55 protein-coding genes and 2 pseudogenes are annotated in these 56,834 nt (G+C 41.6%); 37 read left to right on the top strand and 20 right to left on the bottom strand.

Annotated elements, in window-relative coordinates; translation table 11 throughout:
• Nucleotides 1-164: 164 nt before the first annotated feature.
• Both DFR59_RS17975 and DFR59_RS17970 read left to right on the top strand, forming a co-directional pair.
• Nucleotides 165-602: a VOC family protein gene (locus DFR59_RS17975; RefSeq protein ID WP_114747054.1), complete on the top strand. Its 438-nt coding sequence runs from the start codon at nt 165-167 to the stop codon at nt 600-602.
• A gap of 155 nt (nt 603-757) precedes the next feature.
• Entirely contained in the window at nt 758-2,002 is a 1,245-nt protein-coding gene (locus tag DFR59_RS17970; RefSeq protein WP_114747053.1) for a DUF4153 domain-containing protein, read from the top strand.
• A gap of 71 nt (nt 2,003-2,073) precedes the next feature.
• Here the strand turns inward: DFR59_RS17970 and DFR59_RS17965 are convergent, their stop codons facing one another.
• Nucleotides 2,074-2,613 (bottom strand): GNAT family N-acetyltransferase, encoded by a 540-nt coding sequence (locus tag DFR59_RS17965; protein ID WP_114747052.1) that lies wholly within the window; start codon nt 2,611-2,613, stop codon nt 2,074-2,076.
• A gap of 184 nt (nt 2,614-2,797) precedes the next feature.
• On the opposite strand from DFR59_RS17965, the gene DFR59_RS17960 reads away from it, so the two are divergent.
• The 3 genes from DFR59_RS17960 to DFR59_RS17950 are packed head-to-tail and all read left to right on the top strand — an operon-like array spanning nt 2,798 to nt 4,422.
• A complete protein-coding gene (locus DFR59_RS17960; protein WP_114747051.1) occupies nt 2,798-3,169 on the top strand; it encodes a hypothetical protein in 372 nt (123 codons plus the stop codon).
• Nucleotides 3,162-4,175: a DUF2268 domain-containing putative Zn-dependent protease gene (locus DFR59_RS17955; RefSeq protein WP_114747050.1), complete on the top strand. Its 1,014-nt coding sequence runs from the start codon at nt 3,162-3,164 to the stop codon at nt 4,173-4,175. The genes DFR59_RS17960 and DFR59_RS17955 overlap by 8 nt, the downstream gene beginning before the upstream one ends.
• Nucleotides 4,176-4,203: 28 nt before the next feature.
• Nucleotides 4,204-4,422 (top strand): hypothetical protein, encoded by a 219-nt coding sequence (locus DFR59_RS17950; RefSeq protein WP_114747049.1) that lies wholly within the window; start codon nt 4,204-4,206, stop codon nt 4,420-4,422.
• Between the two features lie 84 nt (nt 4,423-4,506).
• Here the strand turns inward: DFR59_RS17950 and DFR59_RS17945 are convergent, their stop codons facing one another.
• From DFR59_RS17945 to DFR59_RS17930, 4 genes are all read right to left on the bottom strand, one after another.
• Entirely contained in the window at nt 4,507-4,797 is a 291-nt protein-coding gene (locus DFR59_RS17945; RefSeq protein WP_114747048.1) for a hypothetical protein, read from the bottom strand.
• A 21-nt stretch (nt 4,798-4,818) separates the two neighbouring features.
• The gene (locus DFR59_RS17940) at nt 4,819-5,085 is read right to left on the bottom strand and encodes a hypothetical protein (RefSeq protein ID WP_114747047.1); all 267 of its coding nucleotides are present in this window, start codon (nt 5,083-5,085) and stop codon (nt 4,819-4,821) included.
• Between the two features lie 98 nt (nt 5,086-5,183).
• Nucleotides 5,184-6,254: a sensor histidine kinase gene (locus DFR59_RS17935; RefSeq protein WP_114747046.1), complete on the bottom strand. Its 1,071-nt coding sequence runs from the start codon at nt 6,252-6,254 to the stop codon at nt 5,184-5,186.
• Entirely contained in the window at nt 6,251-6,931 is a 681-nt protein-coding gene (locus DFR59_RS17930) for a response regulator transcription factor (protein ID WP_114747045.1), read from the bottom strand. Before DFR59_RS17930 ends, DFR59_RS17935 begins: the two co-directional genes overlap by 4 nt.
• Before the next feature lie 297 nt (nt 6,932-7,228).
• Here DFR59_RS17930 and DFR59_RS17925 point away from each other — a divergent pair, with 297 nt between their 5' ends.
• Genes DFR59_RS17925 through DFR59_RS17915 form a run of 3 tightly spaced genes read left to right on the top strand, consistent with a single transcriptional unit; the run spans nt 7,229 to nt 11,287 of the window.
• A complete protein-coding gene (locus DFR59_RS17925; protein WP_114747044.1) occupies nt 7,229-7,714 on the top strand; it encodes a MarR family winged helix-turn-helix transcriptional regulator in 486 nt (161 codons plus the stop codon).
• Complete coding sequence (locus DFR59_RS17920) at nt 7,707-9,431, top strand: ABC transporter ATP-binding protein (protein ID WP_114747043.1); 1,725 nt, start codon at nt 7,707-7,709, stop codon at nt 9,429-9,431. Before DFR59_RS17925 ends, DFR59_RS17920 begins: the two co-directional genes overlap by 8 nt.
• Nucleotides 9,428-11,287, top strand: a complete 1,860-nt coding sequence (locus tag DFR59_RS17915) for an ABC transporter ATP-binding protein (protein ID WP_114747042.1) — start codon at nt 9,428-9,430, stop codon at nt 11,285-11,287. Before DFR59_RS17920 ends, DFR59_RS17915 begins: the two co-directional genes overlap by 4 nt.
• A 139-nt stretch (nt 11,288-11,426) precedes the next feature.
• On the opposite strand, the gene DFR59_RS17910 is transcribed toward DFR59_RS17915, so the two are convergent.
• The 4 genes from DFR59_RS17910 to DFR59_RS17895 all read right to left on the bottom strand — a co-directional run bounded on the left by DFR59_RS17910 (nt 11,427) and on the right by DFR59_RS17895 (nt 14,424).
• Nucleotides 11,427-12,176 (bottom strand): class I SAM-dependent methyltransferase, encoded by a 750-nt coding sequence (locus DFR59_RS17910; protein WP_114747041.1) that lies wholly within the window; start codon nt 12,174-12,176, stop codon nt 11,427-11,429.
• A gap of 76 nt (nt 12,177-12,252) precedes the next feature.
• On the bottom strand, nt 12,253-12,888 hold the full coding sequence (locus DFR59_RS20445) for a phosphotransferase (RefSeq protein ID WP_245948527.1): 636 nt from the start codon (nt 12,886-12,888) through the stop codon (nt 12,253-12,255).
• On the bottom strand, nt 12,801-13,325 hold the full coding sequence (locus DFR59_RS20440) for an aminoglycoside phosphotransferase/kinase family protein (protein ID WP_245948526.1): 525 nt from the start codon (nt 13,323-13,325) through the stop codon (nt 12,801-12,803). The genes DFR59_RS20445 and DFR59_RS20440 overlap by 88 nt, the downstream gene beginning before the upstream one ends.
• Before the next feature lie 592 nt (nt 13,326-13,917).
• Nucleotides 13,918-14,424: an SRPBCC domain-containing protein gene (locus DFR59_RS17895; RefSeq protein ID WP_114747039.1), complete on the bottom strand. Its 507-nt coding sequence runs from the start codon at nt 14,422-14,424 to the stop codon at nt 13,918-13,920.
• Between the two features lie 154 nt (nt 14,425-14,578).
• Here DFR59_RS17895 and DFR59_RS17890 point away from each other — a divergent pair, with 154 nt between their 5' ends.
• Complete coding sequence (locus DFR59_RS17890; protein ID WP_114747038.1) at nt 14,579-14,767, top strand: hypothetical protein; 189 nt, start codon at nt 14,579-14,581, stop codon at nt 14,765-14,767.
• 212 nt (nt 14,768-14,979) lie between these two features.
• Here the strand turns inward: DFR59_RS17890 and DFR59_RS17885 are convergent, their stop codons facing one another.
• Nucleotides 14,980-15,873, bottom strand: coding sequence for a LysR family transcriptional regulator (locus tag DFR59_RS17885; protein ID WP_114747037.1), 894 nt, complete (start codon nt 15,871-15,873; stop codon nt 14,980-14,982).
• Between the two features lie 119 nt (nt 15,874-15,992).
• On the opposite strand from DFR59_RS17885, the gene DFR59_RS17880 reads away from it, so the two are divergent.
• On the top strand, nt 15,993-16,616 hold the full coding sequence (locus DFR59_RS17880; RefSeq protein ID WP_158538435.1) for a class I SAM-dependent methyltransferase: 624 nt from the start codon (nt 15,993-15,995) through the stop codon (nt 16,614-16,616).
• A gap of 124 nt (nt 16,617-16,740) precedes the next feature.
• Here the strand turns inward: DFR59_RS17880 and DFR59_RS17875 are convergent, their stop codons facing one another.
• Complete coding sequence (locus DFR59_RS17875; RefSeq protein ID WP_114747035.1) at nt 16,741-17,772, bottom strand: potassium channel family protein; 1,032 nt, start codon at nt 17,770-17,772, stop codon at nt 16,741-16,743.
• Nucleotides 17,773-17,967: 195 nt separating this feature from the next.
• Here DFR59_RS17875 and DFR59_RS20290 point away from each other — a divergent pair, with 195 nt between their 5' ends.
• A complete protein-coding gene (locus DFR59_RS20290; protein WP_170137285.1) occupies nt 17,968-18,138 on the top strand; it encodes a hypothetical protein in 171 nt (56 codons plus the stop codon).
• Nucleotides 18,139-18,286: 148 nt separating this feature from the next.
• Here the strand turns inward: DFR59_RS20290 and DFR59_RS17870 are convergent, their stop codons facing one another.
• Nucleotides 18,287-19,069 (bottom strand): class I SAM-dependent methyltransferase, encoded by a 783-nt coding sequence (locus tag DFR59_RS17870; RefSeq protein WP_114747034.1) that lies wholly within the window; start codon nt 19,067-19,069, stop codon nt 18,287-18,289.
• Between the two features lie 106 nt (nt 19,070-19,175).
• Here DFR59_RS17870 and DFR59_RS17865 point away from each other — a divergent pair.
• Nucleotides 19,176-19,640, top strand: a pseudogene (locus DFR59_RS17865) (2-thiouracil desulfurase family protein).
• A gap of 171 nt (nt 19,641-19,811) precedes the next feature.
• Here DFR59_RS17865 and DFR59_RS17860 read toward each other — a convergent pair.
• Nucleotides 19,812-20,243: an SRPBCC family protein gene (locus DFR59_RS17860; RefSeq protein WP_114747033.1), complete on the bottom strand. Its 432-nt coding sequence runs from the start codon at nt 20,241-20,243 to the stop codon at nt 19,812-19,814.
• Between the two features lie 164 nt (nt 20,244-20,407).
• On the opposite strand from DFR59_RS17860, the gene DFR59_RS17855 reads away from it, so the two are divergent.
• The 3 genes from DFR59_RS17855 (at nt 20,408) to DFR59_RS17845 (ending at nt 22,550) form a co-directional block, all read left to right on the top strand.
• Nucleotides 20,408-20,629, top strand: a complete 222-nt coding sequence (locus DFR59_RS17855; protein WP_114747032.1) for a hypothetical protein — start codon at nt 20,408-20,410, stop codon at nt 20,627-20,629.
• 220 nt (nt 20,630-20,849) lie between these two features.
• Nucleotides 20,850-21,353: a DinB family protein gene (locus DFR59_RS17850; RefSeq protein WP_114747031.1), complete on the top strand. Its 504-nt coding sequence runs from the start codon at nt 20,850-20,852 to the stop codon at nt 21,351-21,353.
• 63 nt (nt 21,354-21,416) lie between these two features.
• Entirely contained in the window at nt 21,417-22,550 is a 1,134-nt protein-coding gene (locus DFR59_RS17845) for a winged helix DNA-binding domain-containing protein (RefSeq protein WP_114747030.1), read from the top strand.
• A 175-nt stretch (nt 22,551-22,725) separates the two neighbouring features.
• Here DFR59_RS17845 and DFR59_RS17840 read toward each other — a convergent pair whose 3' ends face one another.
• Entirely contained in the window at nt 22,726-23,247 is a 522-nt protein-coding gene (locus DFR59_RS17840) for a hypothetical protein (RefSeq protein WP_114747029.1), read from the bottom strand.
• Nucleotides 23,248-23,430: 183 nt separating this feature from the next.
• On the opposite strand from DFR59_RS17840, the gene DFR59_RS17835 reads away from it, so the two are divergent.
• Nucleotides 23,431-23,895 carry an NUDIX hydrolase gene (locus DFR59_RS17835; protein WP_114747028.1) on the top strand — a complete coding sequence of 155 codons (465 nt, stop codon included), beginning with the start codon at nt 23,431-23,433 and terminating at the stop codon, nt 23,893-23,895.
• 32 nt (nt 23,896-23,927) lie between these two features.
• Here DFR59_RS17835 and DFR59_RS17830 read toward each other — a convergent pair whose 3' ends face one another.
• Both DFR59_RS17830 and DFR59_RS17825 read right to left on the bottom strand, forming a co-directional pair.
• Nucleotides 23,928-24,143 (bottom strand): hypothetical protein, encoded by a 216-nt coding sequence (locus tag DFR59_RS17830; RefSeq protein ID WP_114747027.1) that lies wholly within the window; start codon nt 24,141-24,143, stop codon nt 23,928-23,930.
• A 77-nt stretch (nt 24,144-24,220) separates the two neighbouring features.
• Nucleotides 24,221-24,889 carry a Type 1 glutamine amidotransferase-like domain-containing protein gene (locus DFR59_RS17825; protein ID WP_114747026.1) on the bottom strand — a complete coding sequence of 223 codons (669 nt, stop codon included), beginning with the start codon at nt 24,887-24,889 and terminating at the stop codon, nt 24,221-24,223.
• A gap of 202 nt (nt 24,890-25,091) precedes the next feature.
• Here DFR59_RS17825 and DFR59_RS17820 point away from each other — a divergent pair, with 202 nt between their 5' ends.
• Both DFR59_RS17820 and DFR59_RS17815 read left to right on the top strand, forming a co-directional pair.
• Complete coding sequence (locus DFR59_RS17820; RefSeq protein ID WP_114747025.1) at nt 25,092-25,913, top strand: STAS domain-containing protein; 822 nt, start codon at nt 25,092-25,094, stop codon at nt 25,911-25,913.
• A 177-nt stretch (nt 25,914-26,090) separates the two neighbouring features.
• The gene (locus tag DFR59_RS17815) at nt 26,091-26,411 is read left to right on the top strand and encodes a MazG nucleotide pyrophosphohydrolase domain-containing protein (protein ID WP_114747024.1); all 321 of its coding nucleotides are present in this window, start codon (nt 26,091-26,093) and stop codon (nt 26,409-26,411) included.
• Nucleotides 26,412-26,989: 578 nt separating this feature from the next.
• On the opposite strand, the gene DFR59_RS17810 is transcribed toward DFR59_RS17815, so the two are convergent.
• The 3 genes and pseudogenes from DFR59_RS17810 to DFR59_RS17800 all read right to left on the bottom strand — a co-directional run bounded on the left by DFR59_RS17810 (nt 26,990) and on the right by DFR59_RS17800 (nt 29,107).
• The gene (locus tag DFR59_RS17810) at nt 26,990-27,829 is read right to left on the bottom strand and encodes a PHP domain-containing protein (RefSeq protein ID WP_114747023.1); all 840 of its coding nucleotides are present in this window, start codon (nt 27,827-27,829) and stop codon (nt 26,990-26,992) included.
• Between the two features lie 137 nt (nt 27,830-27,966).
• Nucleotides 27,967-28,108: pseudogene (locus DFR59_RS20610) on the bottom strand (IS1595 family transposase); the annotation flags it as partial.
• A 159-nt stretch (nt 28,109-28,267) separates the two neighbouring features.
• Nucleotides 28,268-29,107: a DUF2935 domain-containing protein gene (locus DFR59_RS17800; RefSeq protein ID WP_114747021.1), complete on the bottom strand. Its 840-nt coding sequence runs from the start codon at nt 29,105-29,107 to the stop codon at nt 28,268-28,270.
• Between the two features lie 344 nt (nt 29,108-29,451).
• Here DFR59_RS17800 and DFR59_RS17795 point away from each other — a divergent pair, with 344 nt between their 5' ends.
• The 11 genes from DFR59_RS17795 (at nt 29,452) to DFR59_RS17745 (ending at nt 43,380) form a co-directional block, all read left to right on the top strand.
• Complete coding sequence (locus DFR59_RS17795; protein ID WP_114747020.1) at nt 29,452-29,880, top strand: DUF6526 family protein; 429 nt, start codon at nt 29,452-29,454, stop codon at nt 29,878-29,880.
• Between the two features lie 139 nt (nt 29,881-30,019).
• Nucleotides 30,020-31,294, top strand: a complete 1,275-nt coding sequence (locus DFR59_RS17790) for an MFS transporter (protein ID WP_114747019.1) — start codon at nt 30,020-30,022, stop codon at nt 31,292-31,294.
• Nucleotides 31,248-31,868, top strand: a complete 621-nt coding sequence (locus DFR59_RS17785; protein WP_114747018.1) for a TetR/AcrR family transcriptional regulator — start codon at nt 31,248-31,250, stop codon at nt 31,866-31,868. The genes DFR59_RS17790 and DFR59_RS17785 overlap by 47 nt, the downstream gene beginning before the upstream one ends.
• A 144-nt stretch (nt 31,869-32,012) precedes the next feature.
• Nucleotides 32,013-32,939 (top strand): ABC transporter ATP-binding protein, encoded by a 927-nt coding sequence (locus tag DFR59_RS17780; RefSeq protein ID WP_114747017.1) that lies wholly within the window; start codon nt 32,013-32,015, stop codon nt 32,937-32,939.
• A complete protein-coding gene (locus DFR59_RS17775; protein WP_114747016.1) occupies nt 32,936-34,027 on the top strand; it encodes an ABC transporter permease in 1,092 nt (363 codons plus the stop codon). Before DFR59_RS17780 ends, DFR59_RS17775 begins: the two co-directional genes overlap by 4 nt.
• Nucleotides 34,028-34,402: 375 nt before the next feature.
• Nucleotides 34,403-35,893 carry a spore germination protein gene (locus DFR59_RS17770; protein ID WP_114747015.1) on the top strand — a complete coding sequence of 497 codons (1,491 nt, stop codon included), beginning with the start codon at nt 34,403-34,405 and terminating at the stop codon, nt 35,891-35,893.
• Between the two features lie 26 nt (nt 35,894-35,919).
• Entirely contained in the window at nt 35,920-37,023 is a 1,104-nt protein-coding gene (locus tag DFR59_RS17765) for a GerAB/ArcD/ProY family transporter (RefSeq protein ID WP_114747014.1), read from the top strand.
• 35 nt (nt 37,024-37,058) lie between these two features.
• A complete protein-coding gene (locus tag DFR59_RS17760) occupies nt 37,059-38,084 on the top strand; it encodes a Ger(x)C family spore germination protein (protein ID WP_114747013.1) in 1,026 nt (341 codons plus the stop codon).
• A 303-nt stretch (nt 38,085-38,387) separates the two neighbouring features.
• Nucleotides 38,388-40,298, top strand: a complete 1,911-nt coding sequence (locus DFR59_RS17755) for a 3'-5' exonuclease (RefSeq protein ID WP_114747012.1) — start codon at nt 38,388-38,390, stop codon at nt 40,296-40,298.
• A 324-nt stretch (nt 40,299-40,622) separates the two neighbouring features.
• Nucleotides 40,623-40,946 (top strand): nucleoside triphosphate pyrophosphohydrolase, encoded by a 324-nt coding sequence (locus tag DFR59_RS17750; RefSeq protein ID WP_114747011.1) that lies wholly within the window; start codon nt 40,623-40,625, stop codon nt 40,944-40,946.
• 4 nt (nt 40,947-40,950) lie between these two features.
• Complete coding sequence (locus tag DFR59_RS17745) at nt 40,951-43,380, top strand: DEAD/DEAH box helicase family protein (protein ID WP_114747010.1); 2,430 nt, start codon at nt 40,951-40,953, stop codon at nt 43,378-43,380.
• Between the two features lie 72 nt (nt 43,381-43,452).
• Here the strand turns inward: DFR59_RS17745 and DFR59_RS17740 are convergent, their stop codons facing one another.
• On the bottom strand, nt 43,453-46,602 hold the full coding sequence (locus DFR59_RS17740; RefSeq protein WP_114747009.1) for a DEAD/DEAH box helicase: 3,150 nt from the start codon (nt 46,600-46,602) through the stop codon (nt 43,453-43,455).
• A 245-nt stretch (nt 46,603-46,847) separates the two neighbouring features.
• Here DFR59_RS17740 and DFR59_RS17735 point away from each other — a divergent pair, with 245 nt between their 5' ends.
• The 8 genes from DFR59_RS17735 to DFR59_RS17700 all read left to right on the top strand — a co-directional run bounded on the left by DFR59_RS17735 (nt 46,848) and on the right by DFR59_RS17700 (nt 56,602).
• The gene (locus DFR59_RS17735; protein ID WP_158538434.1) at nt 46,848-48,329 is read left to right on the top strand and encodes a phytoene desaturase family protein; all 1,482 of its coding nucleotides are present in this window, start codon (nt 46,848-46,850) and stop codon (nt 48,327-48,329) included.
• A 280-nt stretch (nt 48,330-48,609) separates the two neighbouring features.
• The gene (locus tag DFR59_RS17730; RefSeq protein WP_114747007.1) at nt 48,610-48,873 is read left to right on the top strand and encodes a hypothetical protein; all 264 of its coding nucleotides are present in this window, start codon (nt 48,610-48,612) and stop codon (nt 48,871-48,873) included.
• A gap of 609 nt (nt 48,874-49,482) precedes the next feature.
• A complete protein-coding gene (locus DFR59_RS17725) occupies nt 49,483-50,979 on the top strand; it encodes a phytoene desaturase family protein (RefSeq protein WP_114747006.1) in 1,497 nt (498 codons plus the stop codon).
• On the top strand, nt 50,972-52,369 hold the full coding sequence (locus DFR59_RS17720) for an aldehyde dehydrogenase family protein (RefSeq protein ID WP_114747005.1): 1,398 nt from the start codon (nt 50,972-50,974) through the stop codon (nt 52,367-52,369). Before DFR59_RS17725 ends, DFR59_RS17720 begins: the two co-directional genes overlap by 8 nt.
• A 39-nt stretch (nt 52,370-52,408) precedes the next feature.
• Complete coding sequence (locus DFR59_RS17715) at nt 52,409-52,918, top strand: glycosyl-4,4'-diaponeurosporenoate acyltransferase CrtO family protein (RefSeq protein ID WP_114747004.1); 510 nt, start codon at nt 52,409-52,411, stop codon at nt 52,916-52,918.
• Nucleotides 52,919-52,928: 10 nt separating this feature from the next.
• Complete coding sequence (locus DFR59_RS17710; RefSeq protein ID WP_114747003.1) at nt 52,929-54,485, top strand: phytoene desaturase family protein; 1,557 nt, start codon at nt 52,929-52,931, stop codon at nt 54,483-54,485.
• A 30-nt stretch (nt 54,486-54,515) separates the two neighbouring features.
• Nucleotides 54,516-55,628, top strand: coding sequence for a glycosyltransferase family 2 protein (locus DFR59_RS17705; RefSeq protein WP_114747002.1), 1,113 nt, complete (start codon nt 54,516-54,518; stop codon nt 55,626-55,628).
• 521 nt (nt 55,629-56,149) lie between these two features.
• Nucleotides 56,150-56,602 carry a GNAT family N-acetyltransferase gene (locus DFR59_RS17700; protein ID WP_114747055.1) on the top strand — a complete coding sequence of 151 codons (453 nt, stop codon included), beginning with the start codon at nt 56,150-56,152 and terminating at the stop codon, nt 56,600-56,602.
• Nucleotides 56,603-56,834 lie beyond the last annotated feature (232 nt).

The following is a 56,834-nucleotide window of genomic DNA, read 5'->3' as shown; positions in this document are numbered from 1 at the left end:
ATATCACAAAAGGGCATACTTTTTTGTTTTTTATTTTAAAGATTTTTAGGGTTCTAAGATTTTAAGGAGCCATCGCAGAGCGATTTCGTTCTTCTCGTGCTTCTTTTTGTGGAAGGAAGCAGCAATGAGTTTGTTGAATATTTGATTTCTAGGAGGTATTCGATATGAAAATCAATAGAATAGATCATATAAGTATAAATGTACATAATCTTTACGAGGCTAAAACCTTTTTTGTTGATTTAGGACTGGAAGTGCAAGCGGAATGGGAATTGGATGGAGAACAGCTGGACAGAATCGTTGGGCTTAATGGAGTTAAGACGTCTTGTGTAGGATTGGGGATGCCAGGTGGTGAGGCATGGATAGAGCTGGTCAATTTTAATGCGCCGCCAGATGAAAAGGGTATTCAGCCATCTTTTGCAAATACACTGGGGATCCGCCATATTTGCTTTAATGTTGAAGATCTTGATGCGATTATTTCTAAATTGAAAAAGAGGGGCACGGAAATCTTTAGCGAGATCGAGCAATACGAAGATAGCTACAAGTTGTGCTACGTCCGTGGTCCAGAGGGAATTATTTTAGAGTTGGCGGAGAAAATCAGATAGATAGTTAAACGGTAAGGAGGTGCATGATGCACTTCTTTTTTTGTTTAGAATTAAAAAAATATCTTATTTTAATAATTATTTATTGAAAAACGATAAATTTTTATTTAAAATGATTTTATCAAAGAAAAGCGTAAAATGTTTAGGGAGGTATGAAGATGGATAGCAACACCTTGCTTGAAAATTTGAATGACCCGCATCAGTTGGAGAGCATGTATCGAAAAGATCCGAGAGCATTTAAAAAATCATTCTCACATGTATGGGAGCAGAATCCTGATTCACAGATTCTTAGTGTCTGGTATGAAAGATTGAATTTCAAGGAGACGTCAAATACAAATAAACCTTCCTTGTTTCAAAAAGGATTCTTAGTTATGGGACTTTTAGCTGTTTTAGCCGGGATATGCACTAGGATCATTTTTCACTTTGTCCAACAGGAAGCAATTGCCCCGATTAACCTGGCTTTTGGTATAGCGCCTTTTATCGCCGCCTACTTTATTTACACTAATAAGACGAAAAGAAGTATTATTTATTCCCTTGCCGCTTTGTTCATCATTTCAGGGGTTTATCTAAATTTACTGCCATTAAATGATAAAGATAGTACGTTCCTTGCTTATTTGCACCTTCCCATTTTCTTATGGGTATTGCTGGGGGCTGCCTTTACAGGAAACGGCTATTCAAAAGGCAGTAGAAGATTAGCCTTTATTAAATTTAATCTGGAATACGGCATTCTCTACGCCAGCATGGCAGTCAGCGGAATGGTATTAGCAGCATTAACCATGCAGTTATTCAGATTTGTTGGCCTGAACATAGAAGATTTCTACTTCAGTAATATTATTTTATTTGGTGCTGCCGCTCTCGCTATTGTGGCTGCCTACCTGGTATCAATGAATCTTAAATTGGCTAAGAATATCACCCCATATATTGCGAAAATTTTCAGCCCGCTTGTCCTTGTCACATTAGTAGTGTATCTTGCAACAGTTCTATGGGTGGGGAAAAATCCATTCCTGGACCGTAATTTCCTGCTGGCTTTCAATGGAATTCTTCTTGGTGTGTTGGCCGTCACCATATTTTCCATTACCGAAAGCGACACAAACGAGAAAAAGACCATTTCAGATTATATCAATGTTGGCTTGATTGTCCTTGCGCTCATCATCGACAGTGTGGCTTTGTCAGCCATCGTGTTCAGGCTTTCATCCTACGGGATTACTCCTAATAGACTTTCTGTTTTAGGCGTAAACATACTTATCTGGGCAAATCTGATTTGGATCATGATTACCTATATCCGTTTTCTGCAGAACAAATCAGGGCTTGCGGCCATCCAAGATGCCGTTACTAAATATTTACCGATTTATGGACTCTGGGCAGCAATCGTTACATTTACTTTTCCTCTAATTTTTAATTAAGGAAGCACGGGGACGATTCTCGTGCTTCCTTTTTTCTTTTAGAAAGAAGCGCCGGGACCGTCCCCGTGTTTTCAATGCGTCAATGATTGATAAATGCTGTAGTCCACTTCTCCCGAGATATCTTTCAACCCATCTTCACACAGCTCCATAGCCATCAAATTCTCCTCGGATGGCGGCAGGTTTTTCTCGGACGGATATACCCCGAATTCCGTAGAGGTTTTGAAACCGAAGCGAGGATAATACTTGTAATCTCCTTCCACAATTATCCCCTTATAACCCATTTTTGAAGCCAACCTAATCCCTTCCCGCAGCATAAAATCACCAACACCCTGCCGCTGTTTATGAATGGCTACCGAGACAGGTGATAGCATCAAGATTTCATCCTCATGTTTGTTGCTTATCGGAAGCTTGGACAGCATAAAATGACCAACAATTTCCCCATTTTCCTCAGCGACTAAATCCAACTGGGGAATGTAGTATGGTTTTTCCCGAATCTCCCTTACAAGAGATTTTTCAACGGCGCCATCTGAAAAGTTGGTATGCAGGAATACTTCATACACAAAGTCCTCGATGAAACGATATTCTTCTTTTTTAACAGTTCTAATGATCATTCTTTGCACCTCAATTACATTCAATATGGTTCTTTACTTCAATAAGAAATGGCCGTTCTCCTTCTTTGCAAGAACAAGGTGGAGCGCCGAGACCATAAGAGCCTTATTTCGTCATATTAATGTTTATTGCAATCTGTTAAAATTTGTATATATACATAATTTCTAATGGCATGGGGGGATGAATGTGAAAAAAAGTGTAAAGTATCTTCTAATCTCTGGTATGTTTCTTGTGATTTTAGCCGCAGGCTTTCTTTATGTCCATTTTCATCGTCTGCATAATCTTCCAATCTATCAAGTGGAAAATAATGCGGGGGAGGAATTTGCAGGGGGGCACGTCTATCGAGTGCATTACGCTCGGTTCAAAGATCATTTATACAAATCAGTAAATCCTTTTATATATAAAGAGGAGTATCCTCTTGGCAAACAGATTGGCCGCACGGAATATAAGACCGAAGCGATTTTCTCAGTGAAAGGGCATAAAGATTGGATAGCGCTGCGCGGATATATGGTTCCTACCACTTATTTCAAAGAAACGACGGAGCGAGATAATGAATAGATACTTGGTAATTCTAATCGTACTGCTCATATCGTTATTGTCCGGCTGTGCGGAAGAGAAGATTTCTCAACAAGCTTCACAAACAAAACCGAATACTACTGCTACTCCGAAAAATGAGCCTGAAATGAAGCCGATCCAAAATGCAGTTCCCGTTCAATTCAAAGTGGGAGAACAAGAGTTTAAAATAGTGCCCGTTTTTGAACCAATCCTTGAATACATTAAGAAGGTAAAACAAAGCCAAGACCCCAATTATAAAGAATTATACATATCAACAGTGGTGGAACCCTTCCGTAAAGAGGGATTTGGCGAGAATAGGGGATTGGCATTGAAAGATAAATATAGTTTTGCTGCGCCGATAAATATTGATCGACTGTATGAATCCATCAAGCTAATGGATGAGAACTATGAACATATCACAAGTTTAATAAAGGAAGGGTTGGAGAAGTCTGCTAAGCTCTTACCCGGCAGCAAGAAAACGATCTATCTGTTTCCAATCAATCCTGACCAATCCATTTTGATCAGCCAAATGAAAGGAGTTGCCGCTTTTTCAACTCCAGAGCAATTCATTGTACTGCAAATAGCTCCTCAGAAATATGATGAAATAATGGTCCCGTACACGATAGCACATGAATATCACCATACTATATACTTCGAAAAAATTAAGAATCAAAAAAAGGACCTAATTGATTATGATTTAGTAGAAGGTAAGGCTGATTCCTTTGCAAACCTGGTCATTCCCAATATGGAAATCCCTTGGACAATGGAATTATCCGATGAAGAGGAGCAAAATATTTGGAACTGGGCAAGCGCCAGACGCTACACCTATACATCAAACGACTTGGCTGAAATGCGTGCGGGGAACCGTATAATCCCACAGTGGTCTGATTACAAAATCGGAAATCAGATTATGAGGGAATTTTTAAAGGAGAATCCTGATTTACCTATACGCGAATGGACTTATATGGACGCAGATGAAATTTTAAAGAGAAGTGGATTGCCGCAATAACACGTGGGGAAAGGGAGGGAAACTTCAGATGTCCAAAAGAAGAAAATATTCCAGTAAAGAACTCAAGAGAATTTCATTACTATATTTTATTATTGGCGGGTTTTTAATCGTAAGTAATATCACCATTTTCTTATTAGAAGGCAGGACCAAAGTGATCTTTATAGCTCCACTCTCAGGCATATTATTTATTATCGGTGGCATCATTTTCAGGGTTAGAGCAGCAAAGTTGGAAAATAACCAATCTTAATTTAGAGAGTAACAACAAACAAAAAGCTTGGGATGATTCCCAAGCTTTTTACATTAGGCTGTATTAAATTTAATTGGTCAAAGTTTATTGATACTGCTTTCGATATTTTAGCAAATAAACAAATTGAATGATGTATACGCTCAACACGGCAATAAGTATGGCATCTTGAAATTGCGAATAGGTTAGGTGGAAAAACTCGTTGATTAAATAAATAATGGCCCAGCCTGCCAAGAATAACGGAAAAGCGTCTGAGCGGGATTTGTAGAGAATGAATTTACCTTTTTCAGTGGCACCTTCATTTTTAATCAAACGTTTGATTAAATAACCCGATACAAAATAGAGCAGAACAGCAACTAGGGCGATCCATTCTAGCATTTTATATTTCACCTCCATTGTTCATTGATGTGCCCAATAATAATTTTCGGCATAGTTGTAAAAAGTGATTCCGACAATAATACCGGCAATCGTAATCAAGATACCTACCGAGAAAGGTACTTCCTTTTCGATGATTTTAGTTTTGTATAAAAGCCAAACAATTAGCATGACGGCTAGGACCTCGAGCACATACTTCCAGAAGCCTAATGAATGCAATAAATAATCGAAGCCTGAATGCCCCCCAAATATAAAAATCAAACAGAAAAATAACGGAAACCTCAGACTCATCTTTTTATAGCCCCCCTTAATCCCTTGCCGAAACCAACAAGACTTACATTATTTACTATTTCGATAATGAGTGCTTATTTCCTGTATTTAGTTTCCTGTTATTCCCCTTTCGGAACCACCACCAATATCTCCGTCCCTTTTCCAAGTTCACTATCCACCCGGATCTCCCCGTGATGCAGATCAATGATTTTTTTCACGATGGACAGTCCCAGACCGCTGCCTTCGGTCGTGCGGGTCCTCGATTCATCGGCTTTGTAGAAGCGTTCGAACATATGCATGACGGCGTCTTCATCCATACCGATGCCAGTATCATTGATCCTTACTGCCAGTTGATCTTCATTCTCTTCACGCGCCTCGATGGCAATGGTGCCGCCGGCAGGGGTGAATTTGATGCTGTTGACGAGGAGATTGATCCAGACTTGATCCATCAAATCCTCATCGGCATTTATCAACAGGTTATCCAGTGAAATCTCCATGTTCAAATTTTTCTCCGTCCAGTGGGGCTCGCAGGAAAGGACAATCCTTCTAAGCTGATGGTCCAACCGGTAGCTGCTGGATTCAAATGGAGGATGCTCGCTTTCAAGGGATGTCAGCTTTAACAGGTTGTCGCTTAATTTGGAGAGGCGGATGCCTTCTTTTTCGATGATGTCCAAATAATGAAGGCGTTCTTCTGCCGTTAACGCGTCGTTCTTGAGGGCATGCGCAAATCCAGAGATGGAGGTGAGGGGGGACTGGAATTCGTGCGAAACATTAGAGATGAATTCCTGCCGCATCTGCTCCATTTCCCCTAGTTTTCCTGCCATATCATTGATATTTTGAATCAAATGAAAGTACGGATGGCGGGGGGAGGAGACGTGCTTATGATAATAGGAAAGGTCGATGTTGAAGTTTCCTTCAGCCATCATCTTCATCGCATGGATCAACGGACTCATCTGTTCATACTGTCGTTTTTGCACCCATTTCAATCGGGAAATCAGGAACATGCAGCAGCCGAATAAGAAAAATCCCGAGATGGAATTGATGATTTGATGGAAATAAAAGCCCGGGTGAAATCCCCATTTAGGGAAAATCCATGACGTGATCCAGTAGGATAGGGACCAATTCGCAATTAAAAGGAAGAGGACACTCGCAATTTCAAGTATGCGCCTCATCCATTCAGGTAATTTCATGCCTTCACCTCCAGCCGGTAGCCGAGCCCGCGGATCGTCGTGATTTTGAATGGACACTCCTCATGGGAAAATCGCTGGCGAAGACGCTTGATGTGCACATCCACGGTCCTTTCATCTCCCTCATAGTCATAGCCCCAAATATCCTCGATCAATTGCTCGCGCGAAAATGTCTTGGAAGGATGGGAGGCCAATTTGAACAGTAGATCAAATTCTTTCGGCGGCAGCAAATTGTCCTTCAGACCATCAAACACATTATGCGAAGAGCGGTCAATGATGACTGGACCGATTTCAATTTTATTGGAGGCAGCAATCTGAAATCTCTTTAACAAAGCTTTAACCCGGACAATCAGCTCAGCCGGGGCAAAAGGCTTCACCATATAATCATCCGTGCCGAGGTTGAAGCCCTTCACTTTCTGCGTCACGTCGCCTTTAGCCGTCAGCATGAGAATCGGAATGGAATCCGAATAATAGCTGCGCACTTCCTGGCAAAAAGCCCAGCCGTCCATCTTCGGCATCATAATATCCAAGATGATCAAATCAATAGGGTTCGCAGCAAGGGATTCGAGTGCGGATTCTCCGTCTGATGCTTCAACTGTCGCCAAGCCTTCCTTAGCCAGCAGGACCCGGATCAATTCCCGGATATGCGGATCATCATCCACAATCAATATCGTAGCCATTCAATCATTCCTTTTTCATAGATTAAAATTTTTCCCGACATCACTTATCTCCCATTTTACCAATTTTGGAAAGGGCAGAGAAGAAGGGAGGAACGTTCATGATAGGGATAGCATAGCGAAATTATATGAACGGATTATGAACAGGAAGCACGAGAACCGTCCCCGTGCTTCCCCGTGCTTCCGCAGTTTTTGTCTAATGACTTTCCTTGACTGTGAGTGGTCAAAGGAGTAAATTGGAATCGATCAGTTTAGAATTGTTCGGTTTGGAACCGTTCGATATCGGAAGGAGATGAAACAGTGGAGAATGATAATCGGAATTTAACTCGTTCGGTCAAGCTGATGCGTTCCTTTTGGCGCGTTCAGAAAAATTTGATGCGGGTCGTTCAGAGGACAGCGGTGGAAAATGGCCTCACCGTTCCGCAATATTCGATATTAATGACCATTGCCCCATTAAAAATCATGCCCCAGAAAACGTTGAGGGAAAAGACATTCCTTCCGAAGAGCACCCTCAGTCAGGCCATAGACGGGCTGGTGCAGGATGGGTGGCTGAACCGGCAGCAGCTGGAGGAAAACCGCCGGGAAGTCCAGCTGTCACTCAGTGAAAAAGGGGAGAACTTTTTTAAGACCATTCATCAGCAGGAAGGCAGCGTCCATGACTTATTTGAATCGGCTGTTCAGCTGTTTTCAGATGAAGAGTATGAGAATCTGCTGGAATCCCACTCGAAGATCATTGATTTCTTGGAATCACAATCGACAGAGCAAGGAGATTGTATAAATGATTAAACTATTAAAAAATTTATCCGTATATAAATGGAGTGTCGTGGCCGTTTTGCTATTTATCTTTATTCAGTCCATGGCGACGCTTTATTTGCCGACGCTGATGTCCGACATCATTGATAATGGTGTTGTGAAGGGAGATACGCCTTACATATGGAAAATTGGCGGCTGGATGCTTCTTGTTTCCGGATTGGGCGGTGTCGCTTCGATCTTTGCCAGCTACTATTCTTCCAAATCAGCTATGGGACTCGGCCGTGATATCCGCCGCAACGTGTTTTATCACGTAGAAAAATTCACCCTGCAGGAATTTGATGAAGTAGGGACAGCTTCATTGATTACAAGGACCACAAATGATATCACCCAAGTGCAGCAGGTAGTGATCATGTTGCTGCGGATGGTGGTCAGCGCCCCTATTATGCTGATAGGCGGCATCATCATGGCCGTATCGAAGGATGCCAAACTCTCACTGGTCATTGTGGTCACCATGCCTGTATTGATCGGATCGATCCTATTGATTCTCTATAAGGGAATCCCACTTTTTCAAACGGTGCAAAAACGATTGGATAAGCTGAATCTCGTCCTTCGTGAAAATTTGACAGGAGTCCGCGTCATCCGTGCGTTCAATCGGGAAGAAGAGGAAAAAAAGCGCCTCCAAAAAGCGAATGAAGATTTAACGGATGTTTCGATAAAAGTAAATAAAATCATGGCTTTCATGATGCCGATCATGATGCTTGTCATGAATTTGACAGTCGTTGCCGTCATTTGGTTCGGTGGGATCCGGATCGATAACGGCGGTATGCAGATTGGGGATCTGATGGCCTATATCCAATACGTGATGCAAATCATGTTTGCTCTCGTGATGGCTTCGATGATGTTTGTTATGGTTCCGCGCGCTGCCGTTTCTGCTAAGCGGATTAACGAAGTAATGGATATGAATCCTTCCTTTTTTGATGAAGGAACGAAGGAAGCGAATCAAGAAAAGGGCACCCTCGAGTTCGATCACGTCACATTCAGCTATCCTGGCGCAGAGGAGCCTGCATTGACGGATATCAGTTTTTCGGCAAAACCAGGCGAAGTAACGGCCGTCATTGGTGGAACGGGATCTGGAAAATCGACCCTTGTGAATTTGATTCCCCGTTTTTATGAAATTTCAAGCGGCGCCATCCGCGTCAATGGGGTGGATATCCGCGAAGCATCTCAAGAGGATGTTCGTTCAAAAATTGGCTTTGTGCCGCAGAAAGCGTTGCTGTTCACGGGAACCATTGCGGAAAATATTCGCTTCGGAAAAGAAAATGCCGAACAGTGGGAAATCGAGCATGCAGCAAGAATCGCCCAAGCGGAAGAGTTCATCGGCCGCATGAAGGATGGGTATGAATCTGAGATAGAGCAGGGAGGAAGCAATTTATCCGGAGGGCAGAAACAGCGTCTTTCAATCGCCCGTGCGCTAGTCCGCAAGCCAGACCTTTATATTTTTGACGACAGCTTTTCAGCATTGGATTATAAAACAGATGCGAAGCTGCGCGCTGCGTTGAAAAACGAAACGAAAGAGGCAACCGTGCTGATTGTCGCACAGCGTGTCAGCACCGTTATCGATGCCGATCGCATCATTGTCCTTGAAAAAGGGGAAGTAGCAGGGATCGGAACGCATAAGGAGCTGCTGGAAACCAACTCGGTCTATCGTGAAATCGTTGAATCGCAGCTGTCTGAGGAGGAGATCGCATGAGCAGCCAAAAAAGACCTCAAAAAGGAATGCAGATGGGACATGGCCCCGGCGGCGGGAGCATGCTGATGATGGGGCAGAAAGCCAAGGACTTTAAAGGGACTTTGAAAAGACTCTTGAGCTACTTGAAGCCCCGCCGAAACAGATTGATTGCTGTTTTTATCGCAGCCATCCTCAGCACGGTCTTTATGATTGCAGGACCAAAAATCATGGGGACGGCCATTACGAAATTATTCGAGGGAGCCTACGGGAAATTCACGGGGGTCCCAGGTGCCGAAATTGATTTTGCCGGCATTGGACAGATCCTTCTCACCCTGGCAGGACTGTATGTATTGAGCAGCTTGTTTACGTATGTACAGCAATATCTGATGTCAACCGTCGCACAAAGAACGGTCTATGATTTAAGGGAGGATGTCAATAAGAAGCTTGAGAAGCTGCCGCTCAAATACTTTGATGGACACTCGCACGGAGATACACTCAGCCGCATGTCCAATGATATTGACACAATCGGAACGACGATGCAGCAAAGCTTGACCCAATTTATCACTTCCATTGTCACCATCATCGGGATCATCATCATGATGCTGACGATCAGTCCGCTTTTGACACTGATCTCGATCGTGAGTCTCCCATTGTCTATGTTTGCGATCCGGCCGATCTTGAAGCGGTCGCAAAAACACTTTGCCGATCAACAGCGGACGCTGGGCCAATTGAATGGACATATTGAAGAAATGTATACAGGGCACCAAGTCGTGAAAGCGTTCGGCCATGAGAAAAAAGCCGGAGCTGAGTTTGATGCAGTCAATGAGAAACTGTATCAAGCAGGAAGCAAAGCACAATTCATCTCCGGGATCATAATGCCGATGATGATGTTCATCGGGAATATCAGCTATGTGCTGATTAGTGTCGTCGGAGGAATACTTGTGACACAACGGGCCATTTCCATCGGTGATATTCAAGCTTTTATCACCTATACACGCCAGTTCACACAGCCCATCACTCAGACGGCCAATATCGCGAACATCATCCAATCGACAGTCGCAGCAGCGGAACGCGTTTTTGAACTGCTTGATGAAGAAGAAGAGACGGAAGAAAAAACGGATGTAAGTGTTGCACGAGCCAAAGGTGCCGTCAATTTTGAACACGTGGATTTTGGCTATGGAGAGGATATGCTGATCAAAGATATGAATATCCATGTGAAGCCAGGCCAAACCGTTGCCATCGTAGGTCCGACCGGTGCAGGAAAAACGACGCTCATCAATTTGCTGATGCGTTTCTATGAATTGAATGGTGGAAAAATCCTCATTGACGGATTTGATACCCGTGAAATGTCCAGGGAGGATCTCCGAAAAAACTTCGGAATGGTTTTGCAGGATACGTGGTTATTCAATGGAACAATCCGGGAAAATCTGGCGTATGGGAAAACCGGAGCCACTGATGAAGAAATTACAAATGCCGCTCGCACGGCTCATGCCGACCATTTTATCCGGACGCTGCCTGATGGCTACGAGACGGTCTTGAATGAAGAAGCTTCGAATATCTCACAAGGGCAGAAGCAGCTATTGACCATTGCACGGGCCATCCTTGCCAATCCACCGATCATGATCTTGGATGAAGCGACGTCAAGTGTCGACACACGGACAGAGATCTTTATCCAGAAGGCGATGAATCGCTTGATGGAAGATAGAACAAGTTTTGTCATTGCACACCGGCTCTCCACCATCAAGGATGCCGACCTGATCCTCGTCATGGACCAAGGAACCGTGATCGAACAGGGAACGCACGTGGAGCTGCTAGAGCAAGACGGATTCTATGCCGACCTGTACAACAGTCAATTTTCCGAGAAGGCTGTGGGGTAGGAAGTGGGAAGCGGGGGAAGCACAGGGACGGTTCTCCAGCTTCCTTTTTGATTTAGCGGGAAGTATCAGAAACGGCATCTTGCTTTCGAATAGCAAAAAACGCTCAGAATTTTGAGCGTTTTTTTATCATTCAAATGATTTATTCCTGTGCAAACTTACAAATACAAACCTCGGTTTTATAATGGAACGTTATAGTTTCGTTTTGTTGATATTTTGAAAAGAGGTCATGAAGCTCTGCTATAAATGCTTCATAGCTGCTATCCGATTTTGTAGGAGTAAAGGATAGCGATAGTGCACCTGCTACAAACCCTTCCTCCGTTAATGTGTGCCAATGATCATAATGCAGTTTGGTATAATCCTGTCCAAAAAAATGAAGTTTTTCTTTGTCTGGATCAAAGTTGGAAATTGCGGCATTTGTTTTTACTTTATATTTATAAAGAACACTCGTGTACTCTTTCTCTAATGGACTATCTTGCTGCATTTCATTAAATAAAATCATGACAAATCCATCTTCTTTTAAAATTCGTTGAAATTCCTTGTTGCATAATGCCTTATCAAACCAATGAAACGCTTGTGCAATCGTAATGATATCAACACTATTATCTTCCAATGTCGTTTCTTCAGCAGGGGCATTAATGAATTGGATATTTTCCTTATTCCAGCAATATTTTATACCCTCTTGTAGCATAAAGTCGTTAGGTTCAATTGCCAGCACCCTGCAGCCCAATTCGCCTAACAAACTTGTAAGAAGTCCAGTCCCTGCTCCAATATCTGCGATTGTGGAATGTTCATTGATTCCCAGCTTTCTGAGTGTTTTCAATACTTCTGTTGGATAAGAAGGCCTTCCCAATGCATATTCTTTTGTTTTATTATCGAATTCGGTTTTCATTGTAAGTCTCCGATTCTCTAATCTTTTTTGATATTAATTATATATTTTAGTAGAAACAAAACCTGCCATAAAAAGACTAAACAGTGCGTTTCTCATACTCAAATGGGGCTTCCCACGAGTAAATATCATGGAAAAAGCCTTTATACGGAATATCATCCTCTAAGCATTTTATGAGATACGATAACTCCTCATCCACCTCTGGTTCTTCACCATTATTGAGTAACACCTCAAATGCATCTACAATAGCTTCCATAAGGGTGACTTGGATAAATAAAGGCAATTGATCCAACATCGCATCTTCAAGAACGGTTTCGGATCTATATCCCTCAAGTACTGTTTCAAAATAATAATCCATGAACTTTTTCCGTTTATCAGCATCTGGTTCAAATTGTATCCAGCCAACTCCTTGCGTCCAGAGACCTGCTAGATCAAACATGTACCAGAAATAACATGAATTATCAAAATCATATACGGTCATTTGACCAGTATCAAAATCAATTGAATAATTCCCGTCGTTGTAATCAAAATGAACCATACCGAAAGAATCGCTACTCTTGTCCAATTCTTTTAAGGTTTTAAGGAGGTCTACTAACTTCTCCTTCAGGAGTGGCAATGAACCGGGTATTAATTTTTCGATATATTCAGGAGTGTATTTATCAAAAAAACTATACCGACTATGAACAGGAGAGTACCCTTTTGATAATTGGTGCATTTTCCCCAAGACTTTACCGCAATTATAATAGTATTCGGAAATTGGAATTCCTTCCCGATATCTATAATTATTTTCAACAAGCCTTTTTCCTTTAGCCTTTTTAAACATGCAGATAAAAAAGTATGATTATTATGGGTAATCTCTTCCAGCAAATTCCCCTTCCGAGAGTTGACTACATCCGAAACACTCCCGCCATGTTCGAATAAATACCTTACATACTCCACTTCACCCTGAAAATCTTCCCGACTTCTGTCATGTAAGAAGGAGATTCTGAGTATTTTTGCATCGGTGCCTTCCTTCTCACAGGTATAAACAACATTGCGCCCTCCCATATGTGCATTAACCGGCGTGATTTCATAACCTTCCAACCCGTACAACTCTGATACTATTGGAAGTAAGTATGCTTCACAGATTTTAACTGACTCGTTATAAATCATGAATCTCCCCCTTAATTTTTTAACTAATTAAAAGTATTCTATATAATTCAGCCTCATCCTTTTTTTGACAAATTGTTATTTTAATGAACTCTGCTGCAAGTGGGATACACAGGGAGTTATCTGTTTCGAGAATACTCTATTCTGCGGCATTAGCACTATTTCCAACAGAAATCATACTTCTTGTGGAAAAAAATGTTAAAATAGCAAGGGGTAATACTTTTATAATACTCCCTCCTGTAATACAGGGGGCCAATGTCTAAAAGACTAAAGAAAGGTGGATATCTATGTTCATGAGTGCATTACACCCAGTCACAAAGCTTTGTTACTTAATTCTTATACTAATAATAGGAAGTCTTGCAGTGTATTTTGCATTTCCCGAAGAACCAGGAATTTTTTATAGCATATTAACCACTGCTTTATACGTAATTTTGATAGGAACGATCATTAAAGCAATTATTGATGTTAAAAAACACTTGGAAAGCAAAAGTAATAATTGACATTATCGTAACTTTTTCAAAAAATTTGTTTTCGACATATTTCAAGCTAATCGGAACAAAAACGCTCAAAAAACTTGAGCGTTTTATATTGCCTTCTATTTCAGGGAGACAAGATAGTCTGCGATTTTATCGAAAGTACCTTCAAGATCTTTTTGAAGCATTGGAGCCATACTGTTGTATGATTCTTGTTCCTCAGCGGAAGCGTCCACAGGAAAGCCTTTCAGTTTTAAAACAGTTTTGCCTTCGTCTTCTTCAAGCGTGATGACATTCATAATTTCAAGTGGCCAGCTCCCACTAAAAGGCGCTTCGACCGTATTGCCTTGTTCATCGGAAAAAGATTGGATAAAAGACACTTTTTCCGGTTCGATAACCTCTTGGTATGTAAATTTTCTCCACATAACTCGATTTCCGTCAGTAGACGTCAGAAAACCTAAAAACCTGCCACCTGATCGAGCATTCATTATAACGACTTTGAGGGTGAACTCTTTTGGCCCCCACCATTTCGAGAAATGTATAGTCTCTGTCCATGCTTTGAAAACAAGTTCGCGAGGGGCATCGAATACTCGCGTAAATTCGAATGAATGATTCAGATTGTTATCCATAAAAATCCTCCTTGTTTTTGAAGAAACACGGTGCGGTTCTCGCGTTTCTATTAGAAATGAAGAATGAAACGCCGGAACTGTCCCCGTGTTATACATTATTTTCATAGTATATAGATGATATAATTAATTTAGTATTATGAGCGGAGGTGGGTTTATGGAGGATATATTGAAACAGATTTTAAGTGAGCTGAAAGGTATAAAGACAGAAATCGGGGAACTAAAAACGGGCCAAGCAAGGTTAGAAGCAGGGCAACAAAAGTTACATCAAAACTTGATTGAAAGTTTAGGTGCTTATACAGAGAAAATAGTTGAATCTGAAATAGAGAGATTAAGCAGACAGTAAGGAAGTAAAAACTTCATAAACTGTCTTTTTTTTTGGTGATAAACAGTAGAAATTGCATTTTGAACACGTATTTCCTATGAAACGGCTCCCGAATTCGGGAAACATGGGGCGGTCCTCGTGTTTCTATGAGAAATGAAGAATGAAACGTCGGAACCGTCCCAGAGTTTTTACGTTTCTTTAACAGCTATGGATTCCTCTGTACTCCAATAAATTTACTTGCTTATTTTATTGTTCCTAAAAGCATTAATAAACCTCATTGCTGTTGAAGATAAGTTAAGCTCTGTTTCTAAGCTCACCAGGGCAATTTCACGATATAAAGTCGGAATATCAGTTGGTTGCAGTTTGACTAATTTTTTTTCTTCTAACAGCTCAGTAACCATTGATTCTGTTAAAAGTGCTACTCCATTATTAGAAAGAACTAAGTCCAATGCTGTGGTAGGAGGTAATTCTAAATAATCAATTTTAGGGTTAAGCATGGATTTTTGCCAATGTTTGCTTTCCTCACTCCAATCCACAATTATATAGGGTTTGCTCCCTTTTAGGACATCAGAAAAACTAAGGTTTCTATTATTTGACGATGTAATAGGATGTGAATGATGAGCAACTAATACAAGTGACTCCTTGAATGTATGAATATTCTTAATATCCGTATTAAAATAAGGCTTTGTCATGAATCCTATTTTAATAAAACCATCATAAAGCATTTCAATGATTTGCTGATTATGACCAGTATGTATTTCTAGTTTTATATCAGGGTAATTTTTATAGAGGTAAGCAACTACTGAACTAAAGATTCCAGAAGTAAAAGAGGGGATAGTTCCAATTGAAATATGACCTACTTTTCCCTCTTGCATAAGCTGCGCTCTTTCAACACCTTTTGCTAAAATCTCCATAGCTTGTCTTGCATATGGCAAGAAGCCCTTCCCAATATCAGTAAGTTCTACTCTTTTTCCTACGCGGTAAAATAGACCGCCGCCAACCTCCTTTTCCAGCCCTTGTATTCTAATACTAACTGTAGGTTGAGATAGGTTTAGGTATCTTGCTGCTTTACTAAAACTCCCCAATCTAACTACGTGTTCGAATGCCTTTAATTGATTAATGTCCAATTTGATATCTCCTTATCATCCATAAAAAATATCTATAGTAACTATAACTAATATTATATTGTTTAATAACTTATCTGTACTATAATTTTTTTATTAGTATTATGAATGGGAGATTAAGTATGGATTTAAAACAAAGAATTAAAGAATTTATTGATATTCAATATCAATCGCCGAGGGGCATCTTAGGTTTATTTGTTGGAGAAAAGATGGTTTTGCAACACCGTCGAGAGACATTATGGACAATCAATTTATTAAAATTAAAAAAAGAAGAAAGGGTATTAGAAATCGGATGTGGGGCTGGATATGCAATGGAAAATATACTTGCCCAACCTAATGTCCAATTTGTAGTAGGGTTGGACATATCAAAATCCATCCTTCGATCAGCTAGAATAAGAAATAGACGAGCAATACGGGAAGGTACAGCTAAATTACTTTTAGGCAGCGTAAGCGACATCCCCCTGGACAATGAGTTGTTTACCAGAGTATTTAGTATCCATTCTATATATTTTTGGGACATTACTCCGGAGACTATTTCTGAAATTTATAGGGTTTTAAAGCCAAATGGAACCGTAACAATAACTCTTTGTAACGGTAAAAATGGTGAAACGTGGACCGGGATACAAAATATGTTAGAAGAAAAGTTAATCCCTTTAATGTTACAAATGGGTTTTAAAGATATAAAAATTTTAAAAGGACCTAATTCAAGAAAATTTCATACTGTTGCTGTTTTTGGAGAAAAGTAAACTAAAAAGGTTGCATAATGCAAGCACTGTAATTCCATAAAAAAAGACTACAAAACGCTGCGCGAATTGTAATCCAAAGGAATTGGTATTCATTATTTTTTAAACTGAAAAAACCCAGGCTGACCTAAATCTGTTTCTCAGAAATATAAATAAGCTTGCATTCATCCGTGACTTTCATGTCATACGGAGGATTGAGTCGGGTCTGGTCATTGCGGATGGCAATGAGGTTGACGCCGCGCTGCCGCAGTTCCTGGGCCAATTCGCCAAATGGCCAGCCTACATATCTACGCGGGACAGGCGTCTCGAAGAAATCGTTGTTCGTTTCGTGGGCTAATAACTCTTGGATGACTTCGGAAATCCCGATGGAAGTGGAGCTCTGGACCAGAAGCCTGCCGTTGATTTCACCCGTATCAATCACTTCGTCGGCTCCTACCCGTTTGAGAGAGCGGATATCGCCGGATAAGGATTCGACGATGACGTGTGCATCGGGATTGAGGTGCTTGATGGCCAAAATGGCTTTCATGGCTTTGGCATCTGCGGTATTCTCGTCTATCCGTTTGTCGCCGAAGATTAGGACGGTCTTCGCATGCTCGATGTTCGCTTTCATCAGCGTTTCATCTTCATTAAAGTTTCCGCGGATGAAGTGAACATTGTATCGATCCATGGGATTCTCTTCTATGTAGCCGTCGATCAAGACAAACTTGACGCCATGGTGACGCTTCTTATAATCGATGATGGCTGATTTCGCCTGCTGATTCCAGTGGCAGATGACAACGTGGTCTTTCATATGTTTTGCACTCAAAAGTCCTCGCTCCTTTCGACTTATTCTCAGCGCCAGCGTCCCGCCGATATTGGCCAGAAGGACGGCAAGCAGACTGCCCCCGAGGACAATCATGGCAATGGCGATCGCCTGTCCTTGCGGGGTGACGGGATACTTGTCCCCATAGCCAACCGTAGCGCTCGTAATGACGGCAAACCAAATGCCATCCCACCAAGAGTGGAAATAAGGGGAGTGCCCTTTTTCGAAAAAATACTCCAGGTACCCGAGCAGCAGAATGACCGACAGCATGACGGTTATGATTTTTGGGAAAATGATGAGGTGTCTGACGGTATTCTGGATGCGCCGGACAACTTCGATAATAATGTAAATGGACACCACCCCCGATCAAAAGAATTATATTTTTATCCTAGCATAAGCAGTTGGGTTGATAAATTCGCTTTACCTACAAGGATAATACCCGTAAATGAAAGTAGGGGAAACACGCGGATGGTTCAACCTGTGGTATTTGACATAAATATATAGACTGTAATTTTGTGGTAAAATGAGAATGGATAAAGGAGTGAAAATAGTATGCACTGGAAAAAATACACGATACTTTTACCCCCATTTATTCTTATCGCCCTCCTCATGGCCATTTATCTTCCTTCGGGTCAAAAACATTATGTAATACTAGCAGCCCTAGTTTTTTGGGCATTCTACTATACTTGGATTTTTATTGAGAAAAAAAGAGGAAAAGAATAGCGGAAGCAGGGGGAAGGTTCTCCTTCTTCTTTTTCACATGTGAGAGAAAGCTCCAGAACCGTCTCCTTGCTTCAAAGTAAAATGCAAAAGAGCTTGGATACCTTCCAAGCCCTTCACCAGTTAATCTGTTCTTTTCAAAAAACCACCCTTAATCGATCTGTAGCTTTATTGCTCTTGTAGCAATAAAAGTTTTAATATGTTTGTCTAAAATTCTTGTGCCGCCAAAATCATCTTCATAAAAACCTGAAATAACAAATCCTGCGTCTATCTGTCCTTGAATTTGATCTTCCAATGTATGTGCATATTCTATTGTTTGATTAGAATTCATATAGTCTTGAACTTCATCTTCTGGCAAATAATCTAATGTAGATGATGGGATGGAATGTTTCACATCAAGAATACCTAATCTCTCTTGATTATCATCAAAAATCCATAATAAAGGATTTGTGAATCCAGCTATTAAAATGCCCTTGTTTTTTAAAACCCTTGAAATTTCATTCCATACAGGGCGAACATCTTTTACAAATAAATTAGAAACGGGATTAATGACAATATCAAAATATTCATTTTCAAAGTCGCTAAGATCCGACATATCGCCTTGAACCGTTTTTAAAGTTAAACCATCACGTTTAGCTACAATTTCATCCTGTTCTAATTGTTTTTTAGAGATATCAGTAACGGTTACATCAGCTCCAGCCGCAGCTAACACTGGAGCTTGCTGCCCTCCACCAGATGCTAAACAAAGAATTTTCAATCCTTCTAAAGATTTCGGAAACCAATTCCTCGGAACTGATTTTTCAGTAGTGACAGTGATTTCCCATTCACCAGATTTACTTTTTTTAATTATTTCACTGCTTACAGCTTGGGTGTATCTAGAACCCTCTTCAACCTTCTTATCCCAAGCTGCGCTATTTAGTTGTGTTGTATCCATGATAAATCCTCCCTTTATGGACAAATGAAATTATTAGCTGCTAAGTTATCAGCATATAGAAGTACACTTAAATAAGAATGTATATAAATAGTAACACAATATACGGATTATTCTTACAAATGGCAGGGGAGCAGGGTTAGTAACGTATAGACGTATAACGTGTACCGACTGTTTAGACCAGAAGATCCGGAAACTTATATAAGAAAATAAGGCAATTCCAGTTTGCCCCGAACTGCTTGGCGGATTTTCCACACCGAGAGAACCTGCTGAGATCGTAAACCGAAGCGGGGAAGATGTATTGGATGGAAAAGCTAAAGTAATCGATAAGACAGGTAAAGATGTGACGGAACTATACATAAAAGGGGCCAATGCTACTTTAAGAAAAGCGAAAGAAGTGAAAGCGACAATCATTGTCCTTAAAGAGAATAGCCCATCTTGTGGAAGTTCAGCTATTTATAATGGTGAATTCAATGGGAAGAAAACTGCGGGAAATGGAGTGACAACGGCTTTACTCAGACGATACGCGCTGCAAGTAATCTCTGAAGAGCAGTTTGGTGAAAATCTCAGTTGAGTGGAAGTAAGCAGGGAACGATTCTCGTGCATCAATCTCTAATGAGAGAGGAATTGCCAGAACCGTCGCCTTCTAACGTAAAGCATCCTTTACTTTAAGCAATTTTTCAAAATATCGCCTTTAAAGCAAGATGAAAATGCATCAAAACAGCTTTCCTGCCCCTTAATAATTTTACTTAACTAATGAAGCCCTCAAATTAACGCCATATTCTAAATAACCCTTCAAACAGGTCAACATATAAACCCAGCCCTCTTTAGTATCTAACAATTGATTTATTATATTGTCTTCATTTTCGTTAAAACCTTCTTCGTTGATTTCAATGATACTTTCAGAATTACCTAATTCATTCAAGGTAATCGTAACTTTATTCCCTTCCTCATTCGCACCCCAATAAAAGGCGATTTTCTTATTTAACTCGATTTCTGTTATTTTTATATCGCCTTGAGCATTATATTCATCATATTTAAGTGTAATTGTCTTACCTTGTTCCCATCTTTCGGAACTCGACGTGAACCAAAAGTTACCTATTTTTGAAGGGTCAACTAAAGCTTCAAACAATTCATTAACAGGCTTCAATATTTTCATTTTCGTAATGTTGTTCATAAATTTCGCCCCTTGGATTTATTTATAATTTAATTTTGTACTTTCGTTCATATCATATCTTTTACCTTCTATGTAACTAGTGTTCTTGTTTTCATTTCGATAAAATGGCCAATAAATCCTTTAAAAATATGTATTATTTTGAGGAAAACACGGGGGCGGTTATCATGTTTCTATTGTATTTGAGGAATGAAACGCCAGAACCGCCCCCATACTTCATTAATGTTCCCGCGGATGAAGTGGACATTGTATCGATCCATGGGAGTTTCTTCTATGCAGCCGTCGATCAAGACAAACCCTTGGATGGCGCGTTGAGCTTCGGCCAGTTCATTATTTTAAGAACGATAAAGAGTAAAAATTTTTATTCCGCATTCGGGTTTATTTCTTAAATAGGAGATTTACACCTTTTTATTAGACAAAAGGGAAGGGTTTTTGCATGCTAATTCGATCAGTAAATCGTGGAAGATAGAGAATGTTTTTTTCTGAAGTTAATAGAGGTTTTTTAAATTAAAAACAGAATAAATCATATTGATGTAATCTTTTGGTAATTCGTAATTAGTTATGTAGCATCAGCTACTTATTAAAGTGAAAATGGGAGGGGAAATAATCATGGATCATTCTGTCTTAAAAATGTACGACTACCACTTATGGGCAAATGAAGTTATTTTAAATCGCTTAAAAGAACTGCCGCAAGACATTTTTCATATGGAAGTTAAGAGTGGTTTTTCTTCGGTGGCAAAAACAATGGCACATATATACCTCACAGATTTAGCCTGGCTCGAAATTATTTCTGGTAAAAGCATGAGTGATGCAATGGCACTTACACATCAATTGAACGAACAGCTGGAAACAAAAAATATAGAGGAAATGGAAGCTGGTTTTTATGATTTATCTAAACGATATAAAGACTTTTTAAGTAGTCAACAAGATTATGAAGCAGTGTTTGAAGTTGATAATCCATATGCTGGTCTCCTGGAAACGACGGTTTCTGAAACCATACTACATGTCGTCACACACGGATCATATCACCGTGGGAATATAGCTACCATGCTGCGGCAAATTGGTCATACCTCTGTTATGCAGGATTTTGGATTATTTCTATATTCAAAATAAAGAAGATTTTTGTGAGATGTGCTCGTAATCATCATTAACGATGAAGGAAATGGATGATAGACGATGAAATCAAATCATAATCACGATAGCCCAAGCAGAGTATTGAGTTCACGTGCTCTAAACCGAACACTTTTAGCCCGGCAGCTTCTTATAAAACGATCCAACATGTCTACTCCGGATGCCCTTGAACATTTAATCGGAATGCAGTCTCAAACACCAAATTCACCTTATGTAAGTTTGTGGACCAGACTAGAGAACTTTAAACATGAGACATTATCTCAATTATTGTTGAATCGCAATGCTGTACGCATTGCACTTATGCGTTCTACTATCTTTCTTGTCACCAAGCGTGATTGTTTGGCGCTCCGTCCTTTAATTCAACCTGTTTTAGATCGGACTTTAAAAGCTAGTTTTGGACGACAACTAAAAGATGTAGATAATAATGAGCTCGCTAAAATCAGTAGAGCTCTTGTTGAAAGTCAACCACGTACATTAGATGAGCTCGGAAACCTGCTTAAAGAACAATGGGAGGACACAGACCCTTCAGCACTCGCTGCGGCGGCACGCAACTTGGTACCATTAGTCCAGATTCCACCTCGAGGAATTTGGGGAGCCAAAGGCAAGGCCATACATACTTCAGTTGAGAATTGGCTGGGTCATTCACTTGTTACCGATTATAATCTAGAATCACTAATTCTACGCTACTTAAAGGCTTTCGGACCAGCGACAATTCCAGATATTCAGATGTGGTGTGGCCTCACCAAAATCCGTAAGGTGATGGAAGGGCTAAGACTTCAATTAAATACTTTTGTTGACGATGATGGAAATGAGCTGTTTGATGTTTCCCATGCAGAATTTCCGGATATTGATACGCCGGTACCCGTTCGTTTTTTGGGTGAATTTGACAACATCCTTCTTTCTCATAAAAATCGTACAAGGATTATTGCTGATGAATATCGCAGCAGAGTCTTTACAGTGAATGGTATCATTAGAGCCACATTTCTTATTGATGGCTATGTCCAAGGGCTCTGGAGGATCGAGCATAAAAGAAAATCATCAACACTCATTATCGAACCTTTTAAATCATTGTCACAGGTTGATAAAGACGAACTAGCGATTGAGGGAGCTAAATTAATGGATTTTGCTGCGGCGGATTTCCAGTTTAAGAATATCGAATTTTTGGACCCAATCGAATAAACAGGAATATCTCATCCTGAGTCAAACAATTAGGATGAAGAGAGCTTATCCTCATTTAGGGAGCTATTCTGCAATTACCTTTTTTTGAAGGGTCAACTAAAGCTTCAAACAATTCATTTACTGACTTCGATATTTTCATTTTCGTAATGTTGTTCATAAATTTCGCTCCTTGGATTTATTTAATCAGATTCCCACTTTTGTCATAGTACTTATATTTAAATTCAATAGATTTCTGTTTAGGCAAATCGATCCACGCAACTGAATTTTCGTGAATGTTGAATACTTTATGAAAGAATTGACCGTTCACGTCTAATTCCATTTTTGCCACTTCATTATCTTTATTGGTCACGAACAACAACTTCCTATTAGGCGACTCTTTGCCATTAAGATAGATTGGGAACGATGCGAGGGACTGATTTTCCCTCTTCTCAATATGTCTCCATTCATAGTTCCCGCGTTTATTTTTGGTGAATTGTATAAATCCAGGATTATTATTCAATAAAAGAGGAACAACCCGTTCATTCTTAATATCCTTTATAGCTAATATTTCTATGGATTGATAGTCATATCCTTCGATGGATCTGACTACCTTTAAAATGGATTCTTCATCATTGCCATACACCTTAGTGTTTAATTTGTATGGGATGATGATAAGTAATAAGATTCCTAAAACAACAAGAATTTTTTTATTCTTCATAAAACATCCCCCCTAATAACTTTAATTCACATGAGAGAGAAAGCGCCAGAATTGTCCCCATGCTTTTATGATGATTTTATATTAAAGCAGCGTGATGCGTTAAGCCAGGAAGGGTTAACTCCATTCTTGTAGAAGTTATTAAGTAAACTTGACAGATTACTGTAAAAAGGAGCAATAACTAATATGGCAAAAACTTCAGGCTGTTTTACGATTGTTTTAAATAAAGAAGGTCATATATTGTTAGCGAAACGAAAGGATTATCCTCTCTGGGACTTGCCAGGAGGAACACTAGATGAAAATGAGACATTAGAGAATTGTGCTATAAGAGAAGCCCAAGAGGAAACAGGATATGTCATTTCAATCAAACAAAAAGTTGGAGAATATTATCAGCCCCAATATGACGATATGCAGCATTTGTTTTTAGGAGAATTAAAAGGCGGTTCTCGGATTGAAAATGGTCCTGAAACAGAAAAAGTGAAGTGGTTTATCCCTAATAAACTCCCTTTACTAATGATTCCTAATAGAAGAAAACAAATTAACAATTATTTGATACATAAAGATAAAATAATAAAGGATTCAATTACAGTTTCTCCATTTAAAATCTCTTTGTTTAAAGTGTTTTTAAGAGCGTTTAGTAAAATGCTGTGATTTTTTTGTTGTGAAACACAGAGTCGCTTCCATTACATTTTGCCTTCTTTGATCCATCCCCATATCCGGTAGCTGCCGAATACGGACACGATGAAAAGCAAAATCATAAAGATTACGTAAATGGATAATCTGTTGATTTCCTGCAATCCTTCACTATTAGCCGATACCCAAATGGATAATCCAACTAGCATCAAGTAACAAAATACATTAGGAATAATCCATACGATTCTTAACTTTGTGTTTTTCAAAAATATCCCCCCTAAAAGCAAGTACGAATATCTGCAAGAAAAGGTGCCATATAAGTTCAGAAGCAGGGGGGCGGTTCTTATTTCGAAAACAGTCTCCACTGCCCTTCGGAAATAACTTCGGCTTCTCCGCCCACAACCTTGATGGCGGTCTGATCATCAATCGCATACGCCGGCCCTTGCATTTCTGCAGCCCATTTTTCCGCGGCAGCCATCGTGTTATGAGGCAGCATTTCGTGTTCCAAGTGGGGGAATATCGAAAAATCGACCAGATTCATCGCTTCATCACCACCGGATGGGGGAGTCCAGCCAACAAAGAACTCACCTATTCTTGGTGCCATCACCATGCTTCCGGCACTCATCCCTACATAGACTGCCTTAAGCGACGGCAAGAGGGCTGCCATCCCGGATTGCTTCATCCAGTGGGAGAGGTAGAGGGCGTCGCCGCCAGACACGAGCAGGACGTCCGTCTCCTGAACCAGCGGAACCCAGCGTTCTCTGTTGATGCTTGGCAGAGCTGTGAGCTCCAGTACGCCTACGGATTTCCAGCCGAGATTGACCATAGGATTCTCGGAATTCCCACTGATGAATTCCCAGGTTCTGACGCCCGGCCCAACCCATGGGTGTCCGTACATTGCAGTGGGGATGCACAGGGCATTGCATTCGGCGATTGGTTTGTCCAGCATATCCACCAGTGCCTCGTGTATGCTCTTGTTATTGACACCTGCCGCTGTGAGCAGTAATTTCATTGAACTTCACTCCTTGTCTTTGGGTGTGAGGCTGTCAACGTTCTTCATCCTTCTGATATTCGCTATCAGAAACGAAGATGCTTCTCGACTATCTACTTCAACATAGAACCCTAAATCACCTTTTAAGGAATCATAAGTGCGTCCACTTGTTTCAGATATGCTATTATTAATAAATCAAAATTAATAAAGGAACGTGAGATGAATGAGCGAAGAAATTATTATGGATTTCCAAACAAAAATCCATCATAAAATTCTATCGGAAAAACAAAACCTTATTACTCAGAAAACAAATCTGTATTCCCATCAGACGCCTGTGAATTTACACGCCCATTTACAAGAGTGGCGTGAAAACATAATTAACATATACGCAAAATCTATTGAGAGTGGGTTGGAAGCCACCTATACAGTACTAAAAGAATGGGGAAACATTACGGTTGATACTTTGGTAGACAACAATCTTCCTTTGGAGTTTGCTATTGATGAAGTTAGGGATTATCGCAAGTTAATAGGATGCATAATTAAGGACGAAGCAATTAAATGTGATTTATCAATAGAACAATTTTACGAGCTAATCTCTGACTTTGATGCTGTAGTTGACCGTGCTGTACATTATCTAAGCATCTCTTATACACGAAAGTTTTATTCGAGGATAAATGTAGCTGAAGCCGCTGCTTTAGAATTATCAATTCCGGTTATTAAAATAACAGATACTATTGGTGTACTGCCGCTGATAGGAGATATAGACACCCAACGTGCCCAAGAGCTGATGAACAAAGCGTTATCTAAAGGAAGCGAATTATCTTTAGAGCATATAATAATTGATCTCTCTGGAGTCCCAATTGTAGATACGATGGTTGCTGACAACATCATTAAAGTGGTGAGTGCCCTCTCGCTTCTGGGGATAAATGCCACACTTTCTGGAATTCGCCCGGAGATCGCTCAAACCATTATTCATTTAGGTATTAATGTATCAGACATCTCTATTTCCAAGAGTTTGCAATTGGCTTTACAAGACTTGCTATAAGGGAAGAATTATCTTTCCCCTGCCTCCGGTAAAGTGATAACTCGCCGCACGCTCGATATTGAGGTTCCGTTATGAAACAAGGGGACGGATCTTGTGTTTCACCTTTTCTTAGAAGAAGGATGCGATTGAACCGTTCCCGTGCTTCACTTAAATTATTGAAGGGAAAGGGGAGGAAGGATGGAGCCATTAAATTTGGCCATTTTGCAAGAGTATCTTGGTATGAAATATAAGGATTGCCGGTCATCGACGGATTTATTTATGAAGCTGGTTGAAGAAGTCGGTGAGGTAGCTGAAGTGTTAAATCAGATGGATGGTCGAAAATCAGACAGCGGAAGTTCCTCATTGGAAAAAGAACTGGCGGACGTCATCCACTACACTGTGGCAATTGCCAGTATCAATAATATCGACTCATCCAAAGTGATTGTGGAAAAGGACAAGATTGCTGCTATTAAATACAAGCAGTCTCCTAATTTAGTAGAGTTCTTAAAAAAGCAGTGACGCATTACGAGGTCACTGCTTTTTTGGTGTCTGGAAAATGATAAAATGCTGCCTTCGAGATCCAGTTCCAGCACCAGGCTTCTCGATGTCTGCCTAATTCTGAGTCGTGGCTGGCCGTATTTGATCTGTTTGCTAGAAGTTTGGGGGAAGTTGCTAGAAGTTTTCAATATTTTGCTAGAAGATCATTGGATTTTGCTAGAACCTTCGTAATTTTTGCTAGAACCCTGCGATTTTAAGATAAAAACAGGGGGCGAACAGCCTTATTCATCAGCATGAAAGGGAGCTCACCTTTGAAACAAAGGGACGGATCTTGTATTTCACCTTTTCTTAGAGGAAGGATGCGATGGAAGCGTTCCTGTGCATCCTTTTTACCTGAGAGAGGAGCGGTGACTGAAGACGAAGAAGAATTCCCCAATTTCTGGTGCCATCACCATGCTTCAGGCACTCATCCCCACATAGAAGGCCTTAAGCGTCGACATGAGGTCTGCCACACCGGATAGTTTCATCCACTGGGAGACGATGACCTGAGCAGGACGTCCATTTCCTCGACCAGCAGCCACCGTACATGGCTATTAAAGCTAACCCAAAATCTCAATATCTTTCAAATTCAACTTATTAAAATCAACCTTAATTGCCCCCATTTCATATATGACATTCGATCTGTTGTTAAATCCACCATGGTCATCATTGCCTATGGTTATTAACATATTATTTTTTTGACAAAAATCTATAAGAACATTTGTTGTTTCTTCTGTATGAGTTGTGTAATAACATTCAAAGCCATCTGCGCCCATGTTTTTTAGTTTTGTTAAAAGAGGTTCTATTTCAATAAGATTATTCTTCATTGTTTCTCCGATGTGGGCAATAACTGCTTTACCATTGGCCTTATGTATCACATTTATTACATGTTCTATTGATGGAAATGAATTTTCTAATTTAATATGATGATCACTGATGTGCTTAAAAAAACTAGGAACTTCATTAACTAAGTTTTTGCTCTTTAGATAGTCAAAACCTTTCCAACCACCGTTTTTTAGATTTCGTTTGTAAGAATTAAAATCTTCTAAACTTATTTCCGTATAGTCAACACTCATCTTTTTTATTAATTCTAAATCCATATCAGCATAAACCGTCTCGCATTGTTTGCAGATGTCAATTATCTCTTTATTTTCAAAATCGAAGTCATATGCGAGGACATGAAATTCTTTATCTTCAAAAGAGGCAGAGATTTCTGCTCCACGAATTAATTTAATATCATACGCTTTACACAAAGGTATAAGCTCGTTATAAGCTGCCGTGGTGTTGTGGTCGCTTACACATAATAATTCAATGCCGAGCTCTCTTGCCCTCTTGACAATTTCCTTAGGAGAACGGGTACTATCCGAATAGTGTGAATGAATATGTAAATCTGCATACATGATAATTTCACCTCTAACTTGTACTCATATAAATTGATAATTTAGGTAGATAAAAACACAACTAAAAATGATTTGGGATTCCTTTTGAAAATTAGACAACCCTCTTTGGTTATCCTCTTCTTCAACTATTCTGCTAATTTGTCCCGATCTCTTGCCGCTAACACAAACTGGTTCATTACGTATACCGCGCTTTTTGCCAGATCCACCTCGTTTTCGAGGTTCTCTGCGTTTAATAATAAATAATTCAACATCAATTCCTAAATCACCTTCCAAAAGGGGAGGGGGAAAGTATGTCCAATACCATTAAAAGCGGTCGTCCGCGACTTCATTCTTCTTGGCAATCGAAAATTTTGCGGATAGATTTAACTCGAAATATAGGAAAAAGGCACAACTAGAACGGCAGCCTAGTTATGCCTTTTTTTCAACTTTTTTTCTAGGTTATCGGGTGCCGCCTGTAAGATGTGCGTCAAACATATCAATGATCTCAAGGAACCTATCGGCTTCCCTAAAAACATGGTCTGCTAATAAAGGATGTATAATGCTCTGGATTTTGCATTGCTCAATTAAATCACGGGCTGTTTTCTTAAAGTCCCTAAGAGATGCGACCGACACCCGGTTTTGATCAAGGAATTGATCTAAAAGAGGAACTGTTTGAGATTGCGGCTTCATAGATTCCAAGTCCCTCGCTTGATACAGTAATTGATCAAAATCATTGCTGAAATTCCGTGCTAAATCAACTAGCTTCCTTTCTGAAGGATCAAGCAGATGGCCAATAAATTTGGCATGATCTGCCATAATCCTTAAAAAGAAGACATTTTCTTTAATAATGGCATCCGGCAGAGCTTGTAATTTTCCTTCATTTAATTCAATTAATCGTTTTCTAAAATAATTTGCTTCCCTACTTGTATGGTCAACCAAAAGTGGAAAATTATTTGCCCCTGGCAATTTGCAGGTGAGAATTAATCCTAATACTTTCCGTTTAAATCCGAAAATATTAGTTGCAGCTTGTTGTACCTCTGAATTAAATCTTCTTATTTGTTCGGGGTCTGTTTGATTATTAAAGGAATGGGCAGTTTGTTCAATATGTTCAAATAAGCGATAAAATTGATTAGCTTCTTGAATTAGTTGAGTATCTTCTGCTCGAAAACCCAATCGAAGAAATAAAGAATGTTCTTTCATAATCCTTCCCCAAAAACGAATTTCATTTAAAGAACGCTCAACAAACAATCCAGATGTAACACCTGTATCAGCATGTAAAGATGTATGATCCCTGTTCATTCAATACCTCCCCAAGATAATCCTTTTGCTCTATTCATATTTACAACGTAAATTGAATATGCCCTAAAGCAAAAGTTTCGTAAAAAGATAAAGATTGAAACCCCATAAGCGGTCGTCCGCGACTTCATTCTTCTTGGCAATCAAAAATTTTGCGGATAGATTTAACTCGAAATATAGGAAAAAGACACAACTAGAACGGCAGCCTAGTTGTGCCCTTTTTCGCGCAAAACTTCCGATTGACCCCTATAAGAACCGTCCCCACGCTTCTAACCACCAACACACCAGAATATCCTTTTAAAGGGCTCCCGTTATATAATAAAATCATTCCCATTCAGGAGGTACATATGAAACAACAAAACTATGAAAATCACAGCAAGCTCGATCCGATGTTTCATTTGGGCATCGCCCTTTTGACGCTTGCAACACTGGTTTTATCCATCTTATTCTATGTGACACATGTTGGGGAAGAGACGCTTCTCAGTTTCGTGATTCTGTTTGGCGCAATCATATTCCTTCTCGTGATGATAAGGTTGCGGACGTACCCGCTGCAGGTTCAGGACCGAGTCATCCGTGTAGAGGAAAACTTCCGCTACTACCGTTTGACAGGAAAAGCACTGGATCCGAAGCTTTCCATGAAGCAGATCATCGCGCTTCGCTTTGCACCGGATGAAGAGCTGCCGGGACTTGTGGAACGCACATTGGCAGAGAACCTGGAGCCGAAAGAAATTAAACAAGCCGTGCAAAATTGGCGGGCCGATCATTACCGAGTTTGATGCAAGTAAAAACAGTCGTTATGGCTGTTTTTTATTTGCGTAAAAATTTTTCCAAAAACTTCTTGTAAAACGACATTGGTGTCGTTATAATAAAATTAACAAAACGACACTGATGTCATTTTTAAAAGGAGAATGAAAAATGAGTCCTTCATTGAGGCAAAATAAAGGCTTTATGACGTTGATGGCAGCGCAGGTCATCTCGAATCTGGGGGATTGGCTCAGCATTGTCGCCATCATTACACTGGTCGGATTAAAATGGGAAGCAACACCGATGAACATGTCACTCGTCATCCTGAGCCTGGCCGTTCCGATGGCAGTCTTGGGACCGATCACAGGGACCATCGCGGACAGATTTGAACGGAAACGGCTGATGATTGCTTCCGATATCATTCGGGGCTGCGTATTCCTCTTAATGACGCTTGCGACAAATGTTTGGATGGTATACGGACTCCTGTTTCTGACCGGCATTTTCTCTTCCTTTTTTAACCCGGCAAAAAACGGGAAGTTAAAAGAGATGGTCAAAGATGAAACGATCAAAGAAGCGATGTCGATTACCTCCATGATTGAATCTGCGACGAAGATTGCCGGCCCCATGGTCAGCGGAATACTCGTGTCAGCAATGGGAGCGCCCCATGTCTTTTTCATCAATGCAGCGACATTTTTCATTTCAGCACTATTGATTTTCTTTTTGCCAAAAACGGTCAAGGCAGTGGTCACTGCGAACGAAAACGGGAAGAAAGACGGGTCTTCCTTTAAAGAAGACATCAAAGTCGGAATCAGCTTCATCAGGAAAAGCCGCTTCCTGATGTATGGACTGTTTTTGCTCGGCTTCAGCCTGTTGATCCTGCAAATGTCGGATTCGCAGATCATCATTTTGCTCAGAAATCTGACGAATGTATCGCCTGACCTGTTTGGCTATGCGGTTGCCTGCTCGGGGATTGGGATGCTTTTGACAGGATTCTTTCTTTCGAAAAAATCGGTTTACAACGAATTTGTCTACATGTGCTTTGGCGTGTTGGGAATCGGACTGGGGTTTGGGTCCATGGCAGTCCTGACGAATTATGATACGCCGATGTCCTTGATGTGGGGGCCGATTCTTGGACTGTTTGTCGGCGTCGCCGCGGGATTGGTGTTCATCCCATTCCAGGCGGCCGCACAGGAGAAGACGCCGGTCCATATGACGGGGAGGGTCTTTGGCGTCATCAGCAGCACGACCCAGACGGCAACCATCATCGGGCCGTTGGCAGGAGGAGGGCTCGCCACCATCATCGGAATTATTCCTTCCTTTCTCATCACGAGCTCCCTATTAATCATCCTATTTATCATTTCCATCATCGTAAGAAAGAACGTAGAAGAGGGGGAGACAATTGTCGCCGAAAGTCAGTCCAGCACACAAACAGCAGCGCCGCGTTAATCTATTGAAAGCGGCAGAAGAAGTATTCATCGAGCACGGGTTCGAAAAGGCAACCATGAAGCATGTCATGGACCAGGCAGAAGTCAGCAGGGGAGGCCTGTATCAATATTTCTCCAATAAAGAAGATCTGTTTGAAGCTTTGATCGAGGAGAAGCAGGATGAAGTAATCAATGGCTCTGTGGAATATTTCATCCAACAGCAAGGCTCCTGCTGGAATGCGCTGCTCGCGACATTCTTGGGGGATAAAAAACTGCCGAATGATAAAATGGATCCGCTAGCACCTTCAAAGCTGGAATATTTCATTACGGGCAGAAACGAAAAAAGAAGGCAGGATCACGCGAAGAAACGGTTTCAAAAAGGTTATATGATAACGCAAAGAATTATTGAAGAAGGGGTAAAAGCAGGAGAGTTTACTCCGAAATTCGATCCCGGTGTCATAGCAAAGTCCATTATCTCCCATATCGATGGGATGGCCATCGACCACGCCATATTAGGTTCCGAGACGATTCAATTGAAAGAACAAACGGAACTTTTAATCGAGCATCTAAAATGGTCCCTCGATTTGAAGGAATAAGTCGTTTTATGCCGAATATGCAAGTAGAAGCAGAAGCAGCTTTCGACAAGGTGCTTCTTTTGGTGAAAAAAGAGAAAAGGACCTGCCCCCAATACATAGACGCTTTACCGTACCGGGGGTCAGGCACCCATAAGGAGGCTCATTATGCCGAATGAAATCATGGTAGATGTACAAGGACTGGTGAAACGATATGGCTCCTTTACGGCAGTGAAGGGCGTCCATTTTCAAGTGGAAAAAGGCGAGATCTTCGGGCTCCTCGGTCCGAACGGGGCTGGGAAGACGACAACAATCGAGATGCTTGTCGGACTCCGCAAACCCGATGAAGGAACGGCCGTATTGTCAGGCTATGATGTCCGGAAGAACGTGAATCAAGTGAAAGAGGTCATCGGGGTGCAGCTGCAGTCGACGTCGCTGTTCGAACTGTTGAAGGTGGAAGAGATCCTCCGTCTGTATGCAAGCTTTTACCCGAGTCATGTCGATATCGATGAATTGATTGGCGACATGCTCCTGACCGAGAAGCGGAAAGGACGAATCAAGGGATTATCCGGCGGACAGAAGCAGAGGCTTGCGATTGCACTCGCCCTGATCCACGACCCGAACATCGTGTTCCTCGATGAACCGACGACGGGGCTTGATCCCCAGGCAAGACGGACGCTGTGGGACATTGTCCTTCGGCTGAAGGAACGTGGGAAGACCGTCATCCTCTCGACTCATTACATGGATGAAGCCCATGTGCTCTGCGACCGCATCGGCATCATGGACCAAGGGGAGTTGATCGCCCTCGACACGCCGCAGAACCTGGTGAAAACCTTGCAGTCGGCTAGCACAATCGAATTCCATCTGAACAATCCGCCTGAGCCGGAATGGTTCGAGCGGATGGACGGGGTGAAGGAAGCAGCCGTCAAGGATGCCTTCGTCCAGCTGTATACGGATGACCTGCAGCTCGCCTTGACCTCACTCATCGAAGTGGCGTCCGAGCGGGCAATTAAAATTGAAGACCTGCAGACAAGGCAGGCGACATTGGAAGATGTGTTCATTCACATGACAGGAAGGAGGCTGCGAGAATCATGAGAGGCTACTGGCAGCTAACACTCGCCCAATTGCGGATCTTCGCACGCAACAAGCAAGTCCTATTCTTCACCCTGCTGTTCCCGATCATCCTGATGGTTGCCCTCGGATCCTTCGCTGGAAAAGGAGATTCCCTCAGCTTAGATGCAGGACTGATCGACAAGGACAAAACGGCAGAATCCAAAGACTTAAAGGCATTATTCAAGAAAAATGACGGGATCAAACTCGTAAACTACGACAACACGAAAGCTGGGAAAAAAGCCGTCAAAAACGGGGACATCCAGCTTCTCATCGAAATCCCGAAAGGCTACGGGGATAACGTGAAAAGTGAAGGGAAAGAATTCGCCCTTCCTGTCTATTACAATGAGAAAAATCTGACGACCGCAGAACTCGGCCTCACCGTCGTGAACGGCATCGTCGATCAATACAGCAAGCACCTGGCCGGATATAAGCCTGCCGTGACGATTCAAAAGGTCGGCATCGAAGCCATCAATATCCGTTACGTCGATTTCCTTGTCCCAGGGATCGTCGCTATGATGATCATGAATAACAACATGAACGGCGTCGCCGGACAAATCGCTGCCTGGCGTGAGCGGGGGATCCTTCGCCGCATGCAGGGAACAAGGCTCAAAGCATCGACATTCATCGCAGCCCAGATCACAGCAAGGCTCGTGCTGAACGGAACGCAGGCCCTGCTTGTCGTCCTCATTGCCAATCTCATCTTTGGCATCAACGTCGCAGGCTCCTGGGCCGCCTTAATCTTCTTCATCATTCTTGGTACATTGGTGTTCATGTCCTTGGGCTTCATCATCGCAGGGCTTGCCAAGAACCCGGAGAGCGCCGGCCCGATCGCTGGATTCGTCACATTCCCGATGCTGTTCCTCGGCGGAGTCTTCTTCCCCGTCAGCAACATGCCGGACCTCATCCAGCCCATCGTCAAGGTGCTCCCGATTGCCCACCTGAGCTCTGCCCTCAGGGAGACCATGAACCTGGGAACCCCGTTTCTCGATTTGGGGACCGATACACTGATACTGGCAGTCTGGCTCGTTGGCGGATTTGCGCTGGCTAGTTGGGTGTTTAGGTGGGAGTAGGGCTCTTTTCTCAAGGTTTGTTGCTTTAGCCATTTAAAACTGGTTAGCTTATGCAATCCATGCAGAAAATTCAGCTGGAAAAGATCCTGGATACTACATTTCAAGGCTCCAAACATCTATTTTCACGTTAAAATCGGCATTAAGATTTTAACAACAATGTTTACGAAAACAGCCTTAAAATAAAAATATAAAAGGCCAAGTCCGATAATTTTGGACTTGGCCTTTTAGTATGAAAAAAGATAGAAACTGGCGGACCTGACCCCCAGTCCATTGACGCTTTACTGCGCCGGGGGTCAGGCACCCTAAAAAAAACCGTTTAATACTTTTATTATAGGCTCATAATGATAGTAATCTGAAACAGGAGCATCCTACCTTATGAAAAGCAGATTTTCAAAGAAAAAAGATACAGAAAAAAACGAATCGATCAAAACGGTATCCCATTTTGAACCATTTAAAAAATCAACGGACTTCATTTGTTTCCCAATCCCTTCGCAAAACCCTATTTTGCACATGGGCTATTATCATTCCCTGATTGATGCGGAAATTTTGCATCGGGATATTCTGCCGTTTATTAATCGGGTCGAAGAGATTTCAATTGATAAATTACTGGATGCTTTACCTGTAGAAAACATGATAATAACAGAAGAGAAGGAAACCATCCAAACCAATCTATTAAAAGGATATGTGATGATTTGTTCTGTTAATGAGCCGAATCGTGTTATTTTGATCAAAGCAGGAGTCGTGCGTACTAGGCAAGTATCATTGCCTGAAGTTGAATTCAGTGTCGTCGGACCAAAAGAAGCTTTGGTGGAATCCTTGGACACGAACATGAATCTGGTAAGGAAGAGGCTCCCGATTCCTGAACTGATTGCTACTGAAGTCATAGTTGGTAAGCTGTCAAAAACGAGAGTGGCCGTCTTGTATATTGAAGGGATTACAAATGAAGAGAATGTGAATACGATGATTCAGCGCCTGAGAGATCTCGAAGTGAATCAAATCAATGACAGCTCCTATATCACACAATTGATTCAGGACAATAATAATTCCATCTTCCCGCAATTCGTAGATACGGAACGACCAGACAGGCTTGCGGCAGTGCTGGCAGAGGGGAAAATTGTCATATTAACAGACGGCTCGCCAAGCGGTCTCATTGGGCCAACTACATTAGTAGAATTCTTCTCGGCATTTGAAGACTATTTCCTTAATTGGCTGGTGGCCTCGTTCTTCAGGCTGGTAAGGGTGTTTTCGGTCATATTTTCCATCCTGGTAACACCGATCTATGTAGCGGTTCTTACCTATCACTATGAATTGATTCCAAAGGACCTTATTAATACACTTGTGACTTCAAGAAGCGGGATTCCACTTCCGCCAATATTGGAAGCTTTAACATTGGAACTTGCCATTGAGCTCCTCCGGGAAGCCGGAGCACGACTGCCGACCAAGGTCGGGCAGACAATCGGTATCGTTGGCGGTATCGTCATCGGGACTGCTTCAGTCGAGGCTGGTCTTACTAGCACCGTTTTGCTAATCATTGTCGCGCTGGCAGCACTTGCATCCTTTACCACACCTGTTTATCAAATGGGTAATACAATCAGGCTCATCCGGTTCCCATTTTTAATTTTTGCTCACGTGTTAGGTTTGATCGGTGTTTCCATTTGTACATGTTTTTTACTCATACATCTCCTCAAATTAACGTCACTGGGGAGGCCATATCTTGAACCCATTTATCCACCAAGATTTTCTGACTTAAAAGATGCGATGGTGCGGCTTCCATTTTCATTTCAATCGAAGCGTCCTATCGAACTCCAAGCGGAAGATACTATGAGGTACGATGGGAAGTCAGCAAAAGAAAAGGATACGAAATAATTAATGGAAAGAAAGTTGTGAAATAAATGGATGTGGGTAGAAGCGATCAAGTCTCATCATTCCTCATGTTTTTCTTGATACACTCCATCCAGATTGGAGTGGGAATATTAGGATTTGAACGAGCCATTATTTTGCAAGCAGGAAATGATGCATGGATGGTCGTCATTATTGCAGGTCTCCTATTCAATGGCGTCATTTGGATGATGTATGCACTGTTGAAAAATGACCAATCGGACCTGGCTGACTTGCATAGAAACTATTTTGGGAAATGGGTTGGCGGTTTTTTGACCTTGATTTGGTCAGCCTACTGGTTCGCCATGGGAATTACAGTCATTCGTACATATATGGAAGTCGTTCAAACGTGGATGTTCAAAGAAATCAGCGTGTTCTTTTTTTCATTAATCTTGGTCCTTCTTGTTTATTATGGATTATCTGGAGGCTTCCGGATCGTTGCAGGAATTTGCTTTTTAGGGGTTGTCGTCCCATTTTATTTAATTTTAACTTTCATTTTTCCATTTAAATATGCTCATTTTCATAACTTGCTGCCCATTTTCAATCATTCCATTAATCAAATGCTCATGGGTACGAAAAATATGACGTTAAGCTATTTGGGGATCTCCACTTTCATGATGTTCTATCCGTATATCAAGGATCCGGAAAAGTCGCAAAAATGGGCTCATTTCGGAAATTTCCTTACCATGTTCATTTATTTATTTGTCATCATCACTGCTATTGCGTATTACAGCGAAGCACAAATTGTAAAACAGATATGGGCAACCCTTTATATGTGGAAGATTGTCAGCATGCCATTTGTGGAAAGGTTCGAATATATCGGCATCACATCATGGGTGCTGGTCATTCTTCCAAATGTATGTTTATCCCTATGGGCAGCTGTTAATGGAAGTGCGAAGATATTTAAAATCAGTCCCAAAATCATGCTTTTTATATTTATGCTTCTTGCCCTTATTTGCTGCACATTGTTAAATGGGAAAAATCAGATTGAACTCTTGAATAAGTATCTTTCACTGGCAGGTTTGATATTGATCAGCATGTATCTTCCTGTACTTCTTATCATTACGAAAATCATTGCGAAAGTTAGGAGGGGGCGGTCATTAAAAAGTGGTTCATAGTCTTTCTAATCGTAAGTGGGCTCCTTTCTGGCTGTATGAAGATAAAACAAAAAACGCTCGATGATGTTCAGATGGCTACGGCAGTTGGCTACGATTATGTAGATGAGAATTCGATTGAAGTGACAGCGGTTGCCCCTAACTATCAGCCTGATAAAAAAGTAATCAACGAAGTATACTCTGCGGTCGGTGAGCTTAGCAAAGAAGTGCGGAATAAAGTAAATGAACAATCGGAAAAACCATTTGTCAGTGGAAAGATACAACTCGCACTCTATAGTAGAAAACTAGCCGAAAAAGGGATTATCGAAGTCATCGATACGCTGCAGCGGGACCCGAGTGTTGGTGCAAGCGTCTTATTGGCGGTTGTAGACGGCAGCTGTAAAGAGCTATTAAATATCCAATACGGAAATAGTGATAACGGAATTTATCTTTCCAATTTAATCGAGCAAAACGAAGATATGGGCATCATCCCTATGTCCAACCTTCATACTTTTCTATATTCTTACTATTCAGAAGGAAAAGATCCCTTTTTGCCTATGATGGCACTTAAAGATGGAAGAGCAAGCTTAGCCGGCCTTGCGTTCTTCAATAAAGATAAAATGGTCGATACCTTTAATGGACAGGACGTCTTCATATTCAAAAGCTTGTTGGAGAATAGTGAAACGGACGGATCCATAGAGGTAAAACTGCAGTCAAAAGACAAATATGCCTCCCTTGCCAATATTCAATCATCAAGATCAATTTCTATTCCCAGCCCCATGACGACCAAACAAATAACCATATCCGTTAAGATCAAGTCCGTACTAAGAGAAACCTCCGGCAAAAATCTAACACCGAAAAAAGTAAAGAATATCGAGAAAATGGCAGAAAAGGAATTTGAAAAAAGAGCAGAAAAACTAATCAAAAGATTCCAAAGTGAAAACATTGATCCCTTGGGAATTGGAGAAGAGACAAGGACTAGCACACGGCATTGGAATTATGATCAATGGAAAACGATATACCCAGAAATTCCAATCAAAGTCAAAGCGGATATCAGAATCCTGGAAACGGGTGTAATAGATTGATGTATTGAGTACCATTGCATGAGTAGTTTTATTTAAAAAAACGAAAACCAAGTCCGAATCTATATGCGGACTTGGTTTTTTTATATCAGATACATATATTTCTTAATTGCACTGCCTCTGTAAAGACTATCCTGATACCCCTCTCTTGCCCAGTATGCGGGTGAGCCATCTTCTTTTTAGTCAGCATAATATTATATTATTAATTCGATTTCTTACAAAATACACAAAAACCATTTTATGTAAATAATACTCATAATTTGTAGTATAATGTAACTATTACAAATTTTGGAGTGTTCTATTAATATGGCTTATACAATTCCCGAAAGCATACGTTCTACAGCAACAGCCGGAGAACGGCTCCTATTCCGTACATTAAAGACATATCTTCCAGAGGACTTTATCGTATATTACGAACCCGAAATCCACGGGAAGCGGCCGGATTTTGTCATAATCGGCCCTGATTTGGGGTTGATTGTACTAGAGGTTAAAGATTATACCAAGAATACGATATTACAAATCAATCATGATGAATGGCTTTTGCATACGTCTACAGGCTCCCAAACAGCAGTGAAGAGTCCGCTTAAGCAAGCAAGGGAGTATGTTTTCCATATTGCAGACTTCTTGAAGAAAGATAAGAATTTAATAAATCTTGAAGGTAAATATAAATATCAACTAAAATTCCCTTTTGGCTTTGGAGCCGTATTTACTCGCCTCACCCAAAAAGACTTTATAGAAAATGATTTATATTCGGTTATTGAACCATCCTTTTGTTTGACCCGTGATGAAATTGATCCAGAGAAGGAAGGGTTCTCCGAAGAAATTCTAATTGAGAAGATATTAAATATGTTTTCTGTACCTTATCGGCTAAGGGAGCCGTTAACCAAAGGTGAGATTGATACAATTAGGTTTCATCTCTTTCCGGAGGTCAGAATCAGCGCCGAGTTTAAACAGCCTGTCCCTTATCAAGATCAGCTGCTGTTGTCTCTGCATGACATTCGCACAATGGATTTGCACCAGGAAAATCTGGCGAAGCAGATTGGGGATAAGAATCGTTTAATACGAGGAGTGGCTGGAAGCGGGAAAACACTTATTCTTTCAAGCAGGGCCAAAATATTGGCGAAAGAACAGCCGGATTGGAAGATACTGATTCTTTGCTATAATATATCACTTTCTCGAAACATTGAACAAATGATCTTTCACATGATGAATGAACCGGACAATCTATTTGACTTCGATTTTTCAAAGGAAGATGCAGTCAAGAAACAGCACAATATTATCGTCAGAAATTTTCATTCATGGCTCAAAAACGATCTCAAAATAACAGAGGGCAATATCCCAGGAGTTTTGGAGAAAATCAAGAATGGAGAAGCGATCCTTCCGAAGTACGATGCGATTTTAATAGATGAAGGGCAGGATTTTGAAGCATCTTGGTTTGAACTGGTCAGCAGTCTATTGAATCCAGATACAAAATCTCTTCTGCTTGTAGAGGACCGTGCCCAAACGATCTATAAACGAAAAAGATCCTATCTTCAAGATACCGGGTTGAGCTTCCAGGGAAGATCCAAGGTGCTAAATATCAATTATAGAAACACAGCTCAAATTGTTAAGTTTGCTTGGGATTTCTATAAGACCAACTCTTCACTAAAATACAAAGTCGTAAACAAAGAATTTGAAGGAGAAATCATTGCTCCTCAAAGTACCCGTAGAAGAGGGGTGGAGCCTGCGATTATCAAGAAGGACAATTTCTTTCAAGAGGCCCAGCTGGTGGCCAAACAAATATCAAGGCTGCATAAAGAAAAAAATGTCCCTCTGTCAGAGGTTCTTATTCTGTATCGGATAAAAAAATCGTATCATACAAGCTATATTGATATTCTTCAAAAAGCATTGAAAGAACAAGGAATAGAGTACTTTTGGCTAACTGAAAATAATGATAGTAAGAGGAACTTTGATAAAGACGATGATCGTGTGAAAATCAGTACGATCGATAGCAGCAAGGGGCTGGATTTTCAAGCCGTGTTTATTGTAAATATCGATAACATGCCTTTCGCCCTGGAAGAAGATGTGGAGAGAGAAGTTTCACTATTATATATCGGGATGACAAGAGCGAAGGAATATTTATGTCTATCCTATTCCGGCGAATCTGAATTCACCAAATACTTTGAGGGGCTGCTTATAGAGAGGCAGAGCGGAAAGACGGATGAGAAGAGTGGGTGAGGTCCTGTTTCTGTTACCAGTTCCCGATGGAAAGAATCATAGAGAAGAAGAGGTGAAATGAATAGTGAATTTTGCACTAGCTACCCTCAAGGACGTTGATTGTCTGAATAAAGGAGATTAGAGGGATCAAACGGATTGAAGGGAGCGGCGAATGGGATGTAATTTCCTCATTCGAGAATTGGTTTGCATTATGTAATAGTGGATTCCTAGGGACGCATTGTTTCTAGGGATTTTTTATAGCAAGAAATTAATTAATAATAATTCTAAACCATTATTAAATGATAGAATTGTAGATAATAATACAAATACTAGGAGGTCAATATCTTGCCAACTTACAACAAATTAGTCAGAGATAAGATCCCACAAATCATTGAAAAGACGGGGAAGGAATTTTCTACAGAAATTCTGAATGAGCACGATTACATAAAATATTTGAAAGAAAAAAGTTATGAGGAGCTGGATGAGTATTGCGCAGCTAAAACGGATGGAGATGCCGTGGAAGAGCTGGCGGATCTTTTAGAGATTATTCATGCTTTGGCTAACCATCATGGCTCATCCATCGATGATCTGGAGAAGGTACGAAAGGAAAAAGCGGAGAAGCGCGGAGGTTTTGATGAGAAGATTTTTTTAATTGAGGTTGAGGATTGATTTTATGAGTTCTATTCAGTTAATCACTACCGGGTTGGGATTAGAGCTACAAGAAAAGATCCGATCTGGGAAGACCATTTATATCATTACATCTTTCTCCATGAAATCAGGTGTCGAATTGTTGAAGTATTCTTTACGTTTTGCTGCAGAACAAGGAGCGGATATTAAGATCCTAACGGGTGATTATTTATATATTACTCAGCCCGAAGCACTGAATAGTTTACTGTCCATTCACCCATCAATAGAGGTTCGGTTGTGGAAGAGTAAGGGAGTCAGTTTTCACCCAAAGGCATATCTGATTGAAACAACTGAACACGATCATTTCTTTATTGGGTCTTCTAACTTGTCTGCTTCCGCTATGGGGAAGGGGGTTGAATGGAACGTTCTTATAGAAGACGATAAGAAGATTTTTGAAGAAGGATCCGAGGAGTTTGTCAGCTTATTTTATCATGATCAAACCACCCCTTTGAATGCTGAAAGTCTTTTAGAATATGAAATGAATTATAGGGGCTTTCATCAGAAGCATACTAACATTGGGAAAGTATGGACTGAAAAGGAAGAAGTAGATTTGATGCTTCCTACCGAGGAAAAGCAGGTACAGGAAAACTATGTATTAGAGAATCCTGCTGCCTATGGGGAAATTGCACCCCGGTTTGCTCAAATAGAAGCTTTGGAAGAATTAGAGAAAACACAAGAGGAAGGCTACCGTAAAGCGTTGGTAGTCATGGCAACTGGCCTGGGAAAAACCTATTTGGCTGCTTTCTTTGCGAAACGATTTAAGAGAATTCTCTTTGTTGCACACCGTGAAGAAATTTTGAAGCAGGCAGAAAAATCGTTTAAGAATGTCATACCTGATTTAACAACAGGACTTTATAACGGCACCATAAAAGACGGAGCGGCAGATGCCGTATTCGCTTCTATCTTTACACTTAGTATGCAGAAGCATATCAAACGGTTTTCTCCAAATGACTTTGACCTTGTTATTATTGACGAGTTTCATCATGCAGCGGCTAACACCTATCAAAAAGTATTGAATTATTTTCAGCCTCAATTCTTGCTGGGCATAACGGCTACTCCAGATCGAAATGACAACCGTGATATTTATGGAATCTGTGAAGGAAACCTTGCCTATTGTATCGATTTTCTACATGCAATCGGTCATGGATGGTTGTCTCCGTTTAATTATTATGGAGTATACGATGATACGGATTATTCGCAAATTACATGGCTGGGGACGAGATATGATGAACAAGAGCTTCTATCGGTACAATTAAAGAAGAGCTATGCGAATAAAATTATTGGGGCTTGGGAAAAGCATAAACAAACGAAGTCGTTAGTGTTCTGTTCTTCCATCCATCAAGCTGAGTTTTTATCTGGGTTTTTTAACGAACGAGGAAATCGAACGGTAGCCCTTACATCAAAACCAACTGGAATTAGTAGATCTCAAGTCATTACCATGCTGGAAGAAGGAGAGCTTGATGCTATATTCACAGTTGATTTATTTAATGAAGGTGTAGATATTCCTTCTGTAGACACCCTACTCTTTGTGCGCCCAACAGAATCGTTAACCGTATTCACCCAGCAAGTAGGACGTGGTCTCAGATTACATGAGAACAAAAATCACTGTGTAATTATCGACTTAATCGGAAATTATCGTAATGCTGACATTAAGATATCACTGTTTGATCATGGAGAGAAAAAAGGGAAGGGAACTAGTATTATTCCAACTACTCCAGAGTCATGCTCATTGTATTTGGAAACAAGAGTGGTTGATCTACTGACGGAGATGGCCCGTAAAAAGCAGCCCAGAAAAGATGCTCTTAGGGATGCATATTTTGAGCTTAAATATGAACTTGGAAGAAGACCGAGTTATTTAGAGCTTCATTTGCTTGGGAGAATGGGAGCAAAAGCTTACTATGATGAATGGAAGTCGTATCATCGTTTTCTATTTGAGAATGGGGAATTCGATGAGGTAAAGCAAGAGGTATATGAACAGTATAAAAACTGGTTCAAAGAAGTTGAAAAGACTGGGATGAGTAGAAGTTATAAGATGGTGTTATTAGAGGGTATGCTGGAAAGAGGACCAGCAGATTGGTATAAGCCGATAACTGCTACAGAGGTTGCTCCATACTTCCACTTTTATTTAACCAGTGAAAAATACAGAAAACGCATTGACTTCTCCGGTAAGTCTCATAAGCAAATGTGGGATTATGATGAAAAGAAGGTTTCGGGTTTGATTGCTAAGATGCCAATGAGTAAGTGGAGCGGCAGTTCGAAAGGACTTATTTCCTTTGAGAATGGGTTATTTGATGTGCAGTTAGAGGTTCCTGAGCGGTTTGAGACGATTGTTTATGAGTTTACAAGAGAAATATGTGAGTATAGGTTGCATTCTTATTTTCAGAGGAAAGTGACGAACGAAGAAACATTAATGTAAGTTTTTTATTTATATAATTTAAGAATGTAAAAGGAAAAAGCCGTACCCATAGAGCGGGTACGGCTTTCTCCATCACAAAATATTCTTATTAGCTCTAGGTACCAAATAGGACGGCATTTCTTCTTCCAGTTCCCAAACGAAACTCATGGGCTTGTTTCCGGAATGTTTAATGTAGTTGGCGGTTCCTAGGAATACAAACGGGGAGGGAATGCTGCCAATTTCCTTTTTATATTCCCGGACAAATAAAGCGATTTTTCCATCGTTTTGACGATGATGTATATATCGCTGCCCCGTTGGACTATCCTCACTTACTTTACTTTGGGTCTCCCAATGAAATAACTTCTCGTTAATTGCATAATCCTCATATAGTGTTGAAGGAGAAAAGTCTTTTTCAGATTTGTTTAATGTGATAAAGAAAATATCTAGGTTTTTTTCTTTAAAGTATTTTACCCCTTCGCGAAAGGCAGGGCTTTGTTTTTCATTAAAGTAGTCAAATCCCGCCATGATTTGTGCAGTTGAATATTTACTATGAACTTGAAGTGGGCAAGGGAATGAAAAGTCCGGCTTTAATTCGATTGTTTCTAAAGATTGATAAAGCACATCAAGAATCTGGTGAATTTCTTCTGTAAATCTTGAACTTTCGAGTACTCTTTCTATACCATCTCGAATCGAACGGAGTCCTTCTTTTTCCGGATGCGCTTGGTAAAAAGAGTAGTAAAACATGTTGAGCATAAGTTCTTCTTCTGTTCCAGAAACTTCTCGTTGTTCAATAAAATTCATTAGAAACGATAATAGTTTTTTTGAATTCAGATGAAAGAGATTAGGGAGTCGACTTGTTATCCACTTTTCATTTTCCTCATGAAAGTTTTCTTTGATCCCAGCTTCTACTAATAGCCTTTGGAAGCTTCTATTTTTATTTCCTCCGTAAAATTCGTAGACGTTGAGGTGGTAATGAGCTAAAAAATTTCTTAACGTGACTGTTTGGCCAGTATCCTGTTCAAAAGTAGCGAGTTTAGCTACTAAATTTCCTTTTGTATTAGCACTTGCTTTAATATTTCGTAGGATATATTCCTTCGCTTGTTTTTCCAGTTGAATAAAACAGCCTTTCGGAAGATTGAAAAAGCCATTCTCTACATAGTATTGAACCGAATGCTTTGATTTTCCAATAAGTGATCGTAACTTTTCTTCATAGGAGTAATTCCTGTGAGCCTGGCCGACAAAGTCGAGCACGGTTAAGCATTCCTTTTCTTCCGATAAGCGTAGCCCGCGACCTAACTGCTGAAGAAATACCGTTAAACTTTCGGTTGGACGTAAAAAGAGGACAGTATTTATTTCAGGAATATCAACACCCTCATTATATAAGTCGACTACAAAGATGAATGTAAGCTCTCCTGATATAAGTAAACGCTTGGCATCTAATCGAACCTCTTTGTCTGAATCCCCATGTAAAGCAATTGCTGGAATACCCGATCGGTTAAAAAAATCAGCCATGTATTGAGCATGTGCAATCGATACACAGAATCCTATTCCCTTAACGTCTTTCATATCTGTGACATACTTGTTAACACTTTGTATAATTTGGGAGCTTCTCAAGTTATTAGACGTATATACATTTTCTAATTGTCTTGTATCATATCCACCTCTAGACCATTTGAGATTAGAGAGATCGACTGTATCGGTAACACAAAAATATTGAAAGGGACTTAACAGTTTTTGATTAATGGCCTCTGTTAGTCTCATTTCAGCAGCAATATGATCATCAAAGTATGGCAGAATGCTCTTGCCATCCATCCGTTCAGGTGTTGCTGTCAAACCTAATAGAATGCGAGGTTGGTAGTGACTGAGTAATTTTTGATAAGAGTCTGCAGCAGCATGATGAAATTCATCTACAATGATGAAATCATAATATCTACTTTCCGTATGAGCATAAAGCTGCTTGCTGTTAAAGCTTTGAATACTAACAAATAAGTGATCTAAGGAAGATGGTTGTTGGTTTCCTACAAGCATATTTCCGAAATTAGGGTCTCTTAAAATAGCGCGAAAGGTATTTATGCTTTGGTGTAAAATTTCTTCCCTGTGTGCTACAAACAAGAGTTTTGCCTGTCCACCGCTTGCTTTTCGGAATTGCTTGTAATCAAAAGCAGAAATAACAGTTTTTCCTACCCCAGTAGCAGCTACTAATAGATTTTTGTATCGGTGATGTACTTCTCTTTCCGCCTGAAGTTTCTCTAAAATTTCTTTTTGATAGTAATAAGGATGAATATTAAATAAATACTGTACAGAGCTTTCTGCCACTTCACTTCGTTCAAGAGCTAGACGGAGTGTTTGGTTATCTTCTTCACTTTCTCGATTGAATTCCTTGAATTCTTTATCATTCCAATAACTTTCAAACGTTGCTTCACATTTTTTTAATACATCGAAGGAATCCTTTTCAGTGATTTTTAAATTCCATTCTAACCCTGATGTAAGGGCCGGATTAGATAGATTAGAGGAACCAATGTAAGCAGTACTAAATCCAGTATCTCTTTTAAATAAATAAGCCTTTGCATGAAGACGTGTCCGCGCTACATCATACGATATGCGAATTTCAGTGTTTGGTAGCTTACTAAGTTCGTGAATGGCTTTAAAATCAGTTGCTTCCATATATGAGGTAGTGATAATCCTAAGTTTTCCACCGCGTTCTGTGAAGGTTTTTAGTTCGTCTAGAATAATGCGGAGTCCGCTCCATTTAATAAAGGACACGAGCATTTCAATTGAATCGGAGGAGAGAATCTCTTTTTTTAGCTCACCTAACATGTTTGGTTCATAGCTGGACCCAGTGAACAAAGAGCTCTCGGAGATTGGAGTGACTGGACGAATCACCTCTTGTTTTTGAAAACTTCGGACTGAATTGATCCGAGAGTAAATATGGGTTAAGACTTCGCCTTCTTCAGCAATTTTTAAAGCGTGAAATTCTTGCTGATCCAGTTTTTTACTTAACAGTTGAATAATTTCATTGCATGTTTCAATTTGTTTAAGGAGGGCATCTTGATCATCTTTCCCTTGAGTTCGCACATGTTTTAAAGCTTTTCTAGTTACAGAACTTATATAAGCCGACAATACTTTGCGTGCTTCTTCAACATCTAAAGGAGTGCGACCGATGTCAATATGCACATCTGCATTTAACAATTCTTCTTGTATTTTTTGAGTGATGATTTCCTCATAAATTCCTTGCTTTAACATTCGAGCGACACCTCTTTCAATTTTGGATTTATTTGGTATTAGTTTAGCATAAAGCGGGACGCGGGGACAGGTTTGGTGTCCCGTTGAGCTACGTTGGCGAATGGGGTGAGGGACGAGGAACCTGTCCCTATGTCCCACAGCACATCGCAACACCTCCATTTTTATTATCTCAGTTCCCTTAAGGGTATAATGATGGCAATTACAACGAACATTGCTTGCGGGAAGCAAGGAGCGGAGGCGATTCTTTGTCTAAGTCGGTTTGTATTGTTGGTGCGGGTGTGGGTGGTTTGACGGCTGCTGCCTATTTAGCGAAAGAAGGGTATAAGGTGACGGTCCTTGAGAAAGCAGCGACTGTTGGAGGTTCAGCGGGGTGGTATGTTCGTAAGGGCCGGAAGTTTCCGACAGGCGCAACGATTGCGTTCGGCTTGGAGGAAAGTGGCTTGTTGAGGACCTTATTGAAGGAACTGGATATCGATCTGCCCGCAGAAGAACTGCTGCATCCCATGGATGTTATTTTGCCGGAATGGAAGGTTTCGATCGTAAAAAGTCCGGCGTTGTGGGCACAGGAACTGAAGGAAGCGTTTCATTCGAGAAGCGGTGATGTGGCAAGGTTTTGGGAAGCTCTTCAACGGATAAGTGATGATGTCCTGGCTGTGACAGAAAGCAAGGTTTCTTTGCCCGTCAGGAAGCGACATGACTTGGGAAGCTTGCCTCTTCATGCCGTACTGCATCCAAGATCGATGGTCCGCTTGGCTCGATATTCGCTGTATACAGTGGAAGATCTCATGAGGAAATATCATCTTGACTCGTATGAGCCGCTGCGTCAACTGTTGAATGCCCAGCTTCTTGATGCTGTACAGACGGATGTCAGGGAGGCAGCCTTGCTTCCATCCAGTCTCGCTCTGACGATTTATCGAAGAGGCAGTTTTTTTATCGAAAAGGGGATGTGCCAGCTGGCAAAAGCACTGGCGCATCGCATTAAAGAGCTCGGCGGCGAGATTGTGAAAGTGTCTCCGCTTGAAAGTCTCATATATGAAGAAAGCCGGAAACAATGGAATGTGGCAAGTCGTAAATGTACGTCTTCCTTCGATTTTGTGATCAACAATTCAGGAATCTCTTTTGGGGAGGGAACGAGCTATGAGAGCGAGGACGAGTTTTCCTGGGGAGCCTTTAGGGTCGATGCCATTTTGTCTGAAGAAGGGTTGAGAGAGTCATTAAAGGAAATGAAATGGCCTTTCGCTTATCAAATCGTGCCGAGTCTGGATTCTCCCTCTCTTAGGGCAAACACCCATGGACCTGTTTATGTCACCTTCAATCATTCTGTTGATCGAAAAGGTGAATGGGTTGAAGGGGAAGTGATGATGACGGTCTCGCTGCATACGAATTTAGAGAAGTGGTCGAAATATACAGAGGATGAGTACAAGCGAATCAAAGAGCAGGTGACAGAAGAGATTCTCACGGAGATCGGGAAGGTCATCCCGGTAAAAGAAAACCTGCTGTTTGCAGAAGCGGGCACTCCCCTAACTTATGAGCGCTATATCGGAAAAAGGGCAGTCGGGGGCTATCCGCTGACCGTTCGAAATGCTATCACCAAACCGAAAAGTGTCCGGTCTTCACTGCCGCAGCTGTACATTGTAGGCGAACAGGTCTTTCCGGGACCGGGAACGTTATCTTCGGCGCTCAGCGGCTATTATGCAGCTAGGAGTATTATGAAAGATCATAAATGAAGGTGGGACGGGGGGACAGTTTTGGTGTCCCAGAGCGGAGTGGGATGCGGAGACAGGTTTGCTGTCCCAGAAAGTTTAAAGAAATCTTCATGTGTGGATGGTTAATAAGAATGATTTTAGTAGAGTTGAATATATAGATTTTTCTGAATTTTTCACGACTTGTCCCCATGAATTAGGATATTTATGGTAAAATAGAAGGACAATAAAAAGAAAGTGATTTGAGCTATGCTATTAAATGCAGCTACAGGATTATCGAACAATATTTTCCGGGAGGTGTATTATGGTGGCAGGAATCAAATTAAAATCAAGGTATAGATATATTATCAAAAGGACTCCGGATGGGCATGCTATAACCAGGAGTGATACTATGCTTGAAGATATTAAACGGTTTGATGATGCTTTTCCAGACGGTGTATTTGCATACCCTGCACCACCAGAAGCTCCAAAAGTGAAAATAAGAGCATTGGACAACTATTGTAAAAAGCATGGAGTGGAACCAAAAGATTTAACTGAAGAAGAAATGAAACAGTTCCTTGTATACTAAGAAGTCCCTGAATGATTAGGGGCTTTTTATTTTGGGTTCTTACTTTAGTATTTTTTCAATTAAGGAAAGGCCGTGAGTTATTTTGGGACTCGGGGACAGGTTTAGTGTCCCGGTCAGCTGTTGTGGCTGGGCTAAACGAATCTATCAAAAATAGGATAAGAATCATCGTCAGCACACCCATAAAGAAGGGTTATCCACTATTTTGTGGAATATTAGATAGTAGAATGCCTAACGATCCTTATCTATTCATATCCGAATCTCTACATACTTCATGAAATGTCGACCCCTACTACACCTATGCTTCCTCTCCATGATTTAAAAATGAAAAAAGATGTGTTGTTGAAACATCTTTTCAATCCACTTACGTTTCTTTCTATTATCCTTTGGCTGTAAAACAAAAAAGCTCCCTGTCGATATCAATTTTCATGGCGTGGAGTTCATCATGAATGGCCCCTGCATATTAAAACATGACCCCAGCACATTCACCTGTTCCTTTTAGAGCGGGCGAGGGTATAAGATAAGTCCAAAGGGTATAGACTTGATGCATTGGAAAAATTTTCAGAGCAAATTGATCATAGTAAGATTTCGAAACAGGAGGGACAGTAACCATTGAAAAATAAAACGGTAGTTATCATTGGAGGCGGACTAGGCGGGGTGTCGGCTGCCATTTCACTTGCACAGGCGGGATACGATGTCTCCTTATATGAAAAAAACAATCACATTGGTGGAAAGTTGAACCGGCTGGATCAAGATGGCTTTGGTTTTGATCTTGGCCCCTCCATCCTGACGATGCCGCAGATTTTTGAGAAGTTGTTTGCGGCCAGCGGAAAATCGATGAAGGATTATGTCCCGATTGAAAAGCTGAATCATCAATGGCGCTCCTTTTTCCCCGATGGAAATATCATAGACTTATATGAAGATATGAACGACATGCAAGAGAAGAACGCCTCTCTCAGTCAAAAGGACATCCGCGAATATCAAAGTCTGCTGGATTATTCCAAAACTCTATATGATATGACGGATAAAACTTTATTTAAGCATGGTGTTGATTCGACGAGAGAAATGATGAAGCATACGAGTTTCTTCGCTGCCTTAAAGAACTTTGACCTGTTTTCGACAGTGCATAGATCCCTCGATAAGCGAATCAGTAATGAGCAGTTTCGCGATATGCTTTCCTATTTTATCAAGTACGTGGGCTCGTCGCCTTACGATGCGCCGGCCGTGATGAATATGATGATCTACATGCAGCATGAACAGGGCGTATGGTATGTTCCAGGCGGTTTGCACAAGCTCGCGGACGGCCTTGTGAAGCTGGCAGAAGAAGTAGGGGTTGCCATTCACCTTGGAAAACCAATCGTCAAACTTGAAAAGAAGGATGGCGAGATTACCGGAGCCCTTTTGGAAGACGGGACACGGATTACGGCAGATTACTATGTTTCCAATATGGAAGTCATACCGGTTTACGAGCGGCTGCTGGAGGAAGACAGCCATTATATTAAAAAATTAAAAAAGAAATTCGAACCGGCGAGTTCCGGTCTCGTCATGCATCTGGGTGTGAAGAAGAGCTACCCGCAGCTGCGCCACCATAATTTCTTTTTCGCCGAAAATATGAAAGAGCAAATGCAATCGATTTTCCACCGACGTGAACTGCCGGAAGACCCGGTCATCTATCTGGTCAATGTGAATAAGACCGATCCGACGCAGGCACCTGCAGGACATGAAAATATCAAGGTGCTCCCTCATATTCCTTTCATCCGGGATGAAAATCCGTATACTCAAGCCGAATATGAACAATTCGCTGAGCGGGTCCTGATCAAATTGGAGAGAATGGGCCTTGAAGGCTTGCGGGACAATCTTGTCACCAGGGATATGTGGACACCGGAAGATATCAGGCGCACGTATGGCTCCGACCGCGGTGCGATTTATGGGACCGTGTCAGACAAGAAGAAGAATAAAGGGTTCAAGCATCCGAAACAGAGTGAAAGGTATGACAACCTCTATTTTGTCGGGGGAACGGTGAACCCCGGGGGCGGCATGCCGATGGTTACTCTAAGCGGGCAGCTTGTGGGCGAGAAAATTGTTGAGAGGGATTCAGCCCATGCCTGAAGATGATCGTGCTTTTCTAGAGGCATTGCCGGTCAAACAGAGGGAGGATCTATTTTCCTCAGGGCTGCCTTCAAAAGAAGCACGCATCAAACGGCTTCATCAGTTGAAATCGGTCCTTTTGGAGAATGAAGGGGCCTTCATGGAGGCACTTCATTCCGATTTAGGGAAGCCTGCATTCGAGGCATTTTCATCTGAATTCGCTGTTCTATTGAATGAAATCGATCATGTCTGCAAGCATCTGGGAAAATGGAGTCGGCCGGTTTCGTCCCATCATCTGAAAATGGGCTATGTGGAAAGGGTCAAGAGGAAGAGGCATCCATACGGGAGTGTACTCATCATCGGTTCGTGGAATTATCCCCTCCAGCTCACCTTGATGCCGGCAATCGGTGCCATCGCCGCCGGAAACCGTTGTGTGATCAAGCCTTCCGAACATGCACCGGCAACGGCGCAGCTGCTGAAAGAAGTCATGAATCACACCTTTTCTACGGAACAATTACACGTTGTGACAGGTGACGCACAGACCGCGCATTTTTTGACCTCAAGCTCTTTTGACCTGATTTTCTTTACGGGAAGCGGGCAAACAGGAAAGAGAGTGGCAGAGCAGGCAGCCAAACAGCTCACCCCGGTGATCCTGGAGCTCGGCGGGAAAAACCCCTGCGTCATCGGGGAAACAGGCTTTTCAAAAGCCGCCATCAGGGAAATCGTCTGGGGGAAATTCCTTAATGCGGGGCAAACCTGTATTGCACCGGACACCCTTTTTGTCCATCAGTCCATTTATGAAAAAACGCTGACTGAACTTTCTGCATCGATTCTCGCTTTCTACGGGGATCGACCACAGGAAAGCCGTGATTATGGCCGGATTTGCCACGATGCCCATTTTGAGAAGGTGGTCAAGTTGATGGGGCAGGGAAAAGTCAGGCATGGAGGTACGCATGATCGAAATCATTTGTTCATTGCCCCGTCTGTAGTGACGGATATGGAACCGGGAAGCTCGATCTTGCAGGAAGAAATTTTCGGACCGGTCCTGCCTGTTATTCCTTTTAGCGATTTTGACACATTGTTATCCAGCCGGATGATCCAGCGAGATGCGCTTACAGGGTATATTTTTAGTAAAAATAGGGACGAAATCCTGCTGTTCCAGGAGCACATGCAGTCACCAACCATCAGCGTCAATCAGGTGATCCACCATGCCGCGAGTCCCCTTATCGCATTTGGAGGGAAGGGGAGAAGCGGATACGGTGCTTATCACGGGAAGGCTGGTTTTCTCGCTTTCAGCTATGAGAAAACCGATTTCAGAGCGTATCACTACCTTCATCTTCAGCAAAAGTACCCGCCGTATTCGGATCAAAATTTGAAAGTATTGAAAAAGATAAGAAAGTGGCTATTTTAATAGGAAATCTTTGAACAGAATGGTGTAAGGGGTTTTGTCATGATCGTATCACTGCCTGTCAATTGGATCATTATCATTGATGTGTTTGCCTGGACATTCTTTCATCTCGCCATATCGGCTATTTGCTTAAAAATGCCTTTTTCATGGTTTTTGAAAGACCATTTCTGGTTTCAGACTTTCTCCTTCGAACAATCGGGAAAATTGTGGCAGCGTTTATTCCGGGTGAAGACGTGGAAGGGATTGATTCTGGATGGCACGATTTTTTTAAAAAAAGGCTACAGTAAAAAGGGTTTGCATGGAACGAAGTCGAGGGACTTGATGGTATTTGCCGCGGAAACGAAACGCGCGGAATTAACTCATTGGCTCTCCATTCTCCCTGCACCGCTGTTCTTCATATGGAATCCAGTATGGGCAGGATGGGTGATGATCTTGTATGCCATTGTCTTCAACCTTCCGATTATCGTTGTTCAACGATACAATCGCGGGCGTATATCGGCCATTACGGCAGGGACTCGGGGCGCAATGAAGAAGAAACTTGTATCGAAATGAGGGAATGTATATGAGTAAGAAGGTTATTGTCGTTGGTGCAGGTGTCGCGGGGCTTGCCAGTGCCATAAGACTTCAGCACGCGGGGTACCAGGTGGAGCTATATGAGAAGGGATCCAGGCCAGGAGGCAAAATGAATCGAATTGAACTCGACGGCTACACATTTGATTTGGGGCCAAGTATCGTCATGATGCCGGAACTGTATCGGGAAATATTCGAATTATGCGGCCGTGATCCGGATGAGTATATTCCGATGGAAAAGTTGGATCCGATCTACCGGGCTTATTTCAGTGATATGCCCGACAAGCCTTTTGATATCTCTTCAGACCTCATACAAATGACAAAGGTAATAGAATCCATCAGCGAAGAAGATACGGAAGGATTTTTTCTATATCTGAATGAAATTTACAAACGTTATGTCATCGCGAAGCAGCACATTCTGCAAAGACCTTTCCGCAAGAGATCTGATTTCTATAATTTCCCCCTGTTGAAGAAAGTGTTGAAAATGAAACCTTACGACACGGCAGACAAATTCATGGGGAAATTCATCAAGAATGAACGGCTGAAGCAGTTAATCAGCTTCCAAACGTTGTACATAGGCATCTCCCCTCTTAAAAGTCCATCTTTCTATACGATGATCCCGATGATTCAATTTTTATATGGAGTATGGTTCATAAAAGGCGGCATGTATACGATGGCCTTAGCCATGGAGAGGCTCTTTAAGGAACTTGGAGGAACCATTCACTATGGCAAGGACGTCCAGGAAATATCCATTCACAACCGAAAGGCAGACGGGATTATCGTGGACGGCAAGAAAGCCCCTGCCGATTATGTGGTCTGTAATGCAGACTTCCCATATGCCATGAAACACCTGGTAAAGGACAAGGCTTCTAAAGGGAGGTTTACAGATAAGAAGATCGACAGCATGCAATACTCCTGTTCCTGTTTCCTGATGTATCTCGGTATGGACAGAAAATATGAAGAAATCGATCAAGTACATACGTTTATTTTTAACGAAAAGCTCAATCAGAACTTGGAGGATATTTTTGACGGGAAAAAATTGACGAATGCCTCCTTTTATGTGTACATCGCTTCAAAAGCGGATCCATCCCTTGCGCCAGAAGGGAAGGACGGTCTGTACATTCTGATGCCTGTTTCGAATGTTGCAGCAGCCGACTATGAATGGAACGAGGATACCGTTTCCTATTATCGAAGCTACATTTTAAATGAATTAAAGAAGATCCGCGGCTTTGAAAATATTGAAGATGAAATTGTCACCGAAACGTATACCACACCACTGGATTTCGAGTCGAAATTCAACGCCTATCGCGGGGCCACATTCGGCTTGCAGCCAACGCTGGATCAAAGCAACCACAAACGTCCGCAAAGCAAGTCAAGCCATTGTGAGAATTTGTATTTCACCGGAAGCAGTACACATCCCGGTGCCGGTGTCCCGATCGTGCTGTTATCAGCTAGGATCACCGCACAGGAGCTGATCCAGGATGATACAGGCAATGTGTACGATTATTCAGCTGACATAAAGGGTGGACGGGGATTGTCACATTTCTGAATTCACCCGTAGAGGAAGGAGGCAGGTAAAATGACAGCTTCAGAAGTGATAAATCTCATCCTGGGTTTACTGGGGTTTGCGATTGCCATCCTCTTGTTCTGGTCCTTGCCGGTCCCAGGTTTCACCTCCAGAAATACGGACCGCTTGCCATTTCTGTCCATCATTATCCCTGCCAGGAATGAAGAAGGCAGGATCACCCCACTATTGCAGTCATTGCAGGAACAGCGGTACAAGTCATTTGAAATTCTGGTAGTGGATGATGATTCAACTGATAATACCGTGGCGCTCGCAGAAAGCTACGGGGCGAGGGTCCTGCAGAATAAAGGGATAGGATCAGGAAAATCGTCTGCCTGCTGGCTCGGTGCGAAGGAGGCAAAAGGGGACTGGCTGCTATTCCTGGATGCCGATACGAAATTCACCAGTGTGGATGGACTGCGTAATCTCTTGCATTTCTACCAGAGGAAAGGAGCCAGGGGGATTCTGGCATTGCAGCCTTATCACACAGTGAAGCATTTGTATGAACATCTCTCTATTGTATTTAATATCATCGTCGTGGTGGGGATGAATCTATTTACCGCCTGGGGATCACGGTTCAAAGCCGCCGGCTCGTTCGGTCCGTGTCTTCTATGTAATCGAGACGACTACTTTTTATCCGGTGGGCACCAAAAAATCGAGGGTGCCATCATGGACGATCTGGCGCTGGGACAGGCATTTCTTGATCAAAACCTTCCCGTTCGCTGCCTTGGCGGCAGAGGGACCATTTCGTTTCGCATGTATCCGGAAGGCCTGGGAAGCCTTATCGAAGGCTGGTGCAAAAGTTTTGCCATTGGTTCCAAGTCCACTCATCCAATCGTCATGCTGATGGTCATTCTCTGGATTACCGGCAGCTTAACAACCGCAAGTGCATTGATTTCTTCGATTATTGACGCAAGTGCCGCCGCTATGATCATTAATGGGGCATTGTATATCCTTTATGCAGTTCAAACGGCATGGTTTGCGCGCAGGGTCGGCAATTTCAAATGGGTGTATTTCCCCTTTTACCCGTTGTTCTTTTTATTCTTCGCAGGGATTTTCCTCTACTCTTTTGTTCGGGTGAATGTTTTTCATTCAGTGAAATGGAAGGGGCGCAAAATAAAGGTTTAGTGTGGGACGGGGGGACGAAGGGACAGGTTTAGTGTCCCAGTGAGCGGTGGATGTTTTAGTGTTGATAATGGGGAGTGTGTGGCGGGACGAGGAACCTGTCCCTATGTCCCAATTCCAATAAAATGAGCCAGTCTCCCTGTGGTGTTGCAGCAGGGGGCTGGCTTTGTTATTTAGGGTTTTTTATAGTTTGAATCATGGTGGGAGGGAACGAAGAGTAGGTATAAGGTAATCGTGATAACTTTGTATAGAGGAATGACGATTACCTTTAGCTCGATTCTCAAGGGTGAACACCCATTTATCAATATCAATGATTCTTGTGTTCAGATAATGAAAGTTTGGTTCAGAACGTTGGTTGCCTACTTTTAACGTAGCTATGATATCCCTGGTTAACTCTCAATCAAAAAGGAAGCCCTAGAACGGTCCATTTGATTCCATGGTACAATTATAAAAAAAGGGCCGGGCTGCCTGTCTAGGTGGCTCGCTCATATGATAAAAACAATACAGTAGAGGTGTCCCATATGATGAGCTGGAAGGTGAAGAGCTTTACAGAACTATCAACCCACGAGCTATACGAAATTTTACAAGTAAGGACCGAGGTCTTTGTGGTCGAACAGGAATGTCCCTACCTGGAGGTCGATGGGAAAGATCTGCACGCCCATCATCTATATAAGGAAGAAAACGGTGAGGTGGCTGCCTATGCCAGACTTTTGCCGGCAGGTGTATCATACAAAGAACCGTCCATCGGGAGAGTCCTCGTGAAGGAAAAATACCGTGGGAGAGGGTTCGCAAGCGAGCTGGTGAAAAGAGGATTGGCTTTCATTCATGATGAGTGGGGGGAACAAAAGGTGAAAATCCAGGCACAGGAATATTTACGGGAGTTCTACGGGTCATTTGGATTCAAGGCGATAACGGAAACATATCTGGAAGATGGGATTCCGCATATCGATATGATATTGCAGGACCATACAAATTAACACATGCCAAACAATCCCGGGGGTGGGACGGGGGGACAGGTTTGGTGTCCCAGTGAGCGGTGGGATGTTGAGTAGTTGAGGTAGTTGATAAGGAGCGGCAGTGGTGGGACGAGGAACCTGTCCCCATAGCCGTCAAGTTAACAAGAAAAAATAGGTACGTAAACCAGTGATAGTAAGAAAACCCTATGACTATTCAAAATTTTTCCATATATAGACGACTTGAATGAAAGCT

The organism is Falsibacillus pallidus (assembly GCF_003350505.1).
Lineage (GTDB): Bacteria > Bacillota > Bacilli > Bacillales > DSM-25281 > Falsibacillus > Falsibacillus pallidus.
The sequence above is the reverse complement of the archived record's forward strand: the minus strand, read 5'-3'. Positions and strand labels throughout refer to the sequence as shown.

Bases quoted from the DNA above. Each gene is read 5' to 3' on its own strand.
- DFR59_RS20440 (WP_245948526.1), bottom strand. From the start codon at position 13,325: ATGATTTATAACGAGTCAGTTAAAATCTGTGAAGCATACTTACTTCCA.
- DFR59_RS17845 (WP_114747030.1), top strand. From the start codon at position 21,417: ATGAAATCAAATCATAATCACGATAGCCCAAGCAGAGTATTGAGTTCA.
- DFR59_RS17850 (WP_114747031.1), top strand. From the start codon at position 20,850: ATGGATCATTCTGTCTTAAAAATGTACGACTACCACTTATGGGCAAAT.
- DFR59_RS17810 (WP_114747023.1), bottom strand. From the start codon at position 27,829: ATGTATGCAGATTTACATATTCATTCACACTATTCGGATAGTACCCGT.
- DFR59_RS17815 (WP_114747024.1), top strand. From the start codon at position 26,091: ATGGAGCCATTAAATTTGGCCATTTTGCAAGAGTATCTTGGTATGAAA.
- DFR59_RS17950 (WP_114747049.1), top strand. From the start codon at position 4,204: ATGTCCAAAAGAAGAAAATATTCCAGTAAAGAACTCAAGAGAATTTCA.
- DFR59_RS17975 (WP_114747054.1), top strand. From the start codon at position 165: ATGAAAATCAATAGAATAGATCATATAAGTATAAATGTACATAATCTT.
- DFR59_RS20445 (WP_245948527.1), bottom strand. From the start codon at position 12,888: ATGCACCAATTATCAAAAGGGTACTCTCCTGTTCATAGTCGGTATAGT.
- DFR59_RS20290 (WP_170137285.1), top strand. From the start codon at position 17,968: ATGCACTGGAAAAAATACACGATACTTTTACCCCCATTTATTCTTATC.
- DFR59_RS17935 (WP_114747046.1), bottom strand. From the start codon at position 6,254: ATGAAATTACCTGAATGGATGAGGCGCATACTTGAAATTGCGAGTGTC.
- DFR59_RS17855 (WP_114747032.1), top strand. From the start codon at position 20,408: ATGTTTCTATTGTATTTGAGGAATGAAACGCCAGAACCGCCCCCATAC.
- DFR59_RS17820 (WP_114747025.1), top strand. From the start codon at position 25,092: ATGAGCGAAGAAATTATTATGGATTTCCAAACAAAAATCCATCATAAA.
- DFR59_RS17930 (WP_114747045.1), bottom strand. From the start codon at position 6,931: ATGGCTACGATATTGATTGTGGATGATGATCCGCATATCCGGGAATTG.
- DFR59_RS17740 (WP_114747009.1), bottom strand. From the start codon at position 46,602: ATGTTAAAGCAAGGAATTTATGAGGAAATCATCACTCAAAAAATACAA.
- DFR59_RS17955 (WP_114747050.1), top strand. From the start codon at position 3,162: ATGAATAGATACTTGGTAATTCTAATCGTACTGCTCATATCGTTATTG.
- DFR59_RS17775 (WP_114747016.1), top strand. From the start codon at position 32,936: ATGAGAGGCTACTGGCAGCTAACACTCGCCCAATTGCGGATCTTCGCA.
- DFR59_RS17860 (WP_114747033.1), bottom strand. From the start codon at position 20,243: ATGAACAACATTACGAAAATGAAAATATTGAAGCCTGTTAATGAATTG.
- DFR59_RS17965 (WP_114747052.1), bottom strand. From the start codon at position 2,613: ATGATCATTAGAACTGTTAAAAAAGAAGAATATCGTTTCATCGAGGAC.
- DFR59_RS17755 (WP_114747012.1), top strand. From the start codon at position 38,388: ATGGCTTATACAATTCCCGAAAGCATACGTTCTACAGCAACAGCCGGA.
- DFR59_RS17910 (WP_114747041.1), bottom strand. From the start codon at position 12,176: ATGAAAACCGAATTCGATAATAAAACAAAAGAATATGCATTGGGAAGG.
- DFR59_RS17825 (WP_114747026.1), bottom strand. From the start codon at position 24,889: ATGAAATTACTGCTCACAGCGGCAGGTGTCAATAACAAGAGCATACAC.
- DFR59_RS17945 (WP_114747048.1), bottom strand. From the start codon at position 4,797: ATGCTAGAATGGATCGCCCTAGTTGCTGTTCTGCTCTATTTTGTATCG.
- DFR59_RS17715 (WP_114747004.1), top strand. From the start codon at position 52,409: ATGATCGTATCACTGCCTGTCAATTGGATCATTATCATTGATGTGTTT.
- DFR59_RS17710 (WP_114747003.1), top strand. From the start codon at position 52,929: ATGAGTAAGAAGGTTATTGTCGTTGGTGCAGGTGTCGCGGGGCTTGCC.
- DFR59_RS17760 (WP_114747013.1), top strand. From the start codon at position 37,059: ATGAAGATAAAACAAAAAACGCTCGATGATGTTCAGATGGCTACGGCA.
- DFR59_RS17920 (WP_114747043.1), top strand. From the start codon at position 7,707: ATGATTAAACTATTAAAAAATTTATCCGTATATAAATGGAGTGTCGTG.
- DFR59_RS17800 (WP_114747021.1), bottom strand. From the start codon at position 29,107: ATGAACAGGGATCATACATCTTTACATGCTGATACAGGTGTTACATCT.
- DFR59_RS17770 (WP_114747015.1), top strand. From the start codon at position 34,403: ATGAAAAGCAGATTTTCAAAGAAAAAAGATACAGAAAAAAACGAATCG.
- DFR59_RS17745 (WP_114747010.1), top strand. From the start codon at position 40,951: ATGAGTTCTATTCAGTTAATCACTACCGGGTTGGGATTAGAGCTACAA.
- DFR59_RS17880 (WP_158538435.1), top strand. From the start codon at position 15,993: ATGGATTTAAAACAAAGAATTAAAGAATTTATTGATATTCAATATCAA.
- DFR59_RS17730 (WP_114747007.1), top strand. From the start codon at position 48,610: ATGGTGGCAGGAATCAAATTAAAATCAAGGTATAGATATATTATCAAA.
- DFR59_RS17790 (WP_114747019.1), top strand. From the start codon at position 30,020: ATGAGTCCTTCATTGAGGCAAAATAAAGGCTTTATGACGTTGATGGCA.
- DFR59_RS17970 (WP_114747053.1), top strand. From the start codon at position 758: ATGGATAGCAACACCTTGCTTGAAAATTTGAATGACCCGCATCAGTTG.
- DFR59_RS17795 (WP_114747020.1), top strand. From the start codon at position 29,452: ATGAAACAACAAAACTATGAAAATCACAGCAAGCTCGATCCGATGTTT.
- DFR59_RS17705 (WP_114747002.1), top strand. From the start codon at position 54,516: ATGACAGCTTCAGAAGTGATAAATCTCATCCTGGGTTTACTGGGGTTT.
- DFR59_RS17895 (WP_114747039.1), bottom strand. From the start codon at position 14,424: ATGGATAACAATCTGAATCATTCATTCGAATTTACGCGAGTATTCGAT.
- DFR59_RS17835 (WP_114747028.1), top strand. From the start codon at position 23,431: ATGGCAAAAACTTCAGGCTGTTTTACGATTGTTTTAAATAAAGAAGGT.
- DFR59_RS17720 (WP_114747005.1), top strand. From the start codon at position 50,972: ATGCCTGAAGATGATCGTGCTTTTCTAGAGGCATTGCCGGTCAAACAG.
- DFR59_RS17915 (WP_114747042.1), top strand. From the start codon at position 9,428: ATGAGCAGCCAAAAAAGACCTCAAAAAGGAATGCAGATGGGACATGGC.
- DFR59_RS17940 (WP_114747047.1), bottom strand. From the start codon at position 5,085: ATGAGTCTGAGGTTTCCGTTATTTTTCTGTTTGATTTTTATATTTGGG.
- DFR59_RS17890 (WP_114747038.1), top strand. From the start codon at position 14,579: ATGGAGGATATATTGAAACAGATTTTAAGTGAGCTGAAAGGTATAAAG.
- DFR59_RS17870 (WP_114747034.1), bottom strand. From the start codon at position 19,069: ATGGATACAACACAACTAAATAGCGCAGCTTGGGATAAGAAGGTTGAA.
- DFR59_RS17700 (WP_114747055.1), top strand. From the start codon at position 56,150: ATGAGCTGGAAGGTGAAGAGCTTTACAGAACTATCAACCCACGAGCTA.
- DFR59_RS17765 (WP_114747014.1), top strand. From the start codon at position 35,920: ATGGATGTGGGTAGAAGCGATCAAGTCTCATCATTCCTCATGTTTTTC.
- DFR59_RS17780 (WP_114747017.1), top strand. From the start codon at position 32,013: ATGCCGAATGAAATCATGGTAGATGTACAAGGACTGGTGAAACGATAT.
- DFR59_RS17840 (WP_114747029.1), bottom strand. From the start codon at position 23,247: ATGAAGAATAAAAAAATTCTTGTTGTTTTAGGAATCTTATTACTTATC.